The organism is Bacillus sp. AR13-1 (assembly GCF_008042285.1).
Classification (GTDB): Bacteria; Bacillota; Bacilli; order Bacillales; family Bacillaceae_G; genus Bacillus_A; species Bacillus_A mycoides.
In genome coordinates this window covers 171,526-229,196 of record NZ_QNUA01000018.1, presented here as the reverse complement: position 1 = coordinate 229,196, position 57,671 = coordinate 171,526, and the positions used below count along the sequence as shown (strand labels likewise).

Genomic DNA, 57,671 nt, shown 5'->3' with positions numbered 1-57,671 from the left:
GGAAGAAAATGAAAAATTAGATTTTAGTTATTCAAAAGCAAGAGTTTTTTTTAGTAAGCTGTTACTAAGTGGTTCTATATTTTTGATTTTGGCGAGTCAATTTATAACTACAAGAGGGGAATACAGTGCAGTTCTGTTGTTAATTGCAGCAATATTAATGTTGTTAGGTGGATTTTTAATTTTCCCAATTTATTTAACAAAGTTTTTAAATGGGTTATTACCATATGGACAAAAAATATTCGGACAAGAATTTTATGTAGCAATCAAAAATCTTATTCCACAAGTGAAAAAAAATACGGCTATTATTTTAACAATCAGTTCGTTAATGATAGTTTCTATATTTGGTTCATCTTTAGTAAAAACAATTAAAATGAACCAATCTAATCAAATAAAACGTGATTTTCCAACGCCTATTATAGTCAACAGTCGTCTTGGAGGAGATACTCAATTAGATTCAAAAGAGTTAAGTAAAGCTGTGAGCCAATTATCAACCGTTGAAAACGCTAGTTCCATTAGTAATTTAGGAGCAGCAGAGTTGAAAGTAGGAAGTAACTTTGTTAGTGTTCCGTATGCTTTGGTGGATTTGAAAGAGCTGCAGGATCAAAAATTAATTCCTAATTTAATAGATAAATTTGATGCGAATAGTATAGTTATTTCGCAAGATTTTGCGGATGAGAATCATTTGAAGATTGGGGAAACAATTCAATTAGGACTATATTCTAATTCAGCACAAAGAATTGAGTTAAAAGGATCATATAAAGTTAGTGCAATATCTGATAAATTGCTTTCAGGTGCAGAGATTTACATGGATTGGGATAATAGTATGTTTAAACCAGATTATATAAAATTCGACCAACTGTTTATAAGTTCTAGAGATGTAGACCAAACATTAAAACAATTGGAAGTAATTAAGCAACAGTATCCAGAAGTGAAAATTAGTAGCTACGAAGAATCCGTTAAGGAAGCGAATGAAATGTTCTATCAGCGTTGGACAATCTTTATCGTTATCATATGTATTTTAGTACTTACTACGATAATAGGAGTATTTAATTCTTTAGCTAATAATATTTATTCAAAACGAAAAGAATTCGCTATTTTAAGAACTATGGGTATTCAGCCAGTTGGAATACGGAAGATTATCTTAACACAGGTAATGATGTATCTAATTGTAGGGCTATCAATAGGAGTTATGGCTGGAATATTATTGATGTTAATAGTATATCTACTAGACCCTACAGGCCTGTTTATCGATTATAAAATAATAATTATTATTATTTTAGTAATGTTAATTCTGGGTATAATTGTATTTTCACTTTTAGGAAAGAAGATTGGATCACAAAATACTTCTATTGAATTAACGAACGACAATAAATAAGGTTTGATACGAAAGTTTATTAGTAATGGTTAAAGTTTGTAAATTTAAAAAGCAAAGGCATTATCTAATAGTAAGTAATAACCATAATGAAAATGTTGTATGAAAGAATAGGAAAACTCTAAAACGTTTATTCGTTTGGATTTTCTTATTCTTTTTATTTAGAAAGATGAGAGATAGATTTTTCTATATGAAGTGAAACATGGTAGAAGAACATAGGGGAATGGCAATCAGTTACCCATACAAAAGACATTCCAATCGTTCCAGTTGTATCTTTTTACAATGGTGAATACGAAAGAATGATTTCCACGGTTTAAATAAAAATCTTAATTTTAATATATATATGTATATATCGATGTTGCTAATTCATTTATTACGAGAAGAACACTTCGTACCTTTCTTTTTCTCTTGTAGTTTAATCTTGTAATTGTTTGTTGTTCTTTTGTTAGTCGATGAACAATCACATGGGTTGGGAGCTTATCAGTCATTCCTACATAAGCATTAGATATTTCACATGTTTGCCCAAGCTGAAGAGAGTTCATTAAAACATCCATATCTATATATACTCTATACCTTCCTTTATTATGCTATCTTGAAAAAAATCAGGTTAGAAATTTTCGGGTGAATGGGTGTGTTCAACTTGATACGTGAGATATAATAAATCTTTTTATCTTGTATATGTTGAAGAGCTTTCAAATGAAGATAATCTAAATGTCGGATACATAACTCATTTGCTGTTACAGTTGAAGCATACAAAGAACAGTAGGGTTGATCATGTTGTTTACCTGGACCTGTATGGATATGAAGGAACTTTCCACTTAATAGATCATACTCAAGCTGAATCTTTATCTTTGCTATCTGGCTGTCCCCTCCTGCATCAATATAAACGGATGAAAAGGGATCTGGGAGTTGAATCTAAAATACGAATACGCTTAAAAACAGAAGTATATGGATGAACTGACCCTTAAAGTTAGACAGGTCGTTTCATCAGGAAGCCCTTAGGGCATGAGTTAGGTATTGTACCAGATTCATGCCTTTTAAATTTTCCTTAATTCGTTTGTGATTATAATAATCGATATATTTTTCAAACTCTGGTTTAAAGTGTTCTATTCTTTCAAACTCTTTTAGATAAAGAAATTCAGATTTCATAATCCAAAGAAACTTTCAATAACTGTATTATCGTAACAGCTCCCTTTATGAGACATACTTTGAGGAATTTTGCGTTCTTTTAGGGCGTGACGATACTTTTTCATTTGATAATGCCAGCCTTGATCACAGTGAATAAGGAGTTCGTCTTCTTCTGTCAATTGTTGAAAAGACTTTCCTAATATCTTCGATATAAGTGAATAGGTTGGTCTTGAATCAATTGTATAAGAGATTATCTCTCCATTAAATAAATCTAACATCGGTGATAAGTAGAGCTTCTCGCCGAATAATTTAAATTCTGTTATATCTGTAATCCATTTTTCGTTCGGCTTTTCAGCCTTAAAGTTACGTTCTAAAATATTTGGCGTAATCTTATCTATTTTTCCTTTATAAGAGCGATATTTCTTCATATGAATTAGGCTCTTCAAATCTAACTCCTTCATAATTAGTTACACTTTTTTATGATTGATTTTGTGTCCTTGGTTCATTAATTCATCGCGAATACAGCGATATCTATAACGACCTTGGTGTTCATCGTAAATGTTTTGAATTAAGATTTTTAGCTCTTTATATGGACAATTAGAATTCTGTATCCAGTAATAATACGTACTTCGTGGGAGTTCTGCTAATTTTAAAAGTGTCTTCATCGCAAATGCTTTCCTTAGTTCATAGATTACTTGTGCCTTATCTTGTTTCGTGATTTTTACTTGTTTTGAACTAAGGCATTAAACTTTTTTAGATAAGAATTCTCCATACGTAAACGCTTCAATTCAGCTTGTAATACTTCTACTGATTCTTCGATTTAAGGGCGTCTACTTCTTTTTAATGTAGTTGAATGCGCCATTTTCTAATAAGTCCAGGTGAAGAAATATTAAAAATAAATGCTGTTTCGTTTGGAGACGTCCCATTTTCGAACATATAATTTAATACGTCTAGTTTATATTGTGTGGAATATGTTGTATAGCTTTTTTTCAAATGCCTGGATTCCATGATATTCAAATTGTTTTATCCACATGAGAACCACTCCGTGATTCGTCCTCAATGATTTCGCAATATCTTGTATACTCTCACTTCCATCTTGATAATGTATTACTCCATTCATTTTGTCTTCTGAAGTAAATTTATTCATAAAAAAACTACACCTCCAATTGTTAGAACGTGTCTAACAATTGGGGTACAGTTCAAGATTGTTCTCCTGTCTTTACAACTAATATTTAAAACAACTATATCTTCACACACATATATATATTTGTAATGCCCAATTTATTAATCTAGTATGTGCAGAATCCATAATGCAAAGCATGGAAAAACCAATTATCCCAAGAGGGTTTTTCGCTTGTTTAATTAACAGCTGTAAAATACTGAATATAAACTCTCTTTTTATATAGGTGCATTTATTTGTTTTTTATAATTTAATTCTTTTAATTATGCAAGGACCCTTTTAGCCAATTTCGCGCTCGATACGCTCCAACCGGAATTTGAATGAGTGAAGTTTCATTTCCGGCATCAATCCCGTACAATTGATCGCATGAATTTGTATCAAAACTTAGTAACGGATGCCCGCCCATCCCCATAGCGGTCGCAGCTAAAACGAGTTTATGAACGAGCATGCCAGCTTCCATTTGATGAATTCGATATCCTCTATAACCTAATTTATTTTTATAGTAATCTTTATTTCCGATTACATGTAGACAAAGTGGTACTTGAAAAAGGTTTACGTTATCCATCGTCATACTGGATTGCAGAGAATAACGAAGGTCTCCGTACCGAATTGGTTGTATGGAATGTGTCCTACTGTTATAAGCGTAAGCGCCGTTTTCTATGTCTTTTACGTTATAAAAACATCCATATAGTGAGACTCGTGCGTTTTCATTTAAATATTTGCCATCAAGGTCGTTGTAATAAGGGAAGGAGAGGCTCGCTGCTTGTAGTAGAGTAGCGAGCTCGGCTGCATCCCATTTCGTTAAAATGAAGTCAGAATCAGGTGAATATCGTTTTTTACAAAGTTGTAAAAAATCATATGATAAACGTTCCACTTTAGGTAGCTGAATAGCGTGTGCACTATATTGTTGTCGTTCTTCACGGGTAAATGTTTGGAAGTGTTCTGTTGATTCAATCATAGAAGCTGCGTTTATTTTTTTTATCATCGGATATTCATCTACATATTTTGAGCGAACGAAATGCTCATGTGTTAACGGCGGGATTTGCTGCAACAAGTCATGAGAAGTAATAGTTTTATTTTCGTGATGATCATCATGAAACCAATCTGTATTCGGTTCTGTACTTAAAGGAATAACAGCATACACACTTTCTTCACCTTCTGGCAGTCCAAGTAAATGATTCATTGCCCGATCTAGAAACTGAAAATATACACCATTTGTATAACCAAATTGTTTTGCGCATTCAAGTAATTGACCGATTAGAACACCACTATCTAATCCTTGCAGACGATACGAAAAGTTATTGTATTTAAAGAAGTTTTTCCAAAACATAGTGGATACAAATGCAGCACCAAAACAAGAATGTATGTTACAACGATTGCCAAGTGCTTCTGTAAGATAAGAATCAAAATTTCCTTCACGAAGTAAGATAAGACGGTGGTGCGCGGCGTCGTAATGGTAAATGCCGTCTGGATAATGATCAATTTTTAAATACATATATAATTCATTCGGATATAAAGCACCCCCAGAAGGGATGAATCTTCGAAATAGAGTCGTTGTTTTATTATTTTCTAGGTTAGTAGTAGGCTGACATAATTGTGTTAAACCAAATGAGTACCAAAGATAATGACCGATTTCCTCTAAGTTAGGTTTAGTAGAAGAATTCCGCAAAGTTAATGGGATTTCTAAAGAGAGAGGGATTACTGGTAAATTTCGATATAATTTATAAGGAAGTGGTGCGTCTTCCCAGTCAATCTCTTTATCGGACGACATAATTTCATTAATAGAAAAATGGAGATGATGTAAAAAAGTATCAGGTTGCATCAAATTTCCCCCTCACTATGAATTATGGAAACGGATGCGGATGTGGATTTAAACTTTCATTCGTTAAAGGCTCAGCCCAATATCCAAGTGTCATCGGTACGGTATACACTCTATCCAGTCCTGTAACCCGAGTGAGATGGTGACCGAACGTCATCGGTAACATGCCTGGAATAATTACTTTTACACAATGTAAGCCGTTCTTTTCTATAAGGGGGACCGTTTGATTTACAACAATTACTTCAAGTCCAGATTGATGTAACCTGTTTAAAAGTTGATGAAGATCAGATGTTAAATCCATATCAAATGATTGTAATGCATTCATTTCTTGGAACGTTTGCACTGGAGCATCATCACGTAAAAGGAAGTGAAGACGTTCTTCCGCTTCTTTCAATCCGTACAACATACTATGATCTTCCATTTGCGAAACAAGATATGGATCTTGTAAACAGTTTTCATATTTCTCTCTTTTTTGTTCAAGCTCTTCATCTGTTATAAGTAACATGCCCGCTATTTCATGAATTGCATTTTTTACAGCTCGAATTGGTTCCATATGTGCGCCGCCAGCACAGACGAGATTCATACCATCTTGCCTTGTATTTTTCGCAATGACCCATATGCTCGGAATACCATGTTCCATCGTCGCGTTGAAAACGTATAATTCATATCCAGTAATTGTGCGTAAGCGTTCCAACATTAGTTGCAATTCAGTATCATTGGCTGAACTAAGATCGAGACGGGGAAGAGGTAATTCGGCATACCAAGTGAGCAAAAAGGCGTCACGCTCTACAATTTCTAAAATGCCGTGAAAAATTGCTTCTTCTAAACTACCACCAATTGCACATCCATTTGATGTTTCATACACGAAAGCATCTCTATGACCAAGGCTATAATAAGCGATTGATTCTGGAACTAGAAGTGGTCGGTTTTGTAATAAAGAATATCCCCATACCCAGTTTTGCTCATAATCAGGGTCAAACGGCTTAAATGGAAAACTATCACGATTGTAATGTTCATTTGTATGCACACCAAGTGTGAGGGGATTCAGTGCAATATCTTCTAGCTCACGAAAACTGCCATGTACATTTGTTTTTTTTCCACGAGGCGACATACCGCAATAGCGTTCTAAACCTTCTAAAATAGCGGTTGCTTCACTAAGTGAAAATGAATGAGTCCGGCCCGCGACACCTTCATTTCCAAACAGTAACGGCATGTTTATAATGACATCAGCAAACGGTAATAAAGAATGTTGCATTTGGCCGTTTAAAATACCAGTCCGGTAATCTAAATAGTCTCTCGTTAAAAATGTGTTTAGCTCATGAATGGAACGACAGCGATACGTTTCAGTACTCGTTTTCAAACTTGGTTGTAAAGAAATTTGCGCTGCATCTGCTGTATCGTCAGGCAAATTGCTGCATACCGGACAGAGAGGGTCTGGAAGAAACGAATTCCGGGTACATTGTAACGTTTGTAAGTCCAGTAAAATGAGTTCGTTTTCTAAAGAAGAATATCCATGAGCTAATATTTTCTCTGTTTCAGCATGAATGAGCTGGCACATTTGTAGCATTCCATTTTGGGTGGCGCGTACATCACGCCTCGTCACGTTCTCTGCTTTTAATGCATATTTTCGTTGTAGTTCCCACATTTCTCTTTGATCAAAGCCAGCTATAAACCGGCGTCCATCAGCGCAGTGGGAACATCCAGTTGTAAGAGGCTTCACGTAAGGACCGATAATACCTTCACCAAACGAAGTAAACGCGCGAAGCCACGGAATATTATTTGAGCGAAAGATAAGCTCAGCATCGTGATGTACGGAAGAAGGAGACCCGTCATGTAAAACGAGAGCAAGATGAATGTTTTCAGGAAGAGCTTCTGTAATTGTATGCTGGCGGATGAGTGAATATTGCTTACACAATTGCTCATGTACATAGTCTGTGAGTAGGCCATCTCCTATAAGTAGTATGTTTTGAGTCATTGGTCATCCTCCTTTGCAATTAATACTCCATATATACCGTCTAAGCTGTCTCTTAAAAATGACTCAATAGCTAAATCAAAAACGAATGGATACAAGTTGTTTTCCGCTAAATTTTGCAAAGCAACTTGTAAAGACTGTACGCCTGGAATTTCTTCCTCTTCTTGTATTGCTACTCTAACAGAATCCGTACTATATAAAACAATGGATGATTCCGGTAACATATTAGCTTTATAAGGAATCTCTTCATTTTGAATATGAAGGAGTGCCTGTTGCAGAGCATTTCTTAATGCGAGTGTTATATTAATATTTGCCGCACCATACCATCTATCATTAATACCGATCCAAACGACAGGAAAACCAAGTAACTCCTCACTCATTCCTACTTTAGGTATTTCATGAATTGTAGAGAGAGCATCGTAGTAAAACCTACAATGTTTATCATGAATTTCGGTTAAATCAAGCTCTGTAATCTCTTCTAGCATATGTGATTGGCGTTCATATAACTTATTATTTAAATGTTTTTGGAGTGCTCGGTATACACCTTCTGTCATCGTTTCCCCAGCACCAATACCGATATCAGTATGTTCGGGGATAAGACGATGAATCATTTCAGCTACATATGTTTCAACTCCTGTTAAACCAGCTTCGCGGCGTGCTTCATTATGAGTTAATCCACCGCAAGTTATAGTAGGAAGGGGAGAGGTAGGTCCGTCTGATAATGGATTTGCAACTTGAATATTGCACTGTGATAAAGGCAATTGGTGTAAATCTTGTTCATCCCACATGTGGAATATACCAGCTTCTTTAGAAGTTAACGTATCAAAAAAACGAAAAAGTTCAGTTGAAGTATATTGTCCGGAACGTTGGGCAAGGTTTTCTTGAAGATTTTGCACCGTATCAATTGTAAAGATTTCATCGGTTGCGAGAAGATGTTTTATGAAAGGGTGCCACTTTCCTTCAAGTGTTTCCAAGTTTAATAAAAAGAATTGAGGATTATGCTGCCTATGTGAACCTTCAGCGACATGTTTAAATAACTCAAAAACGATAACATTTGCTAACATTGCAGATGCAATTGGTGAGAAAAGTTCATGTGGATTTTCACTTTGTAAAGTAGTTTCGTGTAGACGATGCCAAGCTGATTCCCAGCATTCTTCACGGTCTGCGGTTACGACGGGTCCAGCTAAACCAATTCTTGATAAGCAAATAGCTGGTATGAAATTTTTCTTAAACTCTCTACAAATAGTATGGATTGCTCTTAAACTTTCAATATCTCCATTTTGGGAAACGTATAAAATCCAGTCGAAAGGCTCGAATACTTCATGTAAAGGGCGATCAATTGTAATATCTATTTCTTGAATAAGTATATTGTCATCATTTGCATATGCACGTTCGCTTAGTTCATGAATTCGATCGTAGTTTGTTTCAGCACGATCTGTAACAAGATAATGGAATGTAGGTAAACCAGATTCTAATAAAGAAGAAACTAGGGAAGTAAGCATATCGCCAGAACCAATTATAAGCACATTTGCTGCGCGGTACGTTTCGAATTTTAAAGCGCCTGAATGGGAATCAGCTTCTAAAAACTCAATTTGCGAAGCGTATCTGTCGAGTAATACACTGTTTAATTCGTGGGGAGCATCTTGGCTTACATCACGAATGAAACCATTTTCATATAAAATCTCTCCAATTTCAAATACACGATTTTGATAGGGGAGAGGGAGACCATCGGTTATCTCTGTCAAAGAATGATTACCGTTAAACATAGGCATTAATTTCTCAATCCAGTCATAAATTCCATCACCATCCATACGGAATGAACTGGAGTTATTTCGAAAGTAAACACCCCCGTTTGAATCGGGGAGGAAGAAAGTATCCTTATTTGCTTTAAGTTTTGCATGAACTGGAAGGTTATTCATGTTTATCCCCCTTACGTTTTAGGCATACATTATTAGTCTATGTAGTGTGATTTGTCCCGTATGAACATAATGAAAAAAGGCTGTAGAATGATTCATTCTACAGCCTTTAATAGATTAATAATCTATCAACCTTCTAATAATAATGATTTTGGATCTTCAAGCATATCTTTAACAGCAACAAGGAAGCTAACTGCTTCTTTACCATCAACAATACGGTGATCGTAAGATAGTGCAAGGTACATCATTGGACGGTTTTCCATACGCTCTGCATCAATTGCAACTGGACGTACTTGGATTTTATGCATCCCTAGAATACCTACTTGTGGGCTATTTAGGATTGGTGTTGACATTAGAGAACCGAACACGCCACCATTTGTAATCGTAAATGTACCACCTTGTAGCTCTTTTAATGAAAGTTTATTATCGCGTGCTTTCAGACCTAAATTACGAATCTCGCTTTCAATTTCAGCGAAGTTCAATTGGTTAGCATCGCGTACAACTGGAACAACTAATCCATCTGGAGCTGCTACTGCAATACCGATATCATAGAATTTTTTAATGATAAGCTCATCACCTTGAATTTCAGCATTTAATAATGGGAACTGTTTTAATGCTGCAACAACTGCTTTTGTGAAGAATGACATAAAGCCAAGACGTACATCATGTTTTTTCTCGAAAGCATCTTTGCGTTCTTTACGTAATTCCATGATTGCACTCATATCAACTTCGTTAAATGTAGTTAGCATTGCAGATGTTTGTTGAACTTCTACAAGACGTTTTGCAATTGTTTGACGGCGGCGGGACATTTTCACACGCTCAACTGGTTTTTCAAATTCAGTTTTTGCAACTGGAGCCGGACTTTGTTTTGGAGCAGCTGGTGCTTCTTTTGGCGCTGCAGCGTGAGCTTGTACATCATGTGGTCTCACACGTCCAAGTGGATCTGTGCTACGTACTTCGTTTAAATCGATTCCTAATTCACGAGCCATTTTGCGAGCAGCTGGTGATGCGATAGGACGATTTGTATTTGGTAAACCTTGCAACGCTTTATTTTGTTCAGCACTTGGAGCTGCTGCTTTCGGTGCTTCAGTAGTTTCTTGTTTTGGTTGCTCAGCAGGTGGTGCTGGTGTGCTTACTTCAACTGCTGCGCCGTTTGCATCTAAAATTGCGATAGTAGCACCAACTTCAACTGTATCTCCAGGTTCGCCTAGTAACTTCGATACAATACCTGAATCCTCTGCAATGATTTCTACATTGACTTTGTCAGTCTCAAGCTCAACAACGCTGCCACCTTTCTCAACTTTGTCGCCTACGTTGATAAGCCATTGTGAAATAGTTCCTTCTGAAATAGATTCTGCAAGCTCAGGTACTTTAATTTCGATCATTTTAAATGTCCTCCCCTTATTTGCCTAACGGTGTGTTTTGTCTTCTTTAATCTTCGGTAATCTCCATTTGTTAGCCTGGCTGTGGCAGACTATCTGCCATAGCCAAGCCTGAAAAACTCATTGTTACTTTCAGTTGCTGAAAACTTCAATTTCTTGTTTATCTTGACGGAAGTTGTACTTCACATCTAAAGCGTGTGCAACGATTAATTCTTGCTCAGCTTTGTGATCGAATGGATCGCCACCAGATGGGCTAGAACGATCTGGGCGTCCAATGTAACCTGTTTTCACTTTATCCCCAGCTAGTTCGAACAGAATTGGAGCCATGTAATGCCATGCGCCCATATTACGAGGTTCTTCTTGAACCCAAATGATTTCTTCTAAGTTTTTAAAGCGTTTAATAATAGATTGAACTTTTTCAGCAGGGAATGGGTACAACTGCTCGATACGAACCATATGAACTTCATCTAGGCTGTACTCATGCTTACCACTTTCGATTTCTGCTGCTAAGTCAATTGCCATTTTACCTGTACTTAAAACAAGACGTTTTACTTTGTTTGGTTTCGCACCAAGGTTTTCTTGTTCTAAAGCAGGTTGGAAACGTCCTTCGCTTAACTGACTAGCAGTTGAAAGCGTAAGTGGGTGACGTAATAAACTCTTTGGCGTCATAAGCACTAACGGTCGAACAGCTTCTGTTCCTAAGATAGATGCTTGACGGCGCAAGATATGGAAGTATTGTGCCGCGCTCGTTAAGTTTGCAACTGTCCAGTTGTTCTCAGCAGCTAATTGTAAGAAACGCTCTGGACGTGCACTAGAGTGTTCTGGCCCTTGACCTTCATAACCGTGTGGTAATAGAAGAACTAAACCAGATTTTTGACCCCATTTTGCTCTTCCTGCTGAAACATATTGATCAAATAATGCTTGCGCAGTATTTGAGAAGTCACCGTATTGAGCTTCCCACATCACAAGAGTTTCTGGAGCAAATACGTTGTAACCATATTCGTAACCAACAACAGCAGCTTCTGATAACGGACTGTTATGAACAGAGAATGATGCGTTAATGTTCGGTAAACGGTGTAATGGTGAATATGTTTCGTTTGTATCAGTATCGTGTAATACGATATGACGGTGCGCGAATGTACCACGCTGTGAATCTTGACCAGTTAAACGAATTGGCGTACCTTCTTGCAAAATAGAAGCGAATGCTAACGATTCAGCAAGTGCCCATTCAATTTTACCGTTCTCTTCAAGAGCATCTTTACGGCGCTCAAGAATTTTCTTCACTTTTGGATATACGTTAAAGCCTTCAGGCCAAGATAATAGTCCTTCATTAATTGCACGAAGTGATTCAATTGAAACACCAGTGTCAATCGGCTGGATTCCTTTTGCAACAACCTCTGGAACTTTAACGTGAATTGTTGCAGCACTCGTATCAGCTGGTGGCACTTGTGCGTATTCAGCCTTTAATTCCTCTTGTATAAACTGAGTAATTGTTTCAACCTCATCTGCATTCAGAACGCCAGCAGATTGTAATTGATCTGCATAAATTGCTCTTACAGTTGGGTGATTTTTAATTTTTTTGTACACTTGTGGTTGTGTAACTGCTGGATCATCCATTTCGTTATGACCATATCGGCGGTAACCGATTAAATCGATTAAGAAGTCCTTTTTGAATAGCGTACGATATTGGATCGCAAGGTTTGCAGCAGCAAGACAAGCTTCCGGATCATCAGCATTTACGTGAACAATCGGAATATCGAAACCTTTTGCAAGGTCGCTTGAATATTTAGTAGAACGAGAATCATAGCTATCAGTCGTAAAGCCGACTGCATTATTTGCGATAACATGAATAGTTCCGCCAGTTTGGTACGCATTCAATCTACTTAAGTTGAGTGTCTCAGACACAACACCTTGACCAGGGAATGCAGCATCACCATGAACTAAAATTACGAATGATTTTGTAGTATCTTGTTCTGGAAGACCAGATTGTTTACGATTCTCTTGAGCTGCGCGTGCGAAACCTTCAACAACAGGGTTAACGAACTCAAGATGACTCGGATTATTTGCTAATGTAACACGAGTGCTAACTTCTTCATTACCAACGACTTGTTCTCTACCTAAATGGTATTTCACGTCGCCAGTCCAGCCAGCATTTGCCACTGCACCTTCTATTTTTGCATGTTTGAATTCTGCAAACATGTGATTATATGGCTTTTCTAATACGTGAGCGAGTACGCTTAGACGACCACGGTGAGCCATACCAATCATGACATCTTCAACGCCGCCTTTAGCACCTTCTGAAACAATTTCATCTAGTACAGGTACAAGCATATCAACGCCCTCTATTGAGAAACGTTTTTGACCAACGAATGTTTTATGCAAGAATTGCTCGAAACCTTCAACAGCAGTTAAACGTTTTAAAAGAGCAGTTCGTTTTTTATTTGATAATGGTTGACGCAATGAATTTGATTCCACCATTTGATGCAACCACGCGCGTTCTTCACTATCTTGTATATGTGAGAATTCATAAGCTAAAGATTTTGTATAAACGTCTTTTAATCTATGAATTACATCAAGTGCAGTGTGAATACCCTCTGGTGCATCTTGCCATACTGTTTTTGCTGGAATCGCTTTCAAGTCAGCATCGCTCAGTTCGTTCATTGTTTTCTCGATAAGAGATTGTCCGTTTGCAGCATCTTCCATCGGATTAATGTGAGCCAATGTATGCCCGAAAGAACGGATCTGTTCAACAAGTTGAACGACCTTAAGAATCTTTTCAATGTTCCCTGTGTTTTGAGGAGAAAAATGTGTTGCTGTGTTGTCCCCTGTTACGACATCATCTTGAAACGAAGGAGCTCCAAAAATTTCAAAAAGCTCTTGTAATTCCGGATCAACAGAACCTGCTCCAGTTACGTAAAGATCATACTGTTCAATAACATAACCAAGGTTCGGACCATGGAACTTGGCCCAAGGGTTTGTCGTTGTATTCTTCCTCGTCATTTGTTTAAACCTCCCAATGCATATAATCCTTTTTCCATACAAAAAGGTGCATTTTGCTCTTTTCAATAATTGATGAACCAATAATCAATGTAAATGTTTTTCTTTACTCTTATGTTATTACAATAATTTACATAATACCAAACACTATTACTTATCTGTTTTGTAAAAAAACATTCACAATAACTTATCACCCAAGTTAATCTTTCATGTTATAAAGTAATTTCACGGGAAAACGGGGTGGATATATTTGGTATACCTACATTAATACCTATAATTGTTGCATTTAAATATAAGTATAACTATCAGAATGTTTCGATAAAGTTTAGTTCGAATTATGTATATTGGAATAATAAGCGCTTTCATTGATATTATACAACAATATAACGGAATATAGTATAAAAAATAAAAAATTATGAATTTACCATAAACTTTATCTCGATAGTGTTAAATATCGAAAGGAAAATGAAGGATTTCTACAAAAAAAGTGGCTATACATAAAAAATGCTTCATAAATCGTTAGTTTCTATAAATATGGCGAAAAACAACGTAAAAACAATAGCGCATTTCACCCGATAAAGAGCAGAATGAAACATTTTAAAAGGATAAAACAAATATGGAGATATTAAATTTTCATAAAAACGGAGAGGAGATATAGTAACGGCTATATACATTGTTCCATGTTTCATTTCAAAATAGACGTGCTGAATTTGAAAAAGTTTCTTCTATATAAATAGAATGAAAAATAGACGAAATGAATGTAAAGGAAACTTGACGTAAAGTTTACTTTACATATATACTCGGTATAAGGAAGGAGGGAGAAATTTCCTTGGAAAATAAAATGGTTGAATACCGAAAAAAATTTGGATTATCTCAAGAAAAATTGGCTGAGAAACTTGGAGTTTCCAGACAAACCATCATTTCAATTGAAAAGGGAAAATATGATCCATCACTTCCATTAGCATTTGAAATTGCAAAAGCATTTCAGACAACGATAGAACATGTATTTATTTATGAAGGAAAAGAAGAGGGGGAGAAAGGATGAATTATTCACAAAAGTACTTCGTTATTATGGGAATTATTTTTCTATTTATGAGTGGATTTATGATATTAACAGGTATAATGACGCATTCTGCACCACCGGCTCCAACGTATACATTGCTTGCGATGATGATTATGTGTTTTTGCTTAAGTTACTTACACCCGCAATTTAAAGAAAAAGATGAGCGAATGAAACTTATTCGTTATAAAGGAATGTTCTTCAGCTTTTTTGCATTAACCGCATATTATCTTCTTTTCTCTTTCGGCTTAAACTTAAAAATAATTACACTATCTGCTACTGAACTATTGAACATACTTATGGCACTTACGATGAGTACAGTTTTTATATCGTTTGTTGTTTTATCGAAAAGATATTAAGATGTAAAAGAGAAAGGAAGATTAACATATGCAAATGATGTATGCTTTTGGCATGGGGCTTGTATTATTTTTAGCGGTATTCTTATTTATTCGTAAAGACGTTCAAGGCGGAACGTTAACGAAACGAGGATTTTATAAAATGATCGGCTGTTTAGTTGTTATGTTTATAGCGATTATCGTAATGATCGTTTTAATAAATCAGTCACTATAGAATTTAAAAATGGAACCTTACTTTTGTAAGGTTTTTCTTTTTGAAAATAAAACTAAAAATTACCATAAAATCCATTTTCTATCTATATATTGTATTATATAATCCAATAAAATGATAGATAAGGAGAATAGTATATGAAAAAAAGGCTATCTTCTTTATAGCAATATGTCTACTACTGATAGCTAGTATTACTTATATCATATGTAACAAACGAGAACAAGTGCCACCTATGTTAGTAAGGGAGCAACAAGAATACTACGTTACGAATGAACCTGCCAAAGCAGAAGAAGTTGGGCAAAAACTTGGCGAAGTGACGAAGAAAATTGAAACAAGCAAAAAGCCTACTAAAGATAGTGAATCCAGCATATTTGAAGAAAAAACAGAAGTATTTGAAATGATTTTAGAAGAAGAGGATAAAAGGCTGCCCATACTCGTAAAAGAGCCTCATAGTGAAGAATGTAGAGTAGTAAGGCCGATGTTAAAGTAAGTACTATAATAATGAAGAAACAAATTTTTAATAGAGAGTAGTGAGCGTTATGAGATGGAAAGCAGGAACTTTTGAAAAGATAGAAGCGAATGATTTATCTATTGAGCAGCTTAAATGTGCCTATAAGTTATTTTAAAGTACATAACGAAAATTTTTCCGAAGAAACACTTTATGAAAATATTAAAATATGCAAAATTGCATATTGGTTATTCTAAATCTTATGCTAACCTTATAATGAAAAATATAACATTTGTTGGTAATGAATGATTTTTGAAGGAAATAAGTTATTAAAAAAGATTCCATATAGGAAATTTGTTGAAATTTCAGATGTTACAAATGTCATCTTATTTTTAATGTCTGATAAAAGTGATGCCATTAGAGGGCAAAATATTGTGGTTGACTATGGATATACAATTGTATAAATAAATCATCTTGGGAATTAAGGGTGTGGATAATGAGTTTACTAATTAAAGATTTAACAAAGAAATTTGACGAGCATGTTGCAGTGAATAATTTGAATATCGAGATACCAAAAGGTGAAATTTTTGGATTCTTGGGCGGGAATGGAGCAGGTAAAACGACTACATTTCGAATGATACTTGGCCTTTTATCGAAATCAAGCGGAACCATTTCATGGAATGGTAAACCTATAAATTATGGTGTTACGGATAAGATTGGGTATTTACCAGAAGAACGTGGTCTTTATGCGAAAATGACTGTCAAAGAACAAGTTAATTTTTTTGCAAAACTAAAGAACATGAAAAGTAAAGATGCAGAAAAAGAACTTCACTATTGGCTGGAGCGTTTTAATATAACTGAGCATCTGAACAAGAAGGTAGGAGAACTTTCTAAAGGGAATCAGCAAAAAATCCAGCTGATAACAGCGATTATACATAAGCCTGAACTCTTAATTTTAGATGAACCATTTAGTGGTTTAGACCCAGTAAATGTTGAAATGTTAAAAGACGCTGTTCTTGATATGCAAAAACAAGGGTCGTCGATTCTTTTTAGTTCACATCGTATGGAACATGTGGAAGAGTTATGCCAACACATTTGTATCATGCACAAAGGAGTACCTGTTGTTCAGGGTGACATTGCCAAAATTAAAAGTGATTTTGGTAAAAAGAACGTTGTAATCGTTGGCGATCATGACTTTGAACATTTGAAAGAAATAAAAGGTGTAGAAAGTATGAAGAAACGTAAAAATGCAGTTACCCTTAAAATTTCATATGAAGAAGTTTCGCATGTTTTATTTAAAGAGATAACGAAATTAGGTTATGTTAAAAAGTTTGCAGTAGAAGAGCCTACATTAAATGATATCTTTATTGCGAAAGTAGGTGCACAGCATGAATAGTTTCTGGACGATTTTTTTACAAAACTATAAATCTAAGGTAAAAGCTACATCATATATTGTTATTACAATCATGATTTCTATGTTAATTATAGGAATGATGAATTTTGAAAAAATTTATAACTATTTTGTAGGTAACGAGGAAGAGCAAGTTGTCGTTGTTACAGAAAAAGAAGAATTATATACAACAATTCAACAAGTGTTTAAAAATGTCGATAGTAAGATACATGTTAAACATAGTACGGATAAACAAAAAGCAGAATCAGGTGTTAAAGATGGTGATTATACATATGCAATCGTTGTAGAGGAATTGGATAATAAACAATTAAAGGCTACGTATATAACTGAGACAGATGTAAATCAGCAAGATGTTAGCAAGGTTCAAACTATTTTATCTCAAATACAATCTTCTAATTTCGCTCAGCAATTGAATCTATCGCAAGATGAATTAAAGGTGTTAACAACGCCAGTAGAAATACAAACCAAAACTGTTTCAGATAAGGTTAAAGATGGAGAACATACAGAGGGTGTAGGAATTTTAATTAATACCTTTATCATGCTAAATTATGTAATGATATTAATGTATGCTGCACAATTAGCTACAGATGTTGCAACAGAAAAATCTTCTCGTGTAATGGAGTTAGTTGTTTCAAGTATTTCGCCTACAAAACATTTATATGCGAAGCTCTTCTCAACATTATTGGCAGGTATTACACAAATAATAATTTGGGGCTTGGTCGCAACTGTAGGGTATAAAACAGCAATTAATGAATCGAAAAATGATATTTTAAATAGTATTGATTTAAATTCTGTTGCTCCTACTCTAGTGTTTTATGGGATTCTATTCTTCACATTAGGATTCTTATTATATGGCTCATTATCTTGTCTACTCGGCTCTGTTATTAGTCGTATAGAGGAATCTTCTCAAGCTGTTATGCCGCTGACATTTATGTTAATTGCTGCTTTGTATATCGCACTTTATGGAATGTCAAATCCAAGCAGCACGGTTGTTACCATTACTAGCTATATACCTTTCTTTACTCCTATTGTTATGCTCGTACGAATTGGATTCCTCAATATCCCAGTATGGGAGATTGCGCTTGCATTAGCGATTCTATTAGCAACAATATGTATGATGATTGGTTTAACGAGTCGTGTTTACCGCGGTGGCGTATTATTATATGGTAAAGGTGCATTCAGTAATATAAAAAAGGCAATCAAGTTAGGGAAAAAATAAGATTGGCTTATTCATATTTAAAAAGACTACATAGTTAATCTATGTAGTTCTTTGTCTAATACAATAATTTATATATATAAATTATTGTATTAGACTATTTTTTAAAGAAAACTTTAAAAAGCTCCCAAGAAGAGAGTGAAGAATTGAGTTCTGGCGAACAACGCAGAGCTATGATTGATATAATTTATGTCTTTCTCAAAAATTGAGGAAAAGAAGTAGGGGAAATGGTATAAATATAATATTAGCGATTGATGAACTGGAAGTTTCACAGAATCTTACGCAATGTTTCAATCGAAATGAATATAAGTTGAAAGAAGTTGATATATTTACTGCTTTTTGAAGACATGTTGAATATTACAAGTTTAGAATCGCACTTTGCTATATCACGGTGAACGATATTATAAATAGAAGTAAATCACATAAAATAAAGTTAGCTTAGATTGAATTTTTTTGTCTAAAATATTGACTCAAATCTAATAAGAGATTTAAAATCATAAGTCTATTTTCATATGAAAAATTAATCGTTAACCAAAAGAGAGCTATTGATCAAATCTTGAACAGTATATAAAAAATTTATTATAAAAATAATATATTGATTTGCTACATAAAGAAAGCCCCGTAACTATCAAGGGGTTTCTCATATGATCCCGACTGGCCTCGAACCAGCGACCTCCACCCTGTCAAGGTGGCGCTCTCCCTGCTGAGCTACGGAATCTTCAAAAATGCGTATGTAACAGCATCTTTAATCTTTATGCTAAAGTAATTATATATAATTAACTGAAATTTTACAATATTTTATATTAATGTTTTGATGGGAAAATAGTTGGAATCACGCTAGTAGTGTATTAAGGAATATATAAGTAGAGAATTTAATGAAAAGTGAGTTCGAATAAAGCGGTTCTATTATTTTTTTCGATACCAATCCAAAGGACCTTCATCGCTTAAGTCAACAAGAAAAGGGAATAAGAAGTGTAAAGGTAAGCTTATAAGTTCTGGCATAGCGTTCAATGTTTTCCTTGATAGATATTGTCTTCCGAAGCAATACGGACAATCTTTTTCAAATGTCATGAGTATCGACCATACATCTTTTACTTTCCACTTCGTTTTACAATATGTACAACGCGCCATGGAGTTCCTCCTCATTTTAAGGTGTTTTCTAATATATTCTATTTGATCGTACTAAAGTCAAGTGTAGTTGGTGTGATAGAATATAAGTTGGTTTGTTTTTTTATATGGATGTATTCCGTAATTTATGACTAAATGAATGTAGTGTGAGGGTTATATAATAAGAGATTTTCATTTTTAATATGCAAATTGGCCAATATATCCTTTTTACAATTTTCAAGAAATCATGTATAAAAGAAGTACAAGATATTTATAAATATTCAGAAGTAGAGGGAGAATTATTGTAATGGTAAGAAAAACGTTCAAGATGCGCGTATCTAGAAATAGAACGATTTCGATTAATGGCTCAATTCTTGATGTGGATGTTACACATGATGAGTTTTTACAAGAGTTTGTTGAGTGGGTCGATTCTAAAGGTTGGTCGTTTATGGGGATGACAGATGAGATTACACCTGAGGAAGCTAGTCAAAATTTAATAGACTCATTGATTGATGAGAAGGATAAGAAAGAGTAATTCCTTCTTATTTTTTGTTGTATATTTATGTTCCTAATCGTAAAAGTGTGATATAGTAAAAAAAGTGAATATTCTTCCAAATTAATACAAATTACATATAGGTTGGTAGAGGTATTTTATAGAATGTGAAAGTAAAGGGAAAAGGGAGAGTCATATGGTAAATTTTAAGAAAATTTCGGTTTTTGTTATGGTTATTTGTTTATTTTTTTTGACACCTATGACGTTATATGCTGAGACGAATATTGGAGTAAATCCGGAGCAAGTGGCACCTCCACCTGCGGAAGGGCCGAATGTTTTTAGTCAGTTTGCGACTACGATTGATGCGAAAACAGGAGATATGTTGTACGACAAAAATGCACATCATCGTGCGTTCCCTGCTAGTATGACGAAAGTGTTAACGGCGATTTTACTGATGGAGCATACGAAGCCAGAGGATCAATTTACGTTTTCACAATTAGCATTAGATCAAGAGAAGAGTAATTATCAAATTGAGTTTCACCCTGGTGAGACTATTAATAGAAATACTGCACTTATGATTTTAATGGTGCTGAGTGCGAATGATGTGTCGTATGCGATTGCGGAGCGTATTGGAGGAAGTGTTGAAAACTTCGCCAATATGATGAATGAAAGGGCGAAGCAATTAGGGGCTAAAGATAGTCATTTTGTAACGCCAAATGGATTGCATGATCCAAATCATTATACGACGCCATATGATATGGCCATGATTACGAGAGGTGTGCAAAAGTATCCTGAAATTTTACAAGCGATGAATACGAAAAGAACGACGGTTACGACATCTACGCAAACAGTTTCTATTTTTAATAAGTCTACTTATTTTGAAAATCCATATAGTATGGGTGGTAAGACAGGATTTACGAATGAAGCACGCAATACGCTCGTTTTATTAAATGAGAAGGATGGTAATCGTATTATAAATGTAGTAATGGCTTCTCAAAGACCTGAAATTTATGAAGATTTGAAGCAGATGGCGGAATATTCTTTTGGGCAATTTACGAAGCAAACTGTACTAGATAAACATAGTTGGCACCAAAAGGCAAAGTATTTAAATAAAGATGTTGATTCTGAGCTGGAAAAAAGTGCAGAGCTTATGCTAAAGAAAGATGAAGGGAAAAATATAAAAACGGCTTTTCGGGTTAATTCAGTGGATAAAGAATCTTTGTATCAAAAAGGAATTCATCGCGGTGAAGTAGTTGGTGCGGTAGATATCATAAAGAATAATCAAACGATTGCGACTATAAATGTTCTTTCAAAAGAAGATGTTACTTTTGCGATGCCTAAAAAAGATACAGTTGCACCTGAAGTAAAGGAATCGAATGTGAAAGTGATAAGTGTTGGAATAGGTGCGATTTTATTATTTGGAGCGATTTTATATGTAGTGCTGCGCCGAAATAACCAAGGGATGAAATCAGAAGAAAAATAAATTGCTAGTAGACCGTGATGAGATTTTGTCACGGTCTTTTTTGTATGCATTTCAAAAATGATTTAACTAATAATTGTAAATTTTCTTATTGCATTTCCAAATCGTTCGTTATATTATTTACTTGTGTTCTTGTTAGAGAACTAAATGAATATTGTATACTTCAAATAACATAAAACAACGGAGAGGGAGAGAGACGATGAAATTAATTTGGAAGGTGATTAGCAACGTTATCTCATTTGTTTTATTTGCGGTAATGGTTTGTTTAGCTTTTGTAGTTATTTCTTCAAAAGCGAGTGGCGGGGATCCAACAGTGATGGGATATCAGTTTAAGAGCGTTCTTTCAGGATCGATGGAACCAACATTTTTAACAGGATCAATCATTGCGATAGAGCCAACGAAAGATGGTTCTAAATATAAAAAAGGTGATGTTATTACGTTTAAAGAGAAAGATGACAAAATTATCACTCACCGTATTATCGGTGTGAAAGATACAAATGGAAAAGTAATGTATGAAACAAAAGGGGATAACAACAACGGACCAGATTTAGCACCAGTACTTGCAGAGAATGTAATTGGAAAGTATGCAGATATTACAGTTCCATACGTTGGTTATGGACTGAATTATGCGAGTTCAAAAGCGGGAGCAGCATTACTTCTCATTATTCCTGGAGTCTTTTTACTTGGCTATTCCGCAATTTCTATTTTTGGCGCTATTCGTAGCATTGACGGAGAAAAGAAAGATAAAAAAGTAGAACAATCCGTCTAGTTCGTTTGGTTATACTTTCCGTTTAGGAAGTTAACAAATATATATATATTAAGGGGATATGGACATGACTTTAAAGAAAAAATTAGGAATGGGTATCGCATCAGCAGTATTAGGAGCAGCATTAGTTGGTGGAGGAACATTTGCATTCTTTAGCGATAAAGAAGTGTCAAATAATACATTTGCGGCTGGTACGCTTGATTTATCATTAAATCCATCAACAGTTGTTAATGTATCGAATTTAAAACCTGGTGATACAATTGAAAAAGAATTTAAACTAGAAAATAAAGGCTCTTTAGATATTAAAAAGGTTCTATTAAAAACAGACTATAATGTAGAAGATACGAAGAAAGATAATAAAGATGATTTTGGTAAACATATTAAAGTAACATTCTTAAAAAATGTAGATAAGCATGAGACGATTGTGAAAGAAACTACATTAGATAAATTGAAGGGTGATACACTTACAGCAGTAAATAATGATTTAGCTGCTTGGTTCTGGGATGAAAAAGGTATTTCTGCAGGTAAATCTGATAAATTCAAAGTGAAATTTGAATTCGTTGATAATAAAAAAGACCAAAATGAATTCCAAGGCGATAAGTTACAATTAACTTGGACGTTTGATGCACAGCAAGGCGATGGTGAAACGAAATAATAATGACAACAAAAAGAGACTATCAAAAGTGGTAGTCTCTTTTTGTGTTAAAAGAGAAATGTAAAAAGAAACATAATTTTTATATCATTTTGTAATTCACTTTATTATAATAAAGGTATAGTTCTTGATAAAGAACAAGTTGTTCGATAGGAGAGATTAAAATGCTGAAGGCACCTCGCAAATTCAAAAAGATGCTTATATTGCCATGTTTGTGCTCTATTACTTTTTATTTAGGTTCTCAAATGATGACTTATACAGAGGCAGCTTTCATTCATGAGACGAAAGTGCAGGCTACTATTTCTACAGCAAGTATTTTTCCAAAAACAGTTGATCAGTTGACAGAACAAGCTAAGCAACATAAGGAAGTAATTTTGCATGAGTATGAAGAGATGAAATCGAAAGTAACTTTCACTTCCACTCAAGAATTAGAACAGGCGCTTGTTACGTGGAAGCAAGGACGTGAGAAAATTGTTACTGAGAGGGAACTGTTACAAAAGGTATATGTATCAATAGAAAATCCTTATAACAAAGTGAAAGAAGAGTTAAAGGGAAATAAAAGTGAATCTAATAAGCAAGTATTCTCGTATGTGAATGCTGGTTTTCATATAGTTAAAGAGCACTGTGAGTATGTTGATAAAGAGGTTAATTTACAGGTGATTGATAAACAAATTCAAGCTTTTGAAAAATTATTAGTAGATGAAACAGCAAAGCAAGTGAGTGAGGCTGAGAAGCAAAAGAAATTAGAAGAGAGTAAGAAGCAAGAAGAAGCGAAAAAGCTAGAAGAGAGCAAGAAACAAGAAGAGGCGAAAAAGTTAGAAGAGAGTAAGAAGCAAGAAGAAGCGAAAAAGCTAGAAGAGAGCAAGAAACAAGAAGAGGCGAAAAAGCTAGAAGAGAGAGAAGCAGGAAGAGGCGAAAAAACTAGAAGAGAGTAAGAAGCAAGAAGAGGCGTAGAAGAGAGTAAGAAGCAGGAAGAACAGAAGGAATAGTAAGTAAAATACAGCAGCATTTCGGAAGGAATAAATACAATGATAAGACAAATAGGTGAGAGAGCCTTACGACTCACCTATTTGCTTTGTTTTTCTTATTTCACTATTCGTGGGTATAGGTCTTCACCTAAAAATTTAACGAATGCGAGGAAGTTAGTTGGCAGCCCACCGCTTGGTGAAGGTTAATGATCAGTGGGGATGGACAGAAAAACACTGATTAAGGTTTCACTTTATTTCTCAATACTTTTCTGAAAAAAAGGAAAAAATGTTGAGAAATAAAAATAATCAAAATATATATTGTATTTATATAGTCTTGTTCGTTATAATGAACTTAAGGTTTTAAAAAAAGAACAAATATTAGCTAAGCTAATATAGTTTTAGTTACACCTCTTATTTTGAAATAAGAGATAAAAATACAAAAAACAGCTAGGGGGAATTGATTGTGAGTCTGAAAAAGAAATTAGGTATGGGAGTTGCATCAGCAGCATTGGGGTTATCTTTAATTGGTGGAGGAACATTCGCTTACTTTAGCGATAAAGAAGTATCAAACAATACATTTGCAGCTGGGACGTTAGATCTTACATTAAACCCTAAAACGCTTGTAGATATTAAAGATTTAAAACCAGGGGATTCTGTTAAGAAAGAGTTCTTATTAAAGAACGACGGTACTTTAGCAATTAAAGATGTTAAATTAGCGACAAAGTATACTGTGAAAGATGCAAAAGGTGATAATGCTGGTGAAGACTTCGGTAAGCATATTAAAGTGAAATTCCTTTGGAACTGGGATAAACAAAGCGAGCCTGTATATGAAACAACTTTAGCTGATTTACAAAATGCTGATCCAGATCTTTTAGCTAAAGACATCTTTGCTCCTGAGTGGGGAGAAAAAGGTGGCTTAGAAGCTGGTACAGAGGACTATCTATGGGTACAATTTGTATTCGAAGAGAATGGTCAAGATCAAAACAAATTCCAAGGCGATTCATTGAACTTAGAATGGACATTCAATGCTAACCAAACAGATGGAGAAGAAAAATAATAAATAAAAAAAGCGGGGGATTCCCCGCTTTTTTTTATAAAGAAAAAAAGAAGTGCCCGTTTTAAGCACTCTTTTATATGTATTATTGTTGATTTTTCTTCCATTGTGTAAATTCGAGAAATTCACGAAACTGTTCTTTTGAGACACCAGAGCTCATCGCATCTTTAACGAGCTGTGTCCATTCGGAGTCTAGGTGACCCTCCGTTGTTGTTTCATCGTGAAGTAAAGTATCAACTGGAATTTGTAGAACAGCTGCAATTTTTTCAAGAAACTGAATAGAAGGGTTTTTTTGTAAATTCCGTTCTATAGAACTAATGTAAGATTTAGCGACACCAGCTTTTTCGGCGAGTTCTGTTAATGAAATGCCTTTTTGTAAACGAAGGCGTTTTATACGTTCTCCTATCATATTTGCGCACCTTTCTATCAATATGTAGTCGTCTTATGATGTGATTATTATAACATAAACTTCGTTAAAAAGAACGAGGCTATTGAGCCTGGCTCGTATGCTTCATACGTTGAAAAAAGTGTTCAATATCTTGCAGGGCAATGCCAGCATCTAGAGCTTCAAGTATTAAATCAATCCATTCTTGATCTAGTGAGTCAGCCTTATCTTTGTACAAATGTAATTCCTCCCTAATTAGTGGTCATAATCGCTGCTACAGAATATATGATAATGCAATCGGATTTTGTATTTTATATAGTGAATTATCAAATATTTTGTAGATGAAACAAAGATAAAATCCCCATCAAATTCCCTCTATGGCGATTATAAAGTTTCTGACAAATATTTTCAATATTTTCTGAAAACATTGTTGAATTGTGATATATTCGTATACTAACTATGAAATTTTTACAAATATATTAAAAAAATTACATAATATAACTAAATATTGAAAATATATTGAATTTTTAATAATATAGAGTGTGTAATACATATTTTATATTAGGGGAGGCAATAAGGGATGAAAAAGAAACCATTTAAAGTGTTATCATCAATTGCTTTGACAGCTGTTCTAGGCTTGTCGTTTGGTGCTGGAAGCCAGTCTGTATATGCTGAAACGCCGGAGAACAAGACAGCTACAAGCCCAGTTGATGATCACTTAATCCCAGAAGAGAGATTAGCAAATGCGCTAAAAAAACGTGGGGTAATTGATTCATCTGCTTCAGGGACAGAAACAAAGAAAGCTGTCGAAAAGTATGTAGAGAAAAAGAAGGGTGAAAATCCTGGGAAAGAAGCGGCAAGTGGGGACCAACTTACGAAAGATGCATCTGACTTTTTAAAGAAAGTGAAAGATGCAAAGGCAGATACGAAAGAAAAATCAGAGCAGCCAGCAAACGGGACTACAGCAGGAACAGGTCCAGTTAGAGGAGGCTTAAATGGGAAAGTACCAACTTCACCTGCTAAGCAAAAAGAGTATAACGGTGAAGTTCGTAAAGATAAAGTACTTGTTTTACTTGTAGAGTACGCTGATTTCAAGCATAACAATATTGATAAAGAGCCTGGCTACATGTATTCTAACGATTTTAACAAAGAACATTATGAAAAAATGTTATTCGGTAATGAGCCATTCGCGTTAGAGGATGGAAGCAAAATCGAAACGTTTAAACAATATTACGAAGAGCAATCAGGTGGTAGTTACACAGTGGACGGAACAGTCACAAAATGGTTAACAGTTCCAGGTAAAGCTGCTGATTACGGTGCAGATGCTGGTACAGGTCATGATAATAAAGGACCAAAAGGACCACGTGATCTAGTAAAAGATGCATTAAAAGCGGCTGTAGATAGCGGACTTGATTTATCACAGTTTGATCAGTTCGATCAATATGATGTAAATGGTGATGGGAATCAAAATCAACCGGACGGTTTAATCGATCACTTAATGATTATTCATGCGGGTGTTGGACAAGAAGCTGGCGGTGGTAAATTAGGTGATGATGCAATTTGGTCACATCGCTGGACAGTTGGACCAAAACCATTCGCAATTGAAGGTACACAAGCGAAAGTTCCATATTGGGGCGGAAATATGGCAGCATTCGACTACACAATTGAACCAGAAGATGGCGCGGTTGGTGTATTCGCACATGAATATGGCCATGATTTAGGTCTTCCAGATGAGTATGATACACAGTATAGCGGTGATGGTGAACCGGTTGAAGCTTGGTCTATTATGAGTGGCGGAAGCTGGGCTGGTAAAATCGCAGGAACAACGCCAACGAGTTTATCACCACAAAATAAAGAGTTTTTCCAAAAAACAATCGGTGGTAACTGGGCGAATATCGTAGAAGTAGATTACGAGAAATTAAATAAAGGTATCGGTCTGGCAACATACTTAGACCAAAGTGTTACGAAGTCAGATCGTCCAGGTCTGATTCGTGTTAACTTACCAGATAAAGATGTAAAAGGAATTCAGCCTGCATTTGGTAAACAGTATTACTACAGCACAAAAGGTGATGACCTTCATACAACGATGGAAACGCCACTATTCGATTTAACGAAAGCAACGACTGCAAAATTCGATTATAAGTCATTGTATGAAATCGAAGCAGAGTACGATTTCCTTGAAGTACACGCTGTAACAGAAGATGGACAAAAAACGTTGATTGAAAGAATTGGTGAGAAAGCAAATAGTGGAAATGCAGCTACGACAAATGGAAAATGGGTTGATAAATCATATGATTTAAGTCAATTCAAAGGTAAGAAAGTGAAACTAGTATTTGAATATATTACAGACGGTGGATTGGCGTTAAATGGATTTACACTTGATAATGCGTCACTAACTGTAGATGGAAATGTTGCATTCTCTGATGATGCAGAAGGTACACCACAATTCAAATTGGACGGTTTCGTTGCATCTAACGGAATGGATAAGAAAAAGCATAACTACTATGTAGAGTGGAGAAACTATGCGGGTTCAGATAACGCATTGAAATTTGCTCGCGGTCCAGTATATAACACTGGTATGGTTGTATGGTATGCGGATTCAGCTTACACAGATAACTGGGTTGGCGTACATCCAGGACATGGTTTCCTTGGTGTAGTTGACTCTCATCCAGAAGCAATTGCAGGAACTTTAAATGGCAAACCAACATTTACAAGCAGTACGCGATTCCAAATTGCTGATGCGGCGTTCTCATTCGACAAAACGCCAGCTTGGAAAGTTGTATCTCCAACGCGTGGAACATTCGTATACGATGGATTACCAGGGGTACCGAAGTTCGATGACTCTAAAAAGTATATTAATGAGCAGATTCCAGATGCAGGACGTATTTTACCGAAGCTTGGTCTGAAGTTTGAAGTAGTAGGACAAGCTGATGATAATTCTGCAGGTGCTGTTCGTTTATACCGTTAATACAGTAAAACTACCGGGAGATTTTCTTTCGGTAGTTTTTTGTGAGCAATGAATTTTATATAAAAGAAAAAATTATATATAATGTAATTTTACGAGTAAAAAAGTTCTATATAAATAATGAAAGAATTGGATAAAAATAGTGGGAGAAGGTGAATAGATGAGCATTTCTTCTATTGTAAATAAACAAAAGCAATATTTTTATAATGGATATACGAGAAGTATAGAAACAAGAAAAAATAATTTAAAAAAGCTTTATGATGGAATTCAGCGTTTTGAAGGTGAGATTTTTCAAGCGTTGAAATTAGATTTGAATAAATCAGTTCACGAATCATTTACAACAGAAATTGGATATGTACTAAAAGAGATTTCTTTTCAAATGAAGCATATTTCATCTTGGAGTAAACCAAAGCGTGTTCGCACAGCTCTTACTCATTTTGGATCGAAGGGGAAAGTGGTGCCAGAACCGTATGGTGTGACGCTTATTATCGCACCGTGGAACTATCCGTTTCAATTAGCAATTGCACCACTTGTAGGAGCATTGGCAGCTGGCAATACAGTCGTTTTAAAGCCGTCAGAGTTAACGCCAAACGTTTCAAAAGTGCTTACGAGAATGTTAGGTGAATTATTCCCAGAAGAGCTTGTATCGGTAGTAGAAGGCGGTGCTCAGGAAAGCACTGCACTTTTAAAGGAATCGTTTGACTATATTTTCTTTACAGGTAGTGTTGGTGTCGGAAAAGTTGTTATGGAAGCAGCGGCGAAAAAATTAACGCCTCTTACGTTAGAGCTTGGCGGGAAAAGCCCATGTATTGTACATAAAGATGCAAAGCTAGATGTAACCGCAAGACGTATCGTTTGGGGCAAGTTTTTGAATGCTGGGCAGACGTGTGTAGCGCCTGATTATATGTACGTTCATTCTTCAGTGAAAGAGCAGTTAATCGAGGCATTAAGACATGAAATCGCAGAGCAATATGGAAAAGATGCTTTGCAAAATGACAATTATGTGCGAATTGTGAGTGAGCGTCATTTTGAACGTTTATGTACATTTTTGCAAGATGGTAAACCTGTGATTGGCGGGAATTATACGAAAGAAACATTACACATCGAACCGACAGTGTTAACGAATGTTACATGGCAAAGTGCTGTTATGGAAGATGAAATTTTTGGGCCGATTTTACCAATTATAGAATATGACAAAATAGAAGAGGTAATTGAAACGATTCAGCACCATCCAAAGCCGTTAGCACTATATGTATTTTCTGAAGATAGAAAAGTGCAAAAGAAAGTGACGAGTAATATTTCATATGGCGGAGGATGTATAAATGATGTCGTATATCATCTTGCAACGCCATATTTACCTTTTGGGGGCGTTGGAAGTAGTGGATTAGGCAGCTATCATGGTGAACAAAGTTTTCGGACTTTTTCCCATTATAAAAGCATTTTGTCCCAATCTACAGCATTCGACATGAAAATTCGTTACTCTTCTACAAAAAGTGCTTTAAAATTCATACGAAAGTTGTTAAAATGATGATGGTGTTTATCAGTAGGCGTAGCCGTATGATAAAAACCCCTTCGCAACTGAAGGGGTTTTTCTGTTCGACATATGTATCATGCGAAAATGAATCAAACATACTACATAAAGAATAGAAGAGAACGCTGCTAAACAACCATTTTTGTTTGGATCGAAACAAAAAAATAGTCTATAGAACATAAATATTTATTCATGAATATAAAAATTAAAATTTAAGGTAGATAGGACGGGAAAATGAAAAAGATTATTAAAGTTGAAGCAGTAGAAAAACATTTTGGAAATCAAGTGATTATCCCCCCTCTTTCTTTAGATATTAAAGAAGGAGAATTTTTAACAATTTTAGGACCGAGTGGTTGCGGGAAAACGACTTTACTTCGTATGATCGCAGGATTTGAAACCCCAACTAAAGGGAATCTTTTATTAGATGATGAAAAGATTAACGATTTGCCGCCATACAAGCGTCATATGAATTTAGTGTTCCAACATTACGCACTATTCCCACATATGAATGTTGAAAAAAATATTTGTTTCGGTATGAAAATGCAAAAAGTATCAGCAGCAGAACAGAAAGAACGTGCGGAAGAGGCAATGCGTTTAACGCAGTTACTTGAGTTCCGTAATCGTAAACCTTCGAAGCTTTCTGGTGGACAGCAGCAGCGTGTAGCAATTGCAAGAGCAATTGTAAACAACCCACGTGTATTACTATTAGATGAGCCACTTGGAGCGCTTGACTTTAAGTTAAGAAAAGATTTGCAACGTGAATTGAAAAACTTACAACGTAATTTAGGAATTACGTTCATATATGTAACGCACGATCAAGAAGAAGCGATGAGTATGAGTGATCGTATTGTCGTTATGAATAAAGGGCATATCGAACAAGTCGGCACGCCTAAGGAAATTTACAATAAGCCGAAAACATTGTTTGTTGCGACGTTTATCGGTGAAAATAATATCGTGAAAAATGGGGAAAACTACGTAGCAGTTCGCCCTGAAAATGTAAAAGTTCGCTCGGTTGAAGAGTCAATTTTAAAAGAATACCATCTTGGACATATTGAAGATATTGAATTTGTTGGAAATATGGAAAAGCTATATGTACGTGAGGAGAAAACAGCGGAATTACTAATGGCATACCAAACTGCTGAAGAAGCAACGCAGTGGAGCATTGGAGATAATGTATATGTAGGCTGGGAGCAAGAGGACGAGGTGACCTTAAATTGAAGAAAGGGAAATTACTCGCATTACCTACAGTCGTATGGCTGTTACTCTTCTTCCTAATTCCACTTCTGTTCGTATTAGCATTTGCCTTCATGCAGCGCGGAGCATACGGGACAGTGGAAATGAAATTTACATTAGATAACATAGCACGTGTGTTTGATCCATTATATATGGGGACGTTATGGGAAACAGTGAAGATAGCTGTTATTACGACAGTACTATGTTTATTAATCGGTTATCCATTCGCCTATACAATTACAATTGTTGATCGTAAATATCGTTCTATCCTTCTATTATTGGCAACGATTCCGTTCTGGATTAACTTTCTTGTTCGTTCATACGCATGGATTGTTATTTTACGTTCACAAGGTCTTGTAAACACATTGCTATTGAAACTAGGTATTATTAGTGAACCTTTAAATCTGCTATATAATACGCCTTCTGTAATACTCGGAATGGTATATTCTTTATTACCATTTATGATTTTACCAGTGTATGCAGCAATTGAGCAGCTTGATAAGCGTAAGCTAGAGGCGGCTTATGATTTAGGAGCAACACCAGTAAAGGCATTTTGGAATGTAACAGTACCGATGACGATGTCAGGGATTACAACTGGTTCTATTTTAGTATTCGTTTCTTCTATCGGAATGTTTGTTGTATCAGACGTTATGGGTGGATCGAAAGTAGCATTAATCGGAAACGTAATTCAAAACCAATTCTTAGGTTCACGTGACTGGCCATTTGGTTCCGCGTTATCTATGATTGTTGTTCTATTCTCTGTTCTGTTAATTTACTTATATTATCGTGCAACGAAAGTATATAAATATGATGGAAACGGAGGGGAATAGGCAAAAATGAAGAAGTTTTTAGTTTCTTATTCTTGGTTAATCTTATTGTTTTTGTATTTTCCAATGATGGTTTTAATGGTATATTCCTTCAACGATTCTCGCATTAATGCGGAATGGGAGGGCTTTACACTCCATTGGTATACAGATTTATTTCAAAAACAAGATGTTATTGATGCGTTTGTAAATAGTATGACGATTGCTGTTATAACGACAATTGTGACGACAGTTCTTGGTGTGATTTTTGCTATTGCATTACACCGTTACAAATATCGTTTTGAAGGGGCCATTAACGGTCTTGTATATTTACCAATTTTAATTCCTGATATTTTAATGGGATTATCTTTACTTATCCTATTTAGTCAATTAGGTATGGAACTTGGAAAAACAACAATTATTATTGCACACATTACATTCAGTATTTCATTTGTTGTTGTTATTTTAGCGGCACGTCTTTCTGGTATGGGACGTGATTTAGAAGAGGCTGCAAACGATTTAGGAGCAACGCCGTGGCAAACGTTTCGTTATGTAACGTTTCCAGCAATTGCACCAGGAGTTATTTCAGCCGCATTATTAACATTCACATTATCGATTGATGATTTTGTAATTAGTTTTTTCGTATCAGGACCAGGATCAACAACATTGCCATTATACATTTATAGTATGGTTAAGCGTGGAGTATCGCCTGAAATTAATGCTCTTTCTACAATATTAATTGTTGTAATTGTAGGATTAATGGTGCTATCGGAAATTTTCCGTAATAAAGGTGCAGACGGTGAAGAGAACTCTGGAGGACACCTTCCTTTATAATACGAATGATATAGAAAGAACGAGGAGGTAATAAACCGATGAAATTAGTGAAGAGATTAGCTGGTATAGCAATTAGCTTCAGTCTTGCTGCAGGTGTACTTGCTGGTTGTGGTGAGAAAAAAGAAGAATTAAACATTTATAGCTGGGCGGACAATTTTGATGAGCAAGTTTTAAAAGATTTTGAAAAGAAATATAACGTGAAAATTAACTACGATAAATATGCAAGTAATGAAGAAATGCTTGCGAAATTACAAGCTGGTGGCGCGACATATGATTTAATTCAGCCATCTGATTACATGGTGAAAACGATGGCGAAGATGGACTTATTAGCGCCTTTAGATAAGAAGAATATCCCGAACATCGAGAACCTTGTGTCTAACTTTAAAACACCTGCGTTTGATCCAGAGAATAAGTATTCTCTAGTATATACTTGGGGTGTAACAGGAATTGCATACAATAAAAAGTATGTGAAAGAAACACCTACAAGCTGGAATGATTTATGGAACGAGAAATATAAAGGACATGTTACTTTATTAAACGATTCTCGTGAAGTATTAGGAATGGGACTTAAGAAAAACGGTTTCTCTAATAGCACGAAAGAGGATGCACAGTTAAAGACAGCGTCTGCTGATTTGCAGAAGCTACTTCCAAACTTATTAGCATTCGATACAGATAATATTAAACAAAAATTCATTACAGAAGATGCTTGGATCGGGACAGTTTGGTCTGGAGACGCAGCATTCATTGCGAAAGACAATAAAGATGTAGGATACGTTGTACCAAAAGAAGGTGGCACAATTTGGGCTGATACGTTAGCAATTCCAAAAGGTGCGAAAAATAAAGAACTTGCAGAGAAGTTTATGAACTACTTATTAGATGAAAAAGTAAGTGTGAAAAACTACGAGTCAATTGGTTACAGTAATCCAAATGAAAAAGCTCATCCTCTTCATAGTAAAGAATATCGTGATAATCACATGATCTTCTTAACAAAAGAAGAATTAGATCGTACAGAGTGGCTTGTTGATGTAGACGATAAGTTAAAAGACTACGATCGCTACTGGACAGAGCTGAAAACAAAAGGTAAATAAGTAAGAAAATGCGGTTTCTAAAGTAGAAATCGCATTTTTTCATAGTAGGAGGAAGTCGATTGAAGAAAAAGTTACATCAGTATGAGTTAATGTGTATCATTTTATTGTTTGTTCTATTTAGCATCATCGCTTGGAGGGTACATGTAGGTGGTGTTACAATGATGGATACATACGTACGTGATATGGTAAAAGGATTACAAACGGAAAGCTCACTTACATTCTTCTCATACTTTACAAAGCTAGGATCTGCAATTGGAGTTATAACGACACTAATTATAAGCTTGCTCGTTTTTTGGAAAAAGCGTTATTATGCTGCTATGATTGTGTATCCAATGGCTATATTAACGACACACCTTGTTAATAAGGGAATAAAAGAAATTGTAAAAAGAGACCGCCCATCATTAAATGAGGCACTTGACGCACTTGGGTATAGCTTCCCAAGCGGACATGCAATGCTATCTATTATAACATTCGGTTTTCTTGCCTATATCATTGCTGCCAATTTGAAGAGTGTAGCTGGAAAATGTGGTATTACGATTTCGATGGGCATATTAATTATATTGATTGGATTAAGTAGAGTTATTTTAAATGTTCATTACCCGACTGATATTTTAGCTGGTTACTGTGCAGGTGGCATTTTGTTAATCATCGCAATTTATTGTCATCGTTTACTTACCGAGAGATTGGGACTTAATAACGAGAGATAAAAAAACGTCTAGAAAAACTAGTATTATAGTTTTTCTAGACGTTTTTTGTTTAAATGACAAGTGAATTATATAAAGTAGGTGAAAATGTGTGAAGACAAATGTACATAAAATTGATAAGTGGGGGAAGTTAGGAACTTTTTTGTATCAATTTCGTTATACAGTAATTGTAGCATTACTACTACTTGCGATAGTGCTCGGTATTTTTGCTCCAAAACTTCCAGGAGTATTGGGCGGTGATGGTTTCCAAACAGAAGGGGATTATCAAAAGACGAAAGAAATTTTAGATAAGGATTTTAAGCAGTCTCAAGATACACTTTTACTCGTTTTTGAGAAGGAAAAGGATACTTCGCATGAGGAGTTCCAAAAGCGTATAGAGGGGATAATAAATCAAATTGAAGAGAAAGAAAAATACGAATCTTTCCATCATCCAATGCAAAATAAAGAGATGTTACAAGATGATATCGGTTATGCGACGATTTTATTTTCCGGGAAAACAAATAAAGAACGAATGGAAAAGACATTACAATTTGCCGGGAAAATCGAGAAGGAAAGTAATAGCGTATTAAAAGTAACACCGACAGGATATCCGAAAATTAATCAAGAGATTAATGAAAGAACGCAAAATGATTTAAAAGTAGCAGAGATGATTGGATTACCTATTGCTTTTCTCGTACTATTATTCTCATTTGGTAGTCTGATTGCGTCTATTTTACCGATTGTAAATGGCGCGCTTAGTGTCATTAGTACGATGGGGATTTTATATTTTATAGGTAGTGATAAAGAGCTATCTATTTTCGTGTTAAATGTTGCACCGATGATTGGGCTCGCATTATCAATTGATTTCGCACTGTTATTTGTAAATCGTTTTCGAGAGGAAGTTGCGAAGAGAACAGTGAAAGAAGCGATAGCGATTACGTATCAAACGGCAGGGCGTGCTATCGTATTTTCAGGGTTATGTGTATTCGTCGGTTTATCAGGCTTATTTTTCTTTAAGATAGATTATATTCAGTCTGTTGCTATTAGCGGGATGATTGTCGTTATTATGAGCATTTTGTTTTCGCTCACACTTCTTCCGGCGCTATTATCTTTAATTGGTAAAAGGATATTAAAAAAGAATCAGGCGGCGCCTACGCCATCAAATGTATGGCGTAAATTTGCACAGTTTGTAATGAAACATCCAATCGTCATGATTATTGTTGTTACAACATTTATTGTTATTTGTTTATTACCGCTACGTACAGCTAACTTGCAGTTTCCTGGTGTTGAAGCGTTACCTGAAAAGAGTGATACGAGAGTTGCATTTGAGAAGTATGAAGAAGCCTTTAATAAAACTGTCCAAACACACGCTGATGTGACATTAGTAGTAGAGACGAAGAAAGATATAACAGAAAAAGAAAGTTTACAAAAGATAGAAGCTGTTGTTCAAAAGTTAAAAGACGATAAGCAAGTATATAAGGTGAAAAGTGTATATGACGGGCTAAATGGAATGAAAGCAGATCAAGTTGCTGGAATGTTACAGTCGCCAGAGGCTGCGAAAATAGCTCCTGTATTTGAAGCGTATACGAAAGGGAATAAAACAACAATGGAAGTCTTTTTGGATACGAAGCCAAGTACAGAAACCGCAAAACAATGGGTTCGTGATTTCAAAAAGAATTATAAAGAAAATGATGTTACTTATTATTTGGGCGGTATGACGACGTTCCAGCAAGAGTTAGAAGATGAAATTAAAGATAAAGTTGCAATTGGTATGTCTGTTATATTTGGATCAACCTTTGTCATTTTATTATTCGCATTCCGCTCTATACTCATTCCAATTAAAGCTATTATTATGAACGTACTTAGTTTAAGTGCAACAATTGGAATTGTAATTTGGTTATTTGAAGGTGGTCATTTCGGATTAGAAGAGAGTTCAGTTTTATTTGTATTACCAATCTTTATTTTCGGCCTCGTATTTGGGCTTAGCATGGATTATGAAGTATTTCTTATTTCACGTATTCATGAGCTCTATGAAGAAACAGGGGATAACGATCAAGCAACGTTAGAAGGGCTTGTTTCGACAAGTAGGATTATTACGTCCGCCGCTTTAATTATGATTGTTGTTACCGGTGCGTTCGCCTTTACTGATATTTTACCAGTAAAGCAGATGGGGCTTGGGGTTGCATTAGCAATATTTCTTGATGCAACAATTATCCGTCTTATGCTCGTACCAAGTTTAATGAAATTGTTTGGGGATTGGAACTGGTGGCTACCATTTCGAAAGAAAAGAGAAAAATCATCATAAAAAAACTCATCTATAAGATGAGTTTTTTTTATGAATAGCAGGGCCCATATTTTGCGCATAGTATGTGATAAGAACATTACATACAAGTAGGTGAAGGCAATGTTTCGTTATTTTAAGTTTAAGCTAAATGATACAGTACAGTTTGCTGAAAACGATGGGCATATGTATCGCATTGTCGGTTATCGGTTGGAAAAAGGGTTTTACCCAAAAGATGAATGGACTCATATTATTTATGAACTGCTTAGAGACTTTGACGGGTATACGATGGATGCGGAAGAAGAGGAACTTGTAAAAGTCATTCAAGTAGAGGATGAGTATTACAAAATACAAGAAGTATCGGGGTATCGCTATCCAGTAAAAATGAAGCAAAAGCAACAAGTTATGAAAGGAGAGAAAATAGACGACTTATTAGATACGTACAACGACTATAAACGATTGGCGGATTTCTTTAAAGATTTATTGTATGAACAAAAAGCTGAAGAAGTGTTGCAGGAAATGAAAAGGCTTAGAGCGTGAGGGGACAGTCGATTATAAGGCTGTCCTCTATTTTTGACGGTGCATCAAATTATGTTTTCCGTTACAATGAGAGAATCAATAGAAATAAGGTGATTATAGTATGGAAACAAAGAAAAAGGGCGAATGGTGCGAAATTACGGTTCCAGCGACGTGGAATGGTATAAGTATTGAGTCGTTGTTAAAAGTAGAATGGGAAGTACCAAAAAAGTTATTACATCAGCTTCGTATGGAAAAAGGTGTTACGGTTAACGGAGAACAAAGGAGATGGAATGAACTTTTAAAAGAAGGAGATAAGTTACAAGTTCATATGTTTATGGAGGAGGAGTACGGCGTAGAGCCGGAATATGGTGAATTAAATGTAGTGTTTGAAGACGATCACGTACTCATTGTAAATAAGCAGGGGCAAATGGATACACATCCTTCTGAAAAAAATGGGACGGGAACACTTGCTAATCTTGTTGCTTTTCATTTTCAAATGCAAGGTTTAGAGACGAAGGTTCGGCATATCCATAGATTAGATAAAGATACGACAGGTGGTGTTGTATTCGCAAAACATAGAATTGCGGGTGCAATTATGGATCGTTTATTAATGGAACGGAAAATCAAAAGAACGTATATGGCACTTGTTGAAGGAAAAGTAAAAAAGAAGCAGGGGACAATTGATGCAGCTATCGGAAGAGATCGACATCATGCTACAAGGCGTCGTGTTTCTCCAAAGGGAGACCAAGCTATAACGTATTATAAAGTAGAGAAATATTTTAAAAAACAAAATGCGACGCTCGTAACGTTACAGTTAGAAACTGGTAGAACGCATCAAATTCGCGTTCATATGAGCTATAATGGAAATCCATTAGTTGGGGATGTATTATATGGTGGGCAAACAACATATATGTCCGGGCAAGCGTTACATGCGATGAAGATTAATTTTTTGCATCCGATTACGAAAGAAGAGATCGTTGTTGACGTACCTTTCCCTACAAATTTAAACGATACAATGAAAAAATTTGAAAGAGAAAATAGGTAAAGTGTAAGTTTAAAGTTGAAAAAGGTAGATTTTTGCAGGGATTTCTCTGAAAGAGGCGAAGCCGTTAAGAGAAAAGAGAGGTGAGAATTACTTGATCAAATATAAATACATGCTAGGGATATTTTTCGCTTGTCTTTTACTTACTCTATGTATTTATCCATATTTACCAACTCGTATGGCAGTGCATTGGAACGAGAATGGTGGAGCGAACGAGTTTATGAGTAAACAAGTTGTCGTATTATTTATCCCTGTCCTTATTATTATTTTACATGGATTAGTATATGTTATTTTACATAATATATATAAGTTTAATGAAGGAGAGTATTTCATTATAAATGGATTTATAAAGAGTATTACTTTATTTATGATGTTTGTCCATATACTAATTCTCTTTATTAATTTGGGAAGTATTATATCCTTTCAGACAGGACTAACGATTGGAATTAGTATGTTTCTTTTTATGTTTAGTAAAGTGTTTAAAAAGGTGAAGGATAGAGAGAAAGAACCGATCAAATTACAAAAAATCCGTTTAGTTAGTAGGCGAATCTTTCAAGTGATGGCATGTAGCATATTATTTTCGTTGCTTTTGAGCCTGAAGTGGGGATTTTACTTGTTAATTAGTGTAATAAGCTGCGGGTCTATTTTGTTTATGTTCTACATTTTATACGCATACATATTAGAAAGCTATGAAACATAAAAAAAGAGTCTTCTTCTAGAAGACTCTTTTTTTATTTATTTCGTAATAAATTGTTGTGTCCAGTAGTTGCCGCTTTCTACATAGCCAACACCGATATGAGTGAAGCCACTATTTAAGATGTTTGCACGGTGTCCGGCACTGTTCATCCAAGCTTGTACAACTTCTTCTGGAGTACGTTGTCCTTGGGCGATGTTTTCACCTGCAGATTTATAAGAAATACCAAATTTTTTCATCATGTCAAACGGAGACCCGTATGTAGGGCTGTTATGATCAAAGTAGTTGTTTTTTTGCATATCTTCAGACTTAATGCGTGCTACTTTGCTTAATTCAGTATCGATTTGTAATGCTGATAAGCCTTGTTTTGTACGCTCGGCGTTTGTTAATTCAACAACGCGTTGTTCGAATTCGCTTAAAGATTTTGCTTCTTCAGCAGGCTTTTGCTCAGCAGGTTTTTGTGTTTCGTTTTGAGTATTGTTGTTTTCAGCTGGTTTTTGAGCTTCTGGTTTAGCAACTTCTTCAGCAGGCTTTTGTTCAGCTGGTTTTTGAGTTTCCTCAGCAGGCTTTTGAGCTTCTGGCTTAGCTGTTGGTTGTTCAGTAACAACATTTTCAGTAGGCTGTTGACCAGGAATGAAGCAATCTTGTTGGAATTGTCCTTGGTTCCATTGTGCTAATGATTCAACTCCCATAGATTGTAAGAATGCTTGTAATTCTTGTTGGCTCATTTGCTTCATCATCATTTTTGAATGCTGAATATTTTGAACCTTTATGTTAGATGGTTGTACTGTTGCAGCTTGTGCATCTAAAGAAGATACTCCTAAAGTAAGAGCTGTTGCAGCAGCTACAGATAATAAAACACGCTTTTTCATGATGTGTGTCCCCCTATATAAAGTTTTAATTTGTTTTCACACGATTTGTTTTTGACAGCCTGTCTGACTGACCAATTCATCGTAGCATACAATTTGCGAGAAAAAAGATGGAAAAAAATTCATAGACTTAAAAATTTCCTAATTTATCCTAAGAGGAGGAAAGGGATGAAATAAGAGAAACATAGAGTATAAAAGGAATTTTTAGCATTTTTATACTTGGTTTTAAGAGGGGGTTTTTGGATAAATGTACCTATATTAAAAATGAAGAATCCTATTGTATCAATGATTTTAGCATTTTTTTGAGGAATATACTGGATGTATTTTTACAAAACTGTAATGTTTCTGTTGTTCTTTTTTATAATAAAGTAACATATTTTTAATGTTGTAGCGGACAAAAAAGCGGCTATCTCTTTACGTAGACGAAGGAGATAGCCGTTTTCCTATTATTACGTATGTTACGAGTTATTACGAGTTGGTTTCAATTGCTTCTAATAATAGATCAACAATGTGAATTCCTCTCATTTTATGAGAAAGACCTTCACGTTCAATACCTAGTTTCATTTGTAATAGACATCCAGGGTTTGCAGTAACAATTGTCGCTGCATCTGTTTCATGTACACGGTCCATTTTGTAATCTAGAAATTCCATTGATAACTCCGAATGGACAATATTATAAAAACCAGCAGAACCACAGCAACGGTCCGCATCTTTCATTTCGCGGTATGTTGCGCCTTGAATGGCCTCTAGTAACATACGAGGTTCCGAAGATGTTCGCATAACATTGCGTAAATGACAAGAGTCTTGATACGTAATGATTTGCGGCGTGAGTCGTAAGTCATTACGTTTATGGAAATCTAGTTCTACTAGTATAGCAGTAATATCTTTAATTTTAGAAACAAATTGCTTTGCGCGTTCAGCCCATTTGGGATCATCTTTTAACAGATAATCATAGTCTACGAGGTAAGCTCCGCAACCACCTGCATTCGTAATAATATAGTCGATGTTTAAATCTTCGAATGCTTCTATATTTCGTTTTGCTAATTCTTTTGCTCCACTCTTTTCACCAGCATGCCCATGTAATGCCCCGCAGCAACTTTGTGTTTTCGGAATAACGATATCACAACCAGCTAACTGAAGAAGTTTCATCGTTGCGTTATTTGTTTCTAAAAACATCGTATCCATTAAACAGCCTGTGAAGAATGCAACTTGTTTCTTCTTTGCCACCTCAGCAGGTAAAAATTCAGGACGATCTTTCATTGCTTTCATTTTAGGGACTTTTGGCAAAACGAGGTCCATCGTTGCAAGTGTTTCAGGGAATAACTTCATAATACCTGTTTTATGTGTTAGCGTTTGTAAACCAGAACGCTGGTAAAATCCGATTAGTCCTGTTAATGTTCGCATTCGGTTTTGATGCGGGAATAGTCCTTCAAAAACAACTTTACGAACAGCTCTCACGGGCATGGAGAACTTTTTATTTTGATTAATAATATCACGAGCTTCTTCTAATAAATGTCCATAATTCACACCAGATGGACAAACAGGTTCACAAGCGCGGCAGCCAAGGCAAACATTTAATGTATCTTCAACATCTTCATCCGGCTCAATTAAACCATCAACGACGGCTTTCATTAAGGCGATACGTCCGCGTGGGGAATGTGCTTCTTTATACCCAGATTGAATGTAAGTAGGGCAAGTTGGTAAACAAAAGCCGCATCGCATACAGTTTAGTAGTTCATCTTCACTTAATCGTTCTTTAAATTCCTTTTGAATGTTTTCTTTATTTAATGTGGTCATCGCTCAACCACCACTCTTTTACGAGAGTCTTTCGCGAACATCTTTCCAGGATTCATAATGTTGTTTGGGTCGAAGGCTTGTTTAATCCCTTGCATAGCAGCAATACCTTCTTTACCTAATTTCATTTCTAAATACGGAGCTTTCATTGCGCCAACACCATGTTCACCAGTAATCGTACCACCAAGCTCAATCGCTTTCGCAAATATTTCAGCAAAAGCTTGTTCGGCACGATGCATTTCTTCTTCATTACGGGCATCTGTCATACAAGTCGGATGCAAATTACCATCACCAGCATGACCAAAAGTACAAATAGGAATATTATATTTCTTTGCAATTGCATTAATTGCTTCAACCATTGGAGCGATTTGTGAACGTGGTACAGTTGCATCTTCTAATATTGTTGTCGGTTTTAGTCTTGCAAGTGCTGATAGTGCACTACGGCGTGCTGTACGAAGCGCATCTGCTTCGGCTTCATCTTTTGCAACGCGAACATCGACCGCATTCATAGCACGGCAAACGTTAGCCATTTTTTCGATATCGCGATTGACAACCTCGGGCGGGCCATCTTGTTCAATTAATAAAATTGCTTTAACGTCAGTTGGTAAACCGATTTGTGCAAACTCTTCTACAACTTCAATTGTTGGTTGGTCTAAAAACTCAAGTGTCGCCGGAATAATTTTATTTGCAATAATAGCAGAAACAGCTCGAGCAGCTTCGTTAATATCTTCATATAGCGCAAGCATCGTTTTCTTCGTTTCAGGCATAGGGACAAGTTTTAATATAGCTTCCGTAACAACACCAAGTGTTCCTTCAGAACCAATAAATAAACGAGTTAAATCATAACCAGCTACATCTTTTGCTAATTTACCGCCAGTACGAATGATATCGCCGTTCGGTAAGACAAGTTCAAGCCCCATTACATAATCACGTGTTACGCCATATTTTAAACCACGTAATCCGCCGGAGTTTTCATTAATGTTACCGCCGATTGTAGAAATTTTCATAGAGCTTGGATCTGGTGGATAAAATAAAGCTTTTTCTTCTACTGCTTTAATAATATCAAGTGTAATAACACCAGCTTGTACAGTAATTGTTAAATTCTCTTCGTCAATTTCTAAAATATTGTTCATATGGCGGAAAATAAGGACGATACCACCTTCAAGTGGACACGTTCCAGCGCAAAGATTTGTTCCAGACCCGCGAACGTATACTGGGATTTTATGAGTGTTACACACTTTTAACACGTCTGCTATTTCATTTGTATTACGAGGAGCGATGACTGCATCAGGCATCGCTTGGAAGTTTGGAGTGGCATCATAACTATAAGTTAAACGCCCCATATTGGATGTATCTACATTATCTTCGCCAACAATAGATACGAATGAATCAATAATTTGCTTTTCTAACATTGGAAATCCCCCTCAAACTGTTAACGTATTTCGTCATAATAAAAAACGTTGTAACAGTGCTTTCATTATAATGATAAAAAAGTTGGAGGATTCTTTCTATGTACAATCATCTAAAGATTAATCTATTTTATCGTTATTTTTTGTGTGATTATCTAATAAGAGGAGTGCGAAGTATAAAACATTTAAATCTTTGAATTGTTTCGGGTCAAGTCCTGTATGTTCTTCAATCTTTTTTAGCCTGTAATGCAATGTATTAATGTGTATATGTAATTGCTCAGCTGTCTGCTTATAAGATTGGTTATAATCGATAAATAAACGTAAAGTGTGCATAAGCTCAGGAGATGATACTAAGTTTTCAATGGTACGCTCTAGAAACTGTTCTCGAGTTTCAGTAGAAATATCTTGTAAGCACATTTCTAAACGTAAATCTTCATTAAATACAATTTTTTTCGTTTCAAGTGATACTGAAAGGGCGCGTAATGCTTGTTCGTACGATAAGTTCATATTGCTTGGCGTAACTGTTTGTCCAATCCCGATATATAAAGTAATAGAAAATAAAGTTTCACAGTCTTGTTTTAACCGTTTTAAAAATTGAAAGGTTTGCTCTTTGGATTGGATTGTTGTAAACAAAATAAACCGATCATTTCCCCAGCGAACAAATAAATTTTCTTTTGCTAAAATGTTGCGCATATGTTGCCAAATTTTACGCTGGAGCATCGTATTATCTTGGGCGATTGATAATAAAATAAGTTGTTTCTTCTTATATAAATCAATGCCAAGCGTTTTTGCACGATCGAGAAAACTTGGAGACCAGTCTGTATTTTGAAGCCAATCAAAGACAAATGCTTCATAAGAACGGTGCTCAAGTTCTAGTTGTTCTAAAAAGTAGTTTTCATGAATTAATAATTCGGTCATCTTACGTAATATTTCTCCGTATTGTGAAATATTTTCAGGTTCTCCTGTAATTCCAATCACGCCGATTACTTCGTCATGGAATAGTAAAGGAAGGTTCATCCCAGCTTTTACACCTTGCAGTCGTCGTTCATCGTCTTTTGTAATAATGACAGTTTTCTTTTGTTTCGCACAGCGGAGTGCACCTTCATGAAATTGACCGATTCTTTCCGCATCTGTACTTGCGATAATAACGCCTTGTATATTAATAATAATAATGTTTTCAGTAATTAATCTGCGTACTTCACGTACAATTTTATTCGCTAAATCAGGAAAAAGCATAATTTACACACCTCAAATTCTATTTGTTGTACATTATATATGTAAGTTTATTAATAAAGGAAGATTTCACATTTTCCACACATTTATTTGTTATTTTACAATTATAACGAAATCATCCGAAGATGGAGGGAATCTTTTGAGAAAGTATGTTTTTCTTCTCTGTTTTTTATTTCTATTAGTAGGGTGTCAAGGAAGTTCGTATACACCGATTGCTAAAGATAAAAGTGTTATTATAACAACGAATATAAAGGAAGGTAGTATTAGTTTTATTGATAAAAAAACAAAGAAGCTATTAACAACATGGGAATTAAATGAGCCGATTGCGGGGGTTACGCTACTTCCAAATGGCGAGGAAATACTTGTTTATGGTAAGCAATTAGAATATATGTATGTATATTCACTAGCAGAAGGAAGACAAGTGGACAAATATAAGATTGGAAAAGGAATTGCTAATGTTATCGCATCAGATGATGGAACACAATTATTTGCTGCCGATCAAAATGAACAAAAGGTAAGGTTCTTTACGATAAAAGGAAAAGAGACAGGGAGTGTTTCAACAGGAAAAGGGCCGATAACGATGGTAGAGCATCATAACCAGTTATCTGTACTCAACTTTTATGATACGAAACTAACGACCATTGATACAATGAAAAAAGAAGTGATACAGTCCTTTATGATTCCACCAGCATCAACAGGAGCAACGGTTAGCGCTGATGGGAAAGAAATATGGATTGGTGGACATGGTGATGGAAGTCAAGTGAATGAGAAAGTATTAGTGTATTCTTTACAGAGCGGAGAGATGATGCGTTCTTTACATGCTCCGTTTATGCCTGTGAATATAACAAAGGATGATAAGTATGTATATGCGCTAAGTCACGGTTCAAATACGCTTAGAAAGTTTGATGCAAGTACGTATCAAGAGGTAGGATTTGCAGAAGTAGGATCTAATCCATTTGCATTTTTGAAAAGCGGTGCAGAAGGATATGTAGCTAGTTATGATAGCGATGAAGTATGCGTAATGGATATGAAGAATATGAAAATAAAACAAACAATTAAAGTCGGAAAAGGACCGTTTCAACTCATAGAGAGAGAAGGGGAAGGACAATGAGTAAATATAACGTGCTAGTCGTAGATGACGAAAGTGATATGAGGCAACTTGTCGGAATGTACTTAGATAACTTCGGATACGAGTGGGGAGAAGCTGAAAATGGAAAAGAGGCACTTCGAAAATTAGAGACGGATCATTACGATTTCGTTGTACTAGATATTATGATGCCTGAGATGGATGGGCTTTCAGTTTGTAAAGAGATTCGAAAAACGTCGGATGTACCTATTATATTTTTAACAGCAAAAGGTGAAGAGTGGAATAGGGTGAACGGCTTACGTATGGGAGCAGATGATTATATTGTAAAGCCATTTAGTCCCGGGGAACTAATTGCTCGTATGGAAGCTGTTTTAAGACGATATACAAAGCAAGAACAGCAAGAAGAGATTCAATTTGGACCGATTCTTATTAATGAAAAAAGTAGGAGGGTCGAGACGAATGGTGAGACGATTCCTCTTACGGTAAAAGAGTTCGATTTACTATATTTTCTTTGCCAACATAATGGACAAGTATTTAGCCGGGAACAATTGCTTGAAAAGGTGTGGGGATATGATTATGCAGGAAGTACAAGAACGGTAGATACGCATGTGAAAACGATGCGTCTAAAGCTAGGAGAAAGTGGAAACTACATTCAAACGGTTTGGGGTGTAGGTTATAAATTTGAGGTGTAACGTATGTTTACGATGGTACAAAAGCTTTGGCTTACAGTAGTATGTGCAGTATGTGTAACAGTTTCCTTTCTTTATTTTGTATCTTTATACTCATATGAAAAGTTATACGTTGATAATTTAAAAGATTCATTAGTAATGGAAGGGAAACGTCTTGCCACGCAATATGATAAACGTGAAGGAGTATCCACTTTTGAAGAGAAAGTAAGGGCATATGATCAAATATCTAGTTCAGATGTCCTTTTCGTATACAATCCGCGTGATTTAAGCGCATGTTTGCCTTTTGATGTTCACCATCATTCTCTTATAAGTGAAGGGGATAGACAGGCGCTATTAGATGGGAAAACTGTGACAAAGATAGGGTATGAAGAACATTTTGATCGTAATATTATGGGTGTTGTCATCCCTGTTTTAGATAATAAAAAATTAGTTGGTATTGTATACTCTTATATTCCTTTAAAAAGTATAAAAGACTTAATATTTGATATGGGTCTTATTTTAGCGCCGTTAGCACTTGCAATGATTTTAATTACAATATGGATTGGTAGAAAAATTATTATCGCCATTACGAGACCGCTTTCGCAAATGGAACGAGTTGCAAATCATTTGGCTACTGGAGATTTCTCAGAGCGGATTACAATTTCTTCAGAAGATGAAATTGGACGATTGGGAAAAGCCTTTAATAAAATGGCAAATTCCTTAGAAACAGAAGATGTAAAGCGTAAGGAATTTTTAGCTAATGTTTCGCATGAACTTAGAACACCGCTTAGTTATATTAAAGGATATAGTGAAGCTATTTTAGACGGTGTAGCGAAGGGGCCGCAGCAGGAAAAAGTAACGCAACTTATTCATAAAGAGGCAGGTCGCATGCAGCGCCTCGTTCATGATTTATTAGATCTAGCGCAGCTAGAAGGTGAACACTTTCCCTTAAAGAAACAACCTATCGTTTTTTCACAGCTTATTGAAGATGTACTAAATACGTACGAGTTACAGTTTGTAGAAAAAAACCTTCGTATTTCAACGAATTTAAATCCTGAAATTATCGTAATGATTGATGAGGATCGTATGCAACAAGTACTTCATAATGTATTAGATAATGCGATACGTTATACAAATCAAAACGGGGATATCATAATAACATTAAAGCAAATCGATGATTATTGTGAATTGCACATAAAAGATACAGGAATAGGTATTGATAGAGAGCATTTAGAAAATCTGGGGGAACGCTTTTACCGAGTAGATAAAGCGAGAAGTCGTCAACACGGTGGAACAGGTTTAGGTCTTGCAATTGTAAGGCAAATTGTTCATATACATGACGGTGAGTGGAGAATAGAAAGTGAAAAAGGTAAGGGCACGACAGTTAGTATTAAATTAAAAGCACAAGATGAGGAGAGCATATTCTAACTTTTGGAATATGCTCTTCATATTGAAGGTAAATAGTTACGCGTAAATGTATTAATTAATATCAAACAAATATCAAAAATTTGACTATTTTATGAACAAAACATTTGTACTTCTTACTAATTCGTTCTAAAATAGTTATGGATGCTAAGTTCTTATAAAACGTTACAATTGTTGTTTGGAAGATACTGAGGTGATTTAACTGGAGTACAAATCTATTAAACCGAAAAAAATTTACGAAGAAGTATCTGAAGCTATTTTAACAATGATTAAAAATGGTACGTTAAAACCTGGTGACAAACTACTTCCTGTTCATCAATTAGCTGAGCAGTTTCAAGTTGGCAGATCTGCTGTTCGTGAAGCGCTAAGTGCACTAAGAGCAATGGGCTTAATTGAAATGAAACAAGGAGAAGGTACATATGTAAGGAATTTCGATCCTTCTTCATTAACAAAATCACTAAATAACAAGTTATTAATGAAGAAAGAGGATATTTTGAATTTATTAGAAGTACGGAAGGTGCTCGAAGTGGGGGCAGTTCGAGCGGCAGCGGCAAAACGTACGGAAGCTAATTTGCAAAATATGAAGCAGTGGTTAGATGAAATGGCAAAGAGTATTGGAGATGAGAAGGCTGGCGAAAAAGCAGACTTTCATTTTCATATGGGAATTGCAGAATCTTCGCATAATAACATCTTGCTTGAGCTCATGAATCATGTTTCAGAGATGATTGCTGAAACGATTGGTGAATCAAGACGCATTATTTTATATGGTGAACAAACAACATCAGAACGACTTTTAGAAGAGCATCAATCTATATATGATGCGGTGTTAAAGCAAGATGTGGAATTAGCGCAGCAAGCGATGCTAGATCATTTAACAAATGTAGAACATATTGTCACAGGTAAAAGCGATATAAATTCGTAATTTAATCTTTTAAAAATCTAATTTTCTGATAAAATAGAGAGAGATTAAGTAAGCGTTTTCTTTAGAAGAGGGAGAGGATAGGCCATGGTTGAGCCTACTTCTTCTAATCTTAGTCATCTGATGACCATATGATTTTTGGCGGAGTTGTAATGAGGGGGAATTATAGTTATGAAAGTTACTTTATTTGTTACTTGTTTAGTCGATATGTTTGAAACAAACGTCGGTAAAGCAACAGTTGAAGTATTGGAGCGTTTAGGTTGTGAAATTGAATTTCCAGAAGCACAAGTTTGTTGTGGTCAGCCTGCTTATAATAGCGGCCATGTAGAAGCAGCAAAAGAAGCGATGAAACATATGATTGAAACTTTCGAAGATGCAGAATATATTGTTACGCCATCTGGATCTTGTGCGACAATGTTTCATGAGTATCCGCATGTTTTTAAAGATGATCCGAAGTGGGCTAAACGTGCACAAAAGGTTGCTGATAAAACATATGAATTTACACAATTTATTGTAGATGTTTTAAAAGTTACAGATGTTGGTGCAAGTTTACCAGGGATAGCTACTATTCATAAATCTTGTCATATGACACGCCTGCTTGGAGTAAAAGAGGCACCAGGAATTTTATTATCAAGCGTAAAAGGATTAATTGTGAGAGAACTGCCGAACGTGCAAAATTGTTGTGGGTTTGGGGGAACGTTTTCAGTTAAGATGACTCCAATTTCTGAGCAAATGGTAGATGAAAAAGTAGATAGTGTAATGGAAACAGGTGCTGATTATTTAATCGGTGCAGATTGTGGGTGTTTGTTAAACATTGGCGGACGTATTGAGCGTTTAGGAAAAGAAGTAAAAGTAATGCATATTGCTGAGGTCTTGAATAGTCGCTCATGAAGGGGGAACATAAGCTATGTCTATGAAAATCAGTGAGAAAAAATTTAATGATCGCGTTGGCGATGGAATTCAAGATTCGTTTATGCGCGGAGCGGTATCTTCTGCACAAACGCGTTTATATACAAATCGATTAAAAGCAGCTGACGAGTTGGGAAACTGGGAAGAGTGGCGTGAACTAGGTGAACAAATTCGTCAACATACGTTAGAAAATCTTGATTATTATTTAATGCAGTTAAGTGAAAATGTATCAAAAAGAGGCGGTCACGTTTACTTTGCGAAAACGAAAGAGGATGCAGCAAAGTATATTCAAGACGTTGCAAAAAAGAAACAAGCGAAGAAAGTTGTAAAATCAAAATCAATGGTAACTGAAGAAATTAGTATGAATCATGCCCTTGAAGAGATTGGTTGTGAAGTGTTAGAGAGTGACTTGGGAGAGTATATCTTGCAAGTAGATAACGATCCACCATCACATATTATTGCGCCTGCACTTCATAAAAACAGAACGCAAATTCGTGATGTATTTAAAGAAAAACTTGGATATGAAAATTCTGATGATCCATACGAAATGACAAAGTTTGTTCGTAAACAACTTCGTGAGAAATTTATGGATGCAGAAATTGGTGTGACAGGTTGTAACTTCGCTGTTGCAAATACTGGCTCTCTTTGTTTAGTGACGAACGAAGGTAATGCCGATCTTGTCATGTCGATTCCGAAAACACAAATTGCAGTAATGGGTATGGAACGTATGGTTCCGACAATGGAAGAATTAGATGTTTTAGTTGGTTTACTATGTCGTAGTGCGGTAGGTCAAAAATTAACAAGTTATGTAACAGTAGCAGGACCAATTCAAGAGGAAGAGGTAGATGGACCAGAAGAGTTTCATTTAGTCGTTGTTGATAATGGCCGCTCTCAAATTCTTGGATCGGAATTCCGTTCAATATTGCAATGTATTCGTTGTGCCGCTTGTGTTAACGTATGTCCCGTATATCGTCACGTTGGTGGACATTCGTATGGATCTATTTATTCAGGACCAATCGGTGCGGTATTAACACCACTTTTAGGTGGGTATGACGATTACAAAGAGCTTCCTTATGCATCTAGTTTATGCGGAGCATGTACAGAAGCTTGTCCAGTAAAAATTCCATTACATGATTTATTATTAAAACATCGTCAAGTCATCGTTGAGCAAGAAGGTCGTGCCCCACTTGCAGAAAAATTAGCAATGAAAATGTTTAGTATGGGTGCTTCTTCAGCAGCTTTATATAAAATGGGATCGAAAATGGCACCGGCAGCAATGAGTCCATTTACATCTGGTAACCGTGTATCAAAAGGTGTTGGACCACTTAAAAACTGGACGGATATTCGTGAATTCCCAGCTCCAAGTAAAGAACGATTCCGTGATTGGTATAAAGATCATAAGAAAGGCGGGGACAAATAATGACAGGATTAATTCAAAACCGTGAGTCCTTTCTAGATAATATCGCAAAAGAACTTGGGCGCGCGCGTAAAACAGAAGGCGTAGAACGTCCAGCATGGAAAAGTAATGTGAATGTTGAAACGTTAAAAGATTATTCACAAGAAGAATTGTTAGAAGTATTTAAAAAGCAATGTACAAACATTCATACAACTGTTGTGGAAACGACAAACGACCGCTTACGTGAAGATATTCAAAAAGTAATCGTTGAAAACGGCGGAGGACCTATTATATTATCAGCAGATGAACGTTTTGATTCCTATGGATTGACTTCTTTATTTAAAGAAGAGCTTCCAAAGCAAAATGTTGAGGTAAATGTATGGGATCCTGAGAAAAAAGAAGAGAATATGCGTATAGCGGAAAAAGCGAATATCGGTATTGCATTTAGTGATTATACTTTAGCTGAATCTGGTACGATTGTTGTACAAAGTCATAAAGGACAAGGGCGTTCTTTACACTTTTTACCGACTGTATACTTTGCTATTATTCCACGTGAAACACTTGTACCGCGTATTACACAGGCAGTTCAACATATGAACTCTCGTGTGGAAAAAGGTGAAGCAGTCGCATCTTGTATTAACTTTATTACAGGACCAAGTAACTCTGCGGATATTGAAATGAATCTTGTTGTCGGAGTACACGGGCCGTTAAAAGCAGTATATTTCATCGTATAAAATAGGGGAAAGCAGGCCGGAAAACGGCCTGCTTTTTTAATAGAATAAAGATAATATGAAGTAGAAGTTCTCTCCTTTTTTTGTTATGTTCTTTTGGAAAGGAGAGGAAGGGATGTTCACTTATTTATATGCATTGTTAATAGGTATGGTGTTTGGTTCTTTTTTTATGGTGATTGCGATGAGAGTTCCAGTAGGGGAATCTATTATTACACCGCGTTCGTACTGTCATTACTGCAAGTATACGTTACAGCCGAAAGAACTTATTCCAATCATTTCATTTTGTATACAAAAAGGGCGTTGTACGAATTGTAAGAGCAAAATCTCAAGTTTGTACATAGTATTTGAATTTGTTACAGGCAGTTTATTTTTTCTTACTGTATATGTAATTGGAATGGAAAGAGAGCTCATCATCATTTTATCGCTTTTTTCGTTACTTCTAATTATTTCAGTTACAGATTTAGTATATATGCTAATACCTAATCGTATTTTAATTTGGTTTGCGCTTTTGCTTATTTTAGAATGTATTTTTGTACCGTTAGTTACTTGGATAGATAGTTTAGCTGGTAGTGGAACTATATTCATTTTGTTATATTGCATGCAAAAGATTTATCCAGATGGTCTTGGCGGAGGTGATGTGAAATTACTTTCGTTACTCGGATGTATAGTCGGAGTGAAAGGGGTTTTTATAACTTTATTTTTAGCATCTTGCTTTAGTCTTTGTTTTTTCGGGATAGGTATAGCGCTAAAACGTATAAACATAAGAACTCCAATTCCGTTCGGACCCTTTATTAGCCTTGGAGCAATATGTTATGTGTTGGTCACATATGCAAAATAGAGAGGAGATAGAAAATGAATGTATATATGGATGATCAAAGAAGTTGCCCATACGGATATGTTTTGGCAACTACAGTAGAATCTGCCTTGCAAATTGTTAGGGATAATGAGGTGAATATTATTTCCCTCGATTATAATATGGGATGGCGACAAAAAAGTGGGTTAGATTTCGTAGAAGCTTTCTGCAACGAAGGTTTATATGTTAATGAAATTCACCACCTTCATACAAATGATGTCATCGGTATGCATCAGATGAAAAAGAGCATAGAGAGAGGGAAGGAAAACGGGGGAATTAATCCTTATATTGCCTTGAAATATGTAGGGAGCTAAAAACTCCAAAGTAAAACTTTGGAGTTTTTAATGTTTCATATGTGCTTGTAAAGGAATAATTTCCTCCGTTTGAGCTCCAACTAATTGAGTTTTCTCTTGTTCAACAACAGGTGCTTTCTTTGTTAAGTAATGATATACCATACCGACAAATACGGATCCGCCAATAATGTTACCGATTGTAACTGGAATTAAGTTATGAATAGCGCCCGCAAAAGAAATTGTCTCAGGATGTGGTGATACTAAAGATAAAGCAAACAGTGATAAGTTTGCAATGCTATGCTCATAACCAGATAAAAAGAAAGTGAAAACGAGCATCATCATCATTAATATTTTTGCTGTGTCACCTTTCACTTGAGAAGGTAAGAAGCAGGCAAGACATACGAGCCAGTTACATAAAATCGCTTTAAAGAATAATTGCATTGTAGGTGTATTCATCTTTCCTTCAACAACTTTATTCATTAAATGACTGTGATCAATTGCTTCGAAAATTCCAGTTGCGTAAAATAGTAAGGCAAAGAATAAAGCGCCAGCTAAGTTACCTGCATAACAAGCAACCCAGTTGCGAAGTGTATCAGAAATCGTTGTTTCTTTTCTTAAAGTTGCCACTGTGAAGTACATCGTATTGCCAGTAAATAATTCAGCGCCGCCATATATAATAAGTACGAGAGCAATTCCGAAAAACATGGAGGAAGCTAAATATGTTGCTGGTGAATCTGCAATATGAAAAAAGTTACCTAATTTAAAACATAGTACAATAATAAAACCGATATAAATGCCCGCAAGTGCAGCACGAATGAAATATTGCATTGGATTTATATCTAGCATTTGTTTTTTGCTCTTAGCCAGTTTTACAACGTAATCTAATCCTTGTTCTAGCATGAGTAATACGCTCCTTTAATACATCGTCTATAAATACTCCTTATATGAATAAGGTACATGGATTTGTTCATAGTTTCAATAAGTTTGTGCAATATTTCACAAAAAGGACATACATCTAGAAGGGAAGCGTTTACAAAAGGTAGTATAATGGAATTTTTTTTGAAAATAGAGAGGGGAATTGAAACGAGAAAAAAGAAAAAGCGCTGTAATTACAGCGCTTTTTCGTCTAAATTCTTTTCTACTTTTACTTCTACTTCTTTCGAGAAGAACCAACCGCAAACTGCGATTCCAACTAATACAATCCAGAATGTAAGCTTCCACGGAGTGGATTCTGGGAATGAATGCGGAAGGACATTTAAAGCAGGGTGTGCTAGCGTATAAACTGTTAATTTCACACCAACCCAACCTACAATTAAAAATGCTGCAGTTTCAAGTCCTGGTTTACGTTTTAATATTTGTACGAAAGCAGTTGCTGCAAATCGCATTATAACTAATCCGATAAGTCCACCTGTAAAGATAACGATAAATTGACCTGTATCAAGACTACCAATCGTACCTAATCCTGTTTTCGGTAAAGTCACTGCTAATGCAACAGCAGCTAAAATTGAATCAACTGCGAAGGCGATATCAGCAACTTCGACTTTAAATACAGTCCACCAAAAGTTCTCTTGTTTTTTCTTTGCTTCTTTTTCTTCTGTTTCTTCATGTGTATTCTTTTTAACATACGTTTTAAATAAGTGATTCCCCGCGATAAACATAAGATAAATCGCACCAATTGCTTGCACTTGCCATACATCTACTAGGAACGAAATCATAAATAGTGATCCGAAGCGGAAAACGAACGCTCCTGCTAATCCATAAAATAGTGCTTTCTTTCGTTTTTCTTCTGGTAAATGTTTTACCATAATTGCGAGAACGAGAGCGTTATCAGCCGCTAAAATCCCCTCTAGTGCAATTAGGATGAGTAATACCCAACCATACTCCAATAATAATGATACATCCATGTACATTCTCCTCTCATTTCTATAAAGACTAAACAAGTGAAGAAGTTCCCCACTGTTTAGTTTCCCCATACTCCTGCGTATCAACGGTGGAAGGAATTTGAAAACAAAAAAGACCTCTGCCGTTGATAGGCAAAGGTCTTGCTAGACATATGTAATGAAAATGCCAACAAAGCCGGAAGAACTAAGTTCTACGTAATGACGACTTTGTTTCCAAGAAATAGTTCTTGGACGCTACTCCCCTTTGGAGATATGCTATTGTACTCTCATTATATGGATAATTTATACGGTTGTCAACCTGTTAAAATATCTTCGTTTGGATATTTTATTTTTCTTTGTTTTTTACGTGCAAATGAAAAGGCTAATGTTAAAGGCCCCATCTTTCCAAAAAACATCATAAAGATAATAATTGTTTTGCCGATGATTGTTAAGTGTGGCGTCAAATTCATGCTAAGGCCGACAGTTCCAAATGCTGAAAATACTTCAAAAGCACTCATTAATAAAGGAACCTTCTCAGTGATGCTTAAAATTAAAATGGAAAGAAAAATAAAAGAAATTGAAATAATAGTAATCGTTAATGATTTGACAATGAGCGTATCTTTAATGGATTTTTTAAACACGACAATATCATCTTGTTCTTGCAAAAATTTAAATACGCCGAAAAACATAATCAAAAAAGTCGTTAACTTAATCCCACCACCAGTTGAAGCACTGCCAGCACCAATAAACATAAGAAGCATCATTAATAAAAGTGAAGGTTTTGATAATGCAGAGATATCAACAGTATTAAACCCGGCAGTACGTGTTGAAACCGCTTGAAAATAAGCAGCCATACCTTCTTCAAATGGTGTAAAACCTCTCATGGAAATTGAATTATGGAACTCAAATATAAAGATAAAAGCTGTAGCAATAATATTGACGATTAGAGTAGAAGAGAGCATAAGCTTTGAGTGCAAAGTAAGGTTTTTAAAGTTTTTCTTTCTTTTTATATCTACGATAACCGTAAAACCAATCCCACCTAAAATAATGAGGGAAGAAATAACGAGATTGACGAGAATGCTATGGGAGTATGGCATTAAATTATCGCTCCACACAGAAAACCCAGCATTGTTAAAGGCTGAGATAGAATGAAAAAAGCTATAATATATACCTTTGGCAACCCCGTATTTTGGTACCCATTCAAAAGAGAGAAGTAAAGTAGCGATACATTCTACAGTAAAAGAAAATAAAAATAATGCTTTTGCAAGACGAATGATTCCGCCGACATTTGTTTGGTTTAATGCTTGTTGTAATAAAATCCGGTTTTGAAGGCCGATTTTTCTGCCGAGCATAATTGCGATTAAAACAGCAAAGCTCATAATGCCAAGCCCGCCAACTTGTATAAGTGTTAAAATGACACATTGGCCAAATAAGGTAAATACTTTACCAGTGTCCACAACACCAAGCCCTGTAACCGTACAAGCAGAAACCGTTGTAAATAAAGCATCGAGCCATGAAATAGACGTTGTTGTAGCAATTGGCAATTTCACTAGGCATGTACCGATAATTGATAGCATAATAAAAGATACAGTAAGAACACGGGGAGGACTCATGCTAATGTTAATCCGTTTCATTTCACATATCGTTCCTTTCTATTTGCTCTTACTAGTATGTGAAGAAGCACTATTATGTATGTTAAAAAAGAAAGAGGCAGAGAATATCTGCCTCTAAGCCATAGGTTATATATTTATCCGCGTAATTGTTGTTGAGCTAAAGCAACAAGACGTTTCGTTACTTCACCGCCAACTGATCCGTTAGAACGAGATGCTGTATTAGATCCTAAGCTTACACCGAATTCTTGTGCGATTTCATATTTGAATTGTTCAAGTGCTTGCTCTGCACCCGGAACTAGTAATTTGTTTGTTTTCACCATGTTGATACACATCCTTAAAGAGTAATCCAGTTTAGCTAAGTGCTATCTGGTAATGTTATTTTATGTGTAAACGACGTACTCATACACGGAAGTAAACGGTGTGATTAGAAGTTCTTGGATAGAAAAAAGAGTAGCAAATTTGCTACTCTTTTTTCAGTATTGTCGCTGTACCTTCTACGACAATATCATCAGATTGATTATATATGTTTGTTTGCAATGTGATAATTTTTTTATCGTCCCGTTTTTTAATAACTTCTGCCACAACGCGAATTGTATCACCGATTTTGACAGGAGCACGGAATGAAACGTTTTGTGATAAATAAATCGTATTTTTGCCAGGAAGTTTCGTTCCAAGAATGGTAGAAATAAAACTTGAAACGAGCATGCCATGGGCAATACGTTCTTTGAACATTGTCGTTTTTGCAAAAGAGTCTAGAATGTGAATAGGATTTACATCTCCAGTCAATTTTGCAAAATTGATAACGTCCTCATCCGTAATTTTTTTTGTAAGTGATGCTTGATCACCGACTTGAATCTCATCGTAACGAAGCTCCGGAACAGTTTGTGCTTCTTGAAATGGATTCATTTTGTCCTCCTTCTTTTCCATATCGAAAAATGTAAGCCATCTTGATGTAGTAGGAGGAAGAAAGAGTTTTGTTTGTGCTGCAGTTATTTGCCACATTTTTCTTACTTGATGGAAGTAAATAGATTTTTTGAGTTTTCCTCGAACTGCTTTGCGAGTTCTAGTTGTTTGGACTTGAACTCTCCCAAAAAAACTTCTAACTGTTTTTGAACCTCTTCACGTTGCGACTGTTGTTGTTCGATAAAGTGTTTTGTTGTTTCTTCAAATTGGCCGCTAGTTTGAGTAAGAATAGACAAAGATGTTTTCGTAGGCGAAACAGTAAGTTGGTGCATTTGATTAGAAAGCTCATTCCACTTTTCTTGCCACTCGTTAATTTGATCATTTAAGGAGTTTCCAGTTAATTGCTTCACATAGTCTGTATATTGGTTATTGAACTGAGCAGTGAATTGGTGTAGTTCTTTTTCTAGTTCATCTACTCCTGATGTTAATTTATGCAAAGCGTCTTGTTGTTGTTTTAACGTTTCTAAAGTAAGTTGCTCTAATTGTTTCCCAGCTGAAGAGAAGAGGGAAAGAGATTGAGACCAGTTTTTCCAAAATGCATCGACTAATTCGTATGGCTTAGTTTCCATTGTTTGACCTCCAA

Annotated in this window: 51 protein-coding genes, 1 tRNA gene, 4 pseudogenes and 1 riboswitch (1 of these 57 running past the window's edge); of the genes and pseudogenes, 34 read left to right on the top strand and 22 right to left on the bottom strand. The window is 35.6% G+C overall.

All coding sequences use genetic code 11. The features are described 5' to 3' along the window. A protein-coding gene (locus tag DN408_RS15755; protein ID WP_147740241.1) for an ABC transporter permease crosses the window boundary here: on the top strand, positions 1 to 1,375 show its 3' portion. Its footprint begins 1,115 nt before the window's first position; only the last 1,375 of its 2,490 coding nucleotides appear in the window; its start codon lies off the left edge, out of view; the stop codon is at positions 1,373 to 1,375. Between the two features lie 234 nt (positions 1,376 to 1,609). On the opposite strand, the pseudogene DN408_RS15750 reads toward DN408_RS15755, so the two are convergent. From DN408_RS15750 to odhA, 8 genes and pseudogenes are all read right to left on the bottom strand, one after another. Continuing rightward, a pseudogene (locus tag DN408_RS15750) lies at positions 1,610 to 2,324 on the bottom strand (transposase); the annotation flags it as partial. 35 nt (positions 2,325 to 2,359) lie between these two features. Next, positions 2,360 to 3,647: pseudogene (locus DN408_RS15745) on the bottom strand (IS3 family transposase). Between the two features lie 56 nt (positions 3,648 to 3,703). Beyond that, positions 3,704 to 3,887: pseudogene (locus tag DN408_RS32010) on the bottom strand (SAM-dependent methyltransferase); the annotation flags it as partial. Between the two features lie 52 nt (positions 3,888 to 3,939). Continuing rightward, entirely contained in the window at positions 3,940 to 5,502 is a 1,563-nt protein-coding gene (locus DN408_RS15735; protein ID WP_147740240.1) for a SagB family peptide dehydrogenase, read from the bottom strand. Between the two features lie 22 nt (positions 5,503 to 5,524). Further along, entirely contained in the window at positions 5,525 to 7,474 is a 1,950-nt protein-coding gene (locus tag DN408_RS15730; RefSeq protein ID WP_078179014.1) for a TOMM precursor leader peptide-binding protein, read from the bottom strand. Beyond that, on the bottom strand, positions 7,471 to 9,390 hold the full coding sequence (locus tag DN408_RS15725; RefSeq protein WP_078179013.1) for a putative thiazole-containing bacteriocin maturation protein: 1,920 nt from the start codon (positions 9,388 to 9,390) through the stop codon (positions 7,471 to 7,473). The genes DN408_RS15730 and DN408_RS15725 overlap by 4 nt, the downstream gene beginning before the upstream one ends. A 125-nt stretch (positions 9,391 to 9,515) precedes the next feature. Then, positions 9,516 to 10,772, bottom strand: coding sequence for a 2-oxoglutarate dehydrogenase complex dihydrolipoyllysine-residue succinyltransferase (gene odhB, locus DN408_RS15720; protein ID WP_061675887.1), 1,257 nt, complete (start codon positions 10,770 to 10,772; stop codon positions 9,516 to 9,518). Between the two features lie 129 nt (positions 10,773 to 10,901). Then, positions 10,902 to 13,769, bottom strand: a complete 2,868-nt coding sequence (gene odhA, locus DN408_RS15715) for a 2-oxoglutarate dehydrogenase E1 component (RefSeq protein WP_147740239.1) — start codon at positions 13,767 to 13,769, stop codon at positions 10,902 to 10,904. Positions 13,770 to 14,595: 826 nt separating this feature from the next. Here odhA and DN408_RS15710 point away from each other — a divergent pair. The 7 genes from DN408_RS15710 to DN408_RS15680 all read left to right on the top strand — a co-directional run bounded on the left by DN408_RS15710 (position 14,596) and on the right by DN408_RS15680 (position 18,471). After that, positions 14,596 to 14,811, top strand: a complete 216-nt coding sequence (locus tag DN408_RS15710; RefSeq protein WP_002140896.1) for a helix-turn-helix transcriptional regulator — start codon at positions 14,596 to 14,598, stop codon at positions 14,809 to 14,811. Next, positions 14,808 to 15,185: a hypothetical protein gene (locus DN408_RS15705; RefSeq protein ID WP_002140897.1), complete on the top strand. Its 378-nt coding sequence runs from the start codon at positions 14,808 to 14,810 to the stop codon at positions 15,183 to 15,185. The genes DN408_RS15710 and DN408_RS15705 overlap by 4 nt, the downstream gene beginning before the upstream one ends. A gap of 28 nt (positions 15,186 to 15,213) precedes the next feature. Beyond that, on the top strand, positions 15,214 to 15,396 hold the full coding sequence (locus DN408_RS15700) for a DUF3976 domain-containing protein (protein WP_002086895.1): 183 nt from the start codon (positions 15,214 to 15,216) through the stop codon (positions 15,394 to 15,396). Positions 15,397 to 15,523: 127 nt separating this feature from the next. Next, entirely contained in the window at positions 15,524 to 15,883 is a 360-nt protein-coding gene (locus DN408_RS15695; RefSeq protein WP_078179205.1) for a hypothetical protein, read from the top strand. Between the two features lie 263 nt (positions 15,884 to 16,146). Then, positions 16,147 to 16,305: an SDR family oxidoreductase gene (locus DN408_RS15690; RefSeq protein WP_078179204.1), complete on the top strand. Its 159-nt coding sequence runs from the start codon at positions 16,147 to 16,149 to the stop codon at positions 16,303 to 16,305. A gap of 32 nt (positions 16,306 to 16,337) precedes the next feature. Continuing rightward, a complete protein-coding gene (locus tag DN408_RS15685) occupies positions 16,338 to 17,237 on the top strand; it encodes an ABC transporter ATP-binding protein (RefSeq protein ID WP_078179203.1) in 900 nt (299 codons plus the stop codon). Beyond that, on the top strand, positions 17,230 to 18,471 hold the full coding sequence (locus tag DN408_RS15680; protein ID WP_078179202.1) for an ABC transporter permease: 1,242 nt from the start codon (positions 17,230 to 17,232) through the stop codon (positions 18,469 to 18,471). The genes DN408_RS15685 and DN408_RS15680 overlap by 8 nt, the downstream gene beginning before the upstream one ends. A gap of 642 nt (positions 18,472 to 19,113) precedes the next feature. Here DN408_RS15680 and DN408_RS15675 read toward each other — a convergent pair. Together DN408_RS15675 and DN408_RS15670 are read right to left on the bottom strand one after the other, a co-directional pair. Continuing rightward, positions 19,114 to 19,186 (bottom strand) — tRNA-Val (locus tag DN408_RS15675). Positions 19,187 to 19,374: 188 nt separating this feature from the next. Continuing rightward, on the bottom strand, positions 19,375 to 19,599 hold the full coding sequence (locus tag DN408_RS15670; RefSeq protein WP_078178763.1) for a hypothetical protein: 225 nt from the start codon (positions 19,597 to 19,599) through the stop codon (positions 19,375 to 19,377). Positions 19,600 to 19,882: 283 nt separating this feature from the next. On the opposite strand from DN408_RS15670, the gene DN408_RS15665 reads away from it, so the two are divergent. The 6 genes and pseudogenes from DN408_RS15665 (at position 19,883) to calY (ending at position 24,991) form a co-directional block, all read left to right on the top strand. Then, positions 19,883 to 20,110, top strand: a complete 228-nt coding sequence (locus tag DN408_RS15665) for a hypothetical protein (RefSeq protein WP_000251865.1) — start codon at positions 19,883 to 19,885, stop codon at positions 20,108 to 20,110. Positions 20,111 to 20,264: 154 nt separating this feature from the next. Then, entirely contained in the window at positions 20,265 to 21,551 is a 1,287-nt protein-coding gene (locus DN408_RS15660; protein ID WP_002126097.1) for a D-alanyl-D-alanine carboxypeptidase family protein, read from the top strand. Between the two features lie 196 nt (positions 21,552 to 21,747). Continuing rightward, positions 21,748 to 22,317 (top strand): signal peptidase I SipW, encoded by a 570-nt coding sequence (sipW, locus tag DN408_RS15655; protein ID WP_002064334.1) that lies wholly within the window; start codon positions 21,748 to 21,750, stop codon positions 22,315 to 22,317. A 64-nt stretch (positions 22,318 to 22,381) separates the two neighbouring features. After that, positions 22,382 to 22,969 carry a CalY family protein gene (locus DN408_RS15650; protein WP_000172837.1) on the top strand — a complete coding sequence of 196 codons (588 nt, stop codon included), beginning with the start codon at positions 22,382 to 22,384 and terminating at the stop codon, positions 22,967 to 22,969. 161 nt (positions 22,970 to 23,130) lie between these two features. Next, a pseudogene (locus DN408_RS15645) lies at positions 23,131 to 23,955 on the top strand (DUF4047 domain-containing protein). 442 nt (positions 23,956 to 24,397) lie between these two features. Beyond that, entirely contained in the window at positions 24,398 to 24,991 is a 594-nt protein-coding gene (gene calY, locus DN408_RS15640) for a biofilm matrix protein CalY (RefSeq protein ID WP_002030430.1), read from the top strand. A gap of 82 nt (positions 24,992 to 25,073) precedes the next feature. Here calY and DN408_RS15635 read toward each other — a convergent pair whose 3' ends face one another. Beyond that, positions 25,074 to 25,397, bottom strand: a complete 324-nt coding sequence (locus DN408_RS15635) for a helix-turn-helix domain-containing protein (protein ID WP_002030429.1) — start codon at positions 25,395 to 25,397, stop codon at positions 25,074 to 25,076. Positions 25,398 to 25,476: 79 nt separating this feature from the next. Continuing rightward, a complete protein-coding gene (locus DN408_RS15630; protein ID WP_002011474.1) occupies positions 25,477 to 25,611 on the bottom strand; it encodes an anti-repressor SinI family protein in 135 nt (44 codons plus the stop codon). Between the two features lie 342 nt (positions 25,612 to 25,953). On the opposite strand from DN408_RS15630, the gene inhA1 reads away from it, so the two are divergent. The 11 genes from inhA1 to DN408_RS15575 all read left to right on the top strand — a co-directional run bounded on the left by inhA1 (position 25,954) and on the right by DN408_RS15575 (position 39,052). Next, complete coding sequence (gene inhA1, locus DN408_RS15625; RefSeq protein WP_002126109.1) at positions 25,954 to 28,341, top strand: M6 family metalloprotease immune inhibitor InhA1; 2,388 nt, start codon at positions 25,954 to 25,956, stop codon at positions 28,339 to 28,341. A 157-nt stretch (positions 28,342 to 28,498) separates the two neighbouring features. Then, the gene (locus tag DN408_RS15620) at positions 28,499 to 29,866 is read left to right on the top strand and encodes an aldehyde dehydrogenase (RefSeq protein ID WP_078178273.1); all 1,368 of its coding nucleotides are present in this window, start codon (positions 28,499 to 28,501) and stop codon (positions 29,864 to 29,866) included. A gap of 237 nt (positions 29,867 to 30,103) precedes the next feature. Beyond that, on the top strand, positions 30,104 to 31,087 hold the full coding sequence (gene potA, locus DN408_RS15615; protein ID WP_147740238.1) for a spermidine/putrescine ABC transporter ATP-binding protein PotA: 984 nt from the start codon (positions 30,104 to 30,106) through the stop codon (positions 31,085 to 31,087). After that, complete coding sequence (gene potB / locus DN408_RS15610) at positions 31,084 to 31,932, top strand: spermidine/putrescine ABC transporter permease PotB (RefSeq protein ID WP_002126118.1); 849 nt, start codon at positions 31,084 to 31,086, stop codon at positions 31,930 to 31,932. Before potA ends, potB begins: the two co-directional genes overlap by 4 nt. A 6-nt stretch (positions 31,933 to 31,938) precedes the next feature. Next, positions 31,939 to 32,739, top strand: a complete 801-nt coding sequence (gene potC / locus DN408_RS15605) for a spermidine/putrescine ABC transporter permease PotC (protein WP_002011483.1) — start codon at positions 31,939 to 31,941, stop codon at positions 32,737 to 32,739. A 38-nt stretch (positions 32,740 to 32,777) separates the two neighbouring features. Beyond that, entirely contained in the window at positions 32,778 to 33,827 is a 1,050-nt protein-coding gene (gene potD, locus DN408_RS15600; protein WP_002011485.1) for a spermidine/putrescine ABC transporter substrate-binding protein PotD, read from the top strand. Between the two features lie 59 nt (positions 33,828 to 33,886). Next, entirely contained in the window at positions 33,887 to 34,534 is a 648-nt protein-coding gene (locus tag DN408_RS15595) for a phosphatase PAP2 family protein (RefSeq protein ID WP_002011488.1), read from the top strand. Positions 34,535 to 34,622: 88 nt separating this feature from the next. Next, the gene (locus tag DN408_RS15590) at positions 34,623 to 36,815 is read left to right on the top strand and encodes an MMPL family transporter (RefSeq protein WP_002166118.1); all 2,193 of its coding nucleotides are present in this window, start codon (positions 34,623 to 34,625) and stop codon (positions 36,813 to 36,815) included. A gap of 99 nt (positions 36,816 to 36,914) precedes the next feature. Beyond that, on the top strand, positions 36,915 to 37,331 hold the full coding sequence (locus DN408_RS15585) for a hypothetical protein (RefSeq protein WP_002126125.1): 417 nt from the start codon (positions 36,915 to 36,917) through the stop codon (positions 37,329 to 37,331). Positions 37,332 to 37,431: 100 nt separating this feature from the next. Beyond that, positions 37,432 to 38,355, top strand: coding sequence for an RluA family pseudouridine synthase (locus DN408_RS15580; protein WP_002126127.1), 924 nt, complete (start codon positions 37,432 to 37,434; stop codon positions 38,353 to 38,355). 91 nt (positions 38,356 to 38,446) lie between these two features. Further along, positions 38,447 to 39,052, top strand: coding sequence for a DUF1648 domain-containing protein (locus DN408_RS15575; protein WP_002126129.1), 606 nt, complete (start codon positions 38,447 to 38,449; stop codon positions 39,050 to 39,052). A 35-nt stretch (positions 39,053 to 39,087) separates the two neighbouring features. Here DN408_RS15575 and DN408_RS15570 read toward each other — a convergent pair whose 3' ends face one another. From DN408_RS15570 to DN408_RS15555, 4 genes are all read right to left on the bottom strand, one after another. Then, positions 39,088 to 39,918, bottom strand: coding sequence for a CAP domain-containing protein (locus DN408_RS15570; RefSeq protein WP_002030537.1), 831 nt, complete (start codon positions 39,916 to 39,918; stop codon positions 39,088 to 39,090). A 465-nt stretch (positions 39,919 to 40,383) separates the two neighbouring features. After that, a complete protein-coding gene (locus tag DN408_RS15565; RefSeq protein ID WP_147740237.1) occupies positions 40,384 to 41,712 on the bottom strand; it encodes a (Fe-S)-binding protein in 1,329 nt (442 codons plus the stop codon). Next, positions 41,709 to 43,121: a glycolate oxidase subunit GlcD gene (glcD, locus tag DN408_RS15560; RefSeq protein ID WP_002168855.1), complete on the bottom strand. Its 1,413-nt coding sequence runs from the start codon at positions 43,119 to 43,121 to the stop codon at positions 41,709 to 41,711. Before glcD ends, DN408_RS15565 begins: the two co-directional genes overlap by 4 nt. Before the next feature lie 117 nt (positions 43,122 to 43,238). Next, the gene (locus tag DN408_RS15555; RefSeq protein WP_002140915.1) at positions 43,239 to 44,354 is read right to left on the bottom strand and encodes a CdaR family transcriptional regulator; all 1,116 of its coding nucleotides are present in this window, start codon (positions 44,352 to 44,354) and stop codon (positions 43,239 to 43,241) included. A gap of 136 nt (positions 44,355 to 44,490) precedes the next feature. Here DN408_RS15555 and DN408_RS15550 point away from each other — a divergent pair, with 136 nt between their 5' ends. The 9 genes from DN408_RS15550 (at position 44,491) to DN408_RS15510 (ending at position 52,653) form a co-directional block, all read left to right on the top strand. Further along, a complete protein-coding gene (locus DN408_RS15550) occupies positions 44,491 to 45,462 on the top strand; it encodes a YncE family protein (protein WP_147740236.1) in 972 nt (323 codons plus the stop codon). Further along, a complete protein-coding gene (locus DN408_RS15545; protein ID WP_002126137.1) occupies positions 45,459 to 46,130 on the top strand; it encodes a response regulator transcription factor in 672 nt (223 codons plus the stop codon). Before DN408_RS15550 ends, DN408_RS15545 begins: the two co-directional genes overlap by 4 nt. A gap of 3 nt (positions 46,131 to 46,133) precedes the next feature. Continuing rightward, the gene (locus tag DN408_RS15540) at positions 46,134 to 47,534 is read left to right on the top strand and encodes a sensor histidine kinase (protein ID WP_002011591.1); all 1,401 of its coding nucleotides are present in this window, start codon (positions 46,134 to 46,136) and stop codon (positions 47,532 to 47,534) included. A 229-nt stretch (positions 47,535 to 47,763) separates the two neighbouring features. Continuing rightward, entirely contained in the window at positions 47,764 to 48,453 is a 690-nt protein-coding gene (locus DN408_RS15535; protein WP_201053587.1) for a FadR/GntR family transcriptional regulator, read from the top strand. A 168-nt stretch (positions 48,454 to 48,621) separates the two neighbouring features. After that, the gene (locus tag DN408_RS15530; protein WP_002011587.1) at positions 48,622 to 49,341 is read left to right on the top strand and encodes a (Fe-S)-binding protein; all 720 of its coding nucleotides are present in this window, start codon (positions 48,622 to 48,624) and stop codon (positions 49,339 to 49,341) included. A 16-nt stretch (positions 49,342 to 49,357) separates the two neighbouring features. After that, the gene (locus tag DN408_RS15525; RefSeq protein ID WP_002011586.1) at positions 49,358 to 50,779 is read left to right on the top strand and encodes a LutB/LldF family L-lactate oxidation iron-sulfur protein; all 1,422 of its coding nucleotides are present in this window, start codon (positions 49,358 to 49,360) and stop codon (positions 50,777 to 50,779) included. Continuing rightward, positions 50,779 to 51,489, top strand: a complete 711-nt coding sequence (locus tag DN408_RS15520) for a LutC/YkgG family protein (protein WP_002126142.1) — start codon at positions 50,779 to 50,781, stop codon at positions 51,487 to 51,489. Before DN408_RS15525 ends, DN408_RS15520 begins: the two co-directional genes overlap by 1 nt. A 112-nt stretch (positions 51,490 to 51,601) precedes the next feature. Beyond that, the gene (locus tag DN408_RS15515) at positions 51,602 to 52,324 is read left to right on the top strand and encodes a prepilin peptidase (protein WP_002086842.1); all 723 of its coding nucleotides are present in this window, start codon (positions 51,602 to 51,604) and stop codon (positions 52,322 to 52,324) included. Positions 52,325 to 52,338: 14 nt separating this feature from the next. Next, complete coding sequence (locus DN408_RS15510) at positions 52,339 to 52,653, top strand: cyclic-phosphate processing receiver domain-containing protein (RefSeq protein ID WP_098632980.1); 315 nt, start codon at positions 52,339 to 52,341, stop codon at positions 52,651 to 52,653. A 27-nt stretch (positions 52,654 to 52,680) separates the two neighbouring features. On the opposite strand, the gene DN408_RS15505 is transcribed toward DN408_RS15510, so the two are convergent. The 6 genes from DN408_RS15505 to phaP form a co-directional block, all read right to left on the bottom strand. Continuing rightward, complete coding sequence (locus DN408_RS15505; RefSeq protein WP_002011581.1) at positions 52,681 to 53,532, bottom strand: formate/nitrite transporter family protein; 852 nt, start codon at positions 53,530 to 53,532, stop codon at positions 52,681 to 52,683. A gap of 209 nt (positions 53,533 to 53,741) precedes the next feature. Next, positions 53,742 to 54,536, bottom strand: coding sequence for a TerC family protein (locus DN408_RS15500; RefSeq protein ID WP_002011580.1), 795 nt, complete (start codon positions 54,534 to 54,536; stop codon positions 53,742 to 53,744). 79 nt (positions 54,537 to 54,615) lie between these two features. Beyond that, positions 54,616 to 54,788: riboswitch (yybP-ykoY riboswitch) on the bottom strand. A 38-nt stretch (positions 54,789 to 54,826) separates the two neighbouring features. Next, positions 54,827 to 56,146 (bottom strand): TrkH family potassium uptake protein, encoded by a 1,320-nt coding sequence (locus tag DN408_RS15495; protein ID WP_147740235.1) that lies wholly within the window; start codon positions 56,144 to 56,146, stop codon positions 54,827 to 54,829. Between the two features lie 113 nt (positions 56,147 to 56,259). Then, positions 56,260 to 56,445 carry an alpha/beta-type small acid-soluble spore protein gene (locus DN408_RS15490; protein ID WP_000241212.1) on the bottom strand — a complete coding sequence of 62 codons (186 nt, stop codon included), beginning with the start codon at positions 56,443 to 56,445 and terminating at the stop codon, positions 56,260 to 56,262. A 142-nt stretch (positions 56,446 to 56,587) separates the two neighbouring features. Further along, the gene (locus DN408_RS15485; protein ID WP_002186362.1) at positions 56,588 to 57,031 is read right to left on the bottom strand and encodes a MaoC family dehydratase; all 444 of its coding nucleotides are present in this window, start codon (positions 57,029 to 57,031) and stop codon (positions 56,588 to 56,590) included. Between the two features lie 101 nt (positions 57,032 to 57,132). Beyond that, on the bottom strand, positions 57,133 to 57,657 hold the full coding sequence (gene phaP, locus DN408_RS15480) for a polyhydroxyalkanoic acid inclusion protein PhaP (RefSeq protein WP_002011575.1): 525 nt from the start codon (positions 57,655 to 57,657) through the stop codon (positions 57,133 to 57,135). Positions 57,658 to 57,671: the final 14 nt, after the last annotated feature.

Bases quoted from the DNA above. Each gene is read 5' to 3' on its own strand.
- DN408_RS15730 (WP_078179014.1), bottom strand. From the start codon at position 7,474: ATGACTCAAAACATACTACTTATAGGAGATGGCCTACTCACAGACTAT.
- DN408_RS15570 (WP_002030537.1), bottom strand. From the start codon at position 39,918: ATGAAAAAGCGTGTTTTATTATCTGTAGCTGCTGCAACAGCTCTTACT.
- DN408_RS15580 (WP_002126127.1), top strand. From the start codon at position 37,432: ATGGAAACAAAGAAAAAGGGCGAATGGTGCGAAATTACGGTTCCAGCG.
- DN408_RS15500 (WP_002011580.1), bottom strand. From the start codon at position 54,536: ATGGATGTATCATTATTATTGGAGTATGGTTGGGTATTACTCATCCTA.
- DN408_RS15490 (WP_000241212.1), bottom strand. From the start codon at position 56,445: ATGGTGAAAACAAACAAATTACTAGTTCCGGGTGCAGAGCAAGCACTT.
- DN408_RS15665 (WP_000251865.1), top strand. From the start codon at position 19,883: ATGGTAAGAAAAACGTTCAAGATGCGCGTATCTAGAAATAGAACGATT.
- odhA (WP_147740239.1), bottom strand. From the start codon at position 13,769: ATGACGAGGAAGAATACAACGACAAACCCTTGGGCCAAGTTCCATGGT.
- DN408_RS15620 (WP_078178273.1), top strand. From the start codon at position 28,499: ATGAGCATTTCTTCTATTGTAAATAAACAAAAGCAATATTTTTATAAT.
- potC (WP_002011483.1), top strand. From the start codon at position 31,939: ATGAAGAAGTTTTTAGTTTCTTATTCTTGGTTAATCTTATTGTTTTTG.
- DN408_RS15735 (WP_147740240.1), bottom strand. From the start codon at position 5,502: ATGCAACCTGATACTTTTTTACATCATCTCCATTTTTCTATTAATGAA.
- DN408_RS15565 (WP_147740237.1), bottom strand. From the start codon at position 41,712: ATGACCACATTAAATAAAGAAAACATTCAAAAGGAATTTAAAGAACGA.
- DN408_RS15520 (WP_002126142.1), top strand. From the start codon at position 50,779: ATGACAGGATTAATTCAAAACCGTGAGTCCTTTCTAGATAATATCGCA.
- DN408_RS15635 (WP_002030429.1), bottom strand. From the start codon at position 25,397: ATGATAGGAGAACGTATAAAACGCCTTCGTTTACAAAAAGGCATTTCA.
- DN408_RS15585 (WP_002126125.1), top strand. From the start codon at position 36,915: ATGTTTCGTTATTTTAAGTTTAAGCTAAATGATACAGTACAGTTTGCT.
- DN408_RS15670 (WP_078178763.1), bottom strand. From the start codon at position 19,599: ATGGCGCGTTGTACATATTGTAAAACGAAGTGGAAAGTAAAAGATGTA.
- DN408_RS15700 (WP_002086895.1), top strand. From the start codon at position 15,214: ATGCAAATGATGTATGCTTTTGGCATGGGGCTTGTATTATTTTTAGCG.
- sipW (WP_002064334.1), top strand. From the start codon at position 21,748: ATGAAATTAATTTGGAAGGTGATTAGCAACGTTATCTCATTTGTTTTA.
- DN408_RS15505 (WP_002011581.1), bottom strand. From the start codon at position 53,532: ATGCTAGAACAAGGATTAGATTACGTTGTAAAACTGGCTAAGAGCAAA.
- DN408_RS15705 (WP_002140897.1), top strand. From the start codon at position 14,808: ATGAATTATTCACAAAAGTACTTCGTTATTATGGGAATTATTTTTCTA.
- DN408_RS15510 (WP_098632980.1), top strand. From the start codon at position 52,339: ATGAATGTATATATGGATGATCAAAGAAGTTGCCCATACGGATATGTT.
- DN408_RS15515 (WP_002086842.1), top strand. From the start codon at position 51,602: ATGTTCACTTATTTATATGCATTGTTAATAGGTATGGTGTTTGGTTCT.
- DN408_RS15555 (WP_002140915.1), bottom strand. From the start codon at position 44,354: ATGCTTTTTCCTGATTTAGCGAATAAAATTGTACGTGAAGTACGCAGA.
- DN408_RS15485 (WP_002186362.1), bottom strand. From the start codon at position 57,031: ATGAATCCATTTCAAGAAGCACAAACTGTTCCGGAGCTTCGTTACGAT.
- DN408_RS15680 (WP_078179202.1), top strand. From the start codon at position 17,230: ATGAATAGTTTCTGGACGATTTTTTTACAAAACTATAAATCTAAGGTA.
- DN408_RS15540 (WP_002011591.1), top strand. From the start codon at position 46,134: ATGTTTACGATGGTACAAAAGCTTTGGCTTACAGTAGTATGTGCAGTA.
- DN408_RS15545 (WP_002126137.1), top strand. From the start codon at position 45,459: ATGAGTAAATATAACGTGCTAGTCGTAGATGACGAAAGTGATATGAGG.
- DN408_RS15530 (WP_002011587.1), top strand. From the start codon at position 48,622: ATGAAAGTTACTTTATTTGTTACTTGTTTAGTCGATATGTTTGAAACA.
- DN408_RS15495 (WP_147740235.1), bottom strand. From the start codon at position 56,146: ATGAAACGGATTAACATTAGCATGAGTCCTCCCCGTGTTCTTACTGTA.
- odhB (WP_061675887.1), bottom strand. From the start codon at position 10,772: ATGATCGAAATTAAAGTACCTGAGCTTGCAGAATCTATTTCAGAAGGA.
- DN408_RS15690 (WP_078179204.1), top strand. From the start codon at position 16,147: ATGATTTTTGAAGGAAATAAGTTATTAAAAAAGATTCCATATAGGAAA.
- DN408_RS15660 (WP_002126097.1), top strand. From the start codon at position 20,265: ATGGTAAATTTTAAGAAAATTTCGGTTTTTGTTATGGTTATTTGTTTA.
- DN408_RS15650 (WP_000172837.1), top strand. From the start codon at position 22,382: ATGACTTTAAAGAAAAAATTAGGAATGGGTATCGCATCAGCAGTATTA.
- DN408_RS15525 (WP_002011586.1), top strand. From the start codon at position 49,358: ATGTCTATGAAAATCAGTGAGAAAAAATTTAATGATCGCGTTGGCGAT.
- potD (WP_002011485.1), top strand. From the start codon at position 32,778: ATGAAATTAGTGAAGAGATTAGCTGGTATAGCAATTAGCTTCAGTCTT.
- DN408_RS15725 (WP_078179013.1), bottom strand. From the start codon at position 9,390: ATGAATAACCTTCCAGTTCATGCAAAACTTAAAGCAAATAAGGATACT.
- inhA1 (WP_002126109.1), top strand. From the start codon at position 25,954: ATGAAAAAGAAACCATTTAAAGTGTTATCATCAATTGCTTTGACAGCT.
- phaP (WP_002011575.1), bottom strand. From the start codon at position 57,657: ATGGAAACTAAGCCATACGAATTAGTCGATGCATTTTGGAAAAACTGG.
- potA (WP_147740238.1), top strand. From the start codon at position 30,104: ATGAAAAAGATTATTAAAGTTGAAGCAGTAGAAAAACATTTTGGAAAT.
- DN408_RS15685 (WP_078179203.1), top strand. From the start codon at position 16,338: ATGAGTTTACTAATTAAAGATTTAACAAAGAAATTTGACGAGCATGTT.
- glcD (WP_002168855.1), bottom strand. From the start codon at position 43,121: ATGTTAGAAAAGCAAATTATTGATTCATTCGTATCTATTGTTGGCGAA.